We start from the raw sequence: 56,636 nt of genomic DNA, 5'->3' as shown, positions 1-56,636 counted from the left end.
GGAAACCGAACGATGGGCGCCTTTATCGAGGCACCAGTTGGTCTGCAGTTCGGGTGCGATAAGGGGGCACATATGCAAATGGTTGCGGAAGCAAGCGAGGTCGATGTCCTGGATGCGGCTCTAAGGCGCTCATGGAGTGAAGTTCAGGGATGGGTTGGTGACAGAATCCCGCACATCCTGAAATTTGTTCGCGAGCTGCACGATACACGCAAGATAGAAGGCGACATCCTGGAGATTGGCGTCCATCACGGCAAACTGTTCTTCCTGCTCTCTGCCGCATCACGGGACAACGAACGCTGTATTGCGGTTGATCTGTTCGAGGATCAGCAGAAGAATCTCGATCACAGCGGTAAGGGATCGCTGGCCATATTCAATCAGCACCTGCAGGAGCTTTTTCCCGACTATATCTCCCGTGTAACGGCGATCTCGGCCGACAGCATGTCGTTGACACCGGCGACCGCGCGTGAGCGACTGGGTGTGACCGGGGTGCGCCTGATGTCCGTCGATGGAGGCCATACAGTCGCACACGTCATGAATGACATGGAGATCGCCCAGGAGCTGCTCGTTCCCGGCGGCATCATATTGCTCGACGATTTTCTCGGTGTGCATTGGCCGACAGTGACTGAGGGATTCTATCGATATATGCAGATTGCCAATCGGCGGCTGGCGCCGTTTCTGATCTTTCAGAACAAGCTTTTTCTGACCACTTTTTCCGAACAGCCGGAGACACTGACAAGATTGCGCAGCTTCTTGGATCGGACTTTGCCGAATGAGATTCACTCTGGACACTGGCGTTACGCGACGGTCGGCGATCACAGCGTTCTTTCGTTCGCATAGGTTGACGTGTCGTCGAAGCGGGGAGTGCCGACGCCCGATGGCAATACCGGGAAGGTTCCTGTGCAATGAAAAATCGTCGCTGCCGGCGGCATGTTCCTACAGCTGGCTCAACGCAATGGATATGAAATTTCTCAGCGATGCGACGGATTCCAGTCTGTTGTGACGTTTATTCAGACGGGACCGTGAAAGATCAGCTGGCGCTTGATTATATCTGGCGAATTGCTGGCTCCTCAAACAGAAACGAGGAATTCAGCCATGCCCGCGTTTTCCGTCCGCTTTCAGCAAAGCTTGCCTATGAGTATCTCACGAGATATCGCAATTCTATTGCTTAGTGTGATGCTGATCGCCACCACCGGATCATCCGAAGCGTGGTCTGCAAACGCAATCTCCCGCCATGCAAAGCTCCATCAGCCGGTCAAGCAGATCGCGGACCAGCGCGTGTTCATCGACACGCCGGACGGGAAGGGGGAGCTGCCCGTCTACGCCGATCATGCGATCGACACGGCTGCACCCGAGGTGACGACGGTGCTGGTCGTGATCCACGGTACGCTTAGAAACGCCGATGCCTATTATGCGACCGGGGAGAAGCTGCTGGCGAAGGCGGGCGATGTGGCGAAGGGGACGATGGTTGTCGCGCCGCAGTTCCTGATCAGGCCGGATGTCAAGGCATTCTCGCTGTCCGCGCAGACCCTGGCCTGGACGCAAAACGGGTGGAAGGGCGGAGAAGCCGCGCGCCAGCCGGCGCCGATCAGTTCCTTCGCCACGCTCGATGCCTTGCTTGGGCATTTCAGTGATCGTCGCCTGTATCCATCGCTGAAGACTATCGTCGTGATGGGGCACTCGGCGGGAGCGCAATTGGTCCAGCGCTATGCGGTGGTCGGGCGCGAAGCGGAAAGCCTGGCGAGTGCCGGCATCTCCGTCCGCTACCTCGTCGCCAATCCGTCGAGTTACCTCTATTTCGACAATGAGCGACCGGCGTTGCCGGATCAGCAGGCGGCATTGGCCTCATGCCCGAAGGCAACGCAATGGCGTTACGGGCTTGCCGGCGCGCCGCCATATGTGTCCTCGCAGGACCCTAAGCTGCTCGAAACGAGATATGCCGCGCGTAATGTCGTTTACTTGCTGGGGGAGACGGACACGAACCCCTACACCCATTTCATCGATCGCTCCTGCGGGGCAATGGCGCAAGGACCATACCGGCTCGCACGCGGGCTGACCTACTTCGACTATATGAAAAAGCGGCATCCGTCCGAACTCGATCAGAAGGTCGTCGAGGTGCCCGGCGTGGGGCATGACGACGAGGCGATGTTCACATCCGATTGCAGTATTTCTGTCTTGTTCGATCGACCAATTCCACAATCCTGCCCGGTCGTCGCGGGAACGTCTAAAGCGCCAGGAACGCAGCGGTAGCATTCTTCGAGCGAGCGACCTCGTCCCTTATGCGTCAGCCCCGATATGCCGGCCGCGGACGTGCGGATCGCGTTTTCCGGAGGATCGGCCGTTCTATGAACAGGTAGCAAACGATCGTGAAGGCGAGCGAACCCAATGCAATGAACACGGGCTGCGTGCCGTGAGGCACCCCGATACGCAACAGCAGCGCCGTTGCCAGGACACCCATCAGCACATGCCAAACGTAAATGGAATAGGACGCATCTCCCAGGAAATGTAGGAATGCCAGCCGCGGCACGCCTCGTTCCCGTTCCGCGAAAACAGCGCCTGACAACAGCAACACTGCCGGTATGCCCCAGCGGATAGCCCGTTCCAAGTGGATCAGCGGGTCACTCGCCACAAGCAACGCGACTGCGACGATCATCAAGCCGATAGCGGCGGAAAAAGGCAGCCGAAAGCCCTGTTTCCACAGGTGCCCGATGATGATGCCGGCAGCAAATTCCAGAATGACCGGTTGTGTGAAAACACTGAAGTAGCCGAGAGGCAGCAGGTAGTGCGCAATCACGATGGTCACGAAGGCTGCCATCAGGAGCCATAGCCGCCTGAATTCCGGCAGAAGCAGTGAAATCGAAAAGATGAGATAGAAGAACATCTCGTAGGACAAGGTCCATCCCTGCTCGACAACCGGGTGCAGCGCTTCGTCCTTCATGAGGGGCACGAAGAACAGCGAGCCGATCAAGTTCTCCATGCTTGAATTCGCGTCGAAGAAGAATTGCGGCTTCAGCACGGCGACGATGAAGGTTGCCGCCGTCGCAATCCAGTAGAGCGGCACGATCCTGATGAGCCGGCGCCACATGAATTCCTGCGGACCGAGCGATCGTCCGTCGGTCGTGACCCACATGATGAAGCCGCTGATGACGAAGAATATGTCGACACCCGCCGCACCACTCTTGAAGTCCAGGCCGTATGTTTCGCAGACATGGAAGCAAAGAACGGAAATTGCGGCGATGGCCCGCAGATATTGAATGCTCGTGATATCGCTGCCGGTTTTCAAAGCGGTGCCTCGCGCGACTGAAATGCCATCGCCGGGACCTTGCGGACCGATGGAGCGATAGGGAATGAGTCGAAAGGCCGGACACTCACGCAGAATGATTTGGAGGGCCGGCGGACCGAATGTTGCTGGCAGCAACACTTCCAATGAAAATGGATGATTTCCCGCCGGTTTCGTGACCGAAATCGGGCATTTGGGATGCGGAGGGCCTACTGCGATGAATTCGGAGGCCTTCATGTGGTTGGCCTATCGGTTGACGATTCCGTCGGCCTTTGTCCACCCATTCAGGCAGCCCGATCACTGAATTACATGTTTCGGCCGCAATAGGGTTGGCCCGCTTGGGCTTTCAGTGATGAGCTTGGAACGGCGGCTGCTTGTTCCTTTTGCGTCCATTTGACGATTGGCGTAATCCGCAACAGTGATGGCATGTTCCGCCAATGATCTGCCGCCAGCGAGCTTCTATTTGTGATCTTGCGAACAGAGAGGCAGATATGAGCAATACACGCAAGAAAACAGCGCTGGTGACCGGCGCATCCTCCGGCATGGGCAAGGAAATCGCCAAGCGCCTCATCAGCGATGGCTTCAGGGTCTATGTGGCGGCGCGCAGCATCGACAAGATGCTGGATCTCGAACGCCTTGGTGCACGTGCCCTGCAGATGGACGTGTCGGACGACGACGAGATCAAGGCGGCCGTTGGGATCATTCTCGCAGAAAGCGGCGGCGTCGATGTCCTTGTCAACAATGCAGGCTTCGGACTGTATGGACCAGTCGAAGACATCGCCATGGACGAGGCGAGATATCAGTTCGAAGTCAATGTCTTCGGCCCGGCGCGCTTGACCCAGCTTCTCTTGCCCGCGATGCGCCAGAGGGGCTCCGGCACCATCGTCAACATCACCTCGATGGGCGGCAAGATCTATACGTTGCTCGGTGCGTGGTACCATGCCACAAAGCATGCGCTCGAGGGCTGGTCGGATAGCCTGCGGCTGGAACTGGCCCCGTTCGGCATCGATGTCGTTGTCATCGAACCAGGCCTGATCGAGACAGGATTTGGCGATGTGGTCGCCGACGGCCTTGTGAAGCGCTCCGGGGCAGGTCCCTATGCCAAGGTCTCGCAAGCCGTCGCCAAGACCACGAGGGCGACCTATGGCCATGGGCGCGGCACGGATTCGAAAGTGATCGCGGATGTCGTCTCGGCTGCCGTGCATGCGAGAAGGCCGCGGACGCGCTATGTCGCCGGCAAATATGCCAAGCCGATGATTGCGATCCGCAAATGGCTCGGTGATCGGATGTTTGATCGCATCATCATGAGCCAGATGCGCTAACATTTCCCGAGGCGGATGACAGACGAGCGCACTTCTGCGAGATCGGGCTTAGAGGGTCGACTGAGATGAGTGTGATGCCAGCAGATAAATGCAAGGTGCCGCAGGCCTTCTGGCGTGCGGTCGAGCGGATCGGCTTGCCACCGTCTGCGGTTCTGCGTCAGGCCGGTTTGCCCGCCACGTTGTATCTGGGCGAGAATGGCATGGTGACGACCTCGCAGTATTTTGCGATCTTCAGGGCGCTCGAAGAGTTGATGCCGGAGCCTGCGCTCGGACTTCGGCTTGTCCGCGAGGCGGATACGGCGGTTCATCCACCATCGACCTTGGCCGCCTTTCACGCCAGGGATTATCGCGATGCACTTTACCGGGTCGCGCGCTTTAAGCGGCTCTGCACGCCCGAGCAACTGAGTCTCCATGAGGATAAAGGCGAAGTCTCGATCACAAGCAACTGGATTTACGCGACCGAGCCTGAGCCCAGGATCGCCACGGACGTTGCCTTCGCCTTCCTGATCGAGCTTGGTCGCCGCGGAACCGGCCAAGCTCTGACGCCGATTCGGGTCGAGTTCATGCGCTCCGGGCCAAAGAGCGATCTGTATCAGTTCTTTTTCGGGTGTCCTGTGAAGTATGGTGCTCCGCAGAACAGGCTCGTCCTGAAATCGGCCGATCTTGACCGGCCGTTTCCGGGCCACAATCCGGAGCTCCTGGAAATCCTCACGCCGGCGCTTGCTGCCGCCATGGGTGAACTGCAGGCCCGCAGTTCCATTGGCGACCAGGTGAAAGTTGTCCTGAAGCGATCGCTTGCAAGCGGACGTCCGGAGTTGTCGCAGATAGCGCAGGATCTCAACATGAGCGAGAGAACGCTGCAACGGCGCATCACCGATGAGGGCAAGACCTTTCGCGAGCTTCTGTCGGAAGCGCGCCAGGAACTCGGACGGCAACTCCTGTCCAACCCATCCACCGACATCGACGAGGTCGCATGTCTTCTAGGCTATCAGGATCGCAGTTCCTTCTATCGCGCCTTTCGTGACTGGGAGGGGCTGACGCCTCTGCAATGGCGCGAGCTGAACGAACGGGATGCCTCGCAATTCAATTCGCTGCATTGATGCAGATTCCTGAAGACCGAATACCAAGGGATCGGCTCATGAATCGCACTCGGTGCGTAATTGGGGCGCGCCAGTATCTTCGGGTAACGCAAGTTGGCGTATGGCGCCTGTCACCCGACGTTCGATTTCTATCATAGTTGATTCTTGTCTTGTTCCGCGAAGTACTTCCGGGCACCGAAGTGCCCGGAAAGGATGCCTGGTTGTCCGCCCAAAAGGTCACGTTAATGACATCAGAATGGCCAATGACAACCTAATGGCGCGTTCCGTGTGCGATCAGATGCTCAGCTGCAGCCACTCGTAGCTCCACACGTGTCGCACTTCTCGCAAGTTCCATTCCGGACCATCGTGAAGTTCTGGCACTCCGTGCACATGTTACCGGTGTAGCCCTGCATGATGGAGCGGGCGCGGCGTTCGGATTCGAGCTTCTTGGCTTCGGTCTTGGCCGTTGCCGCGTCGCTTGCGGCCTTGTCGGTGAAGAGGCCGGTGGTTTCAGCGGTTTCGTTCGCCAGTTCCTCTGCAATCTCTTCGGCCAATTCCTTCGCGCGCTCCTCATAGTCGCGCTTGAAGGCGACGACTTCGGAGGTCGAGACCGCGCTCGCCGGCTCCAGCTTGCGCGCCGTGTTGCCGGCAAAGGCGGTCACGGTCGAAAGCGAGGCTCCGCGGACCGGGGCGCCAGATGCCGAACCCTTGGCTTCGGCTGCCGGACGTTCGCCGCTGGTCGGAACCAGTGTCGGCTTGTAACCGCGGGTCAGGCCCTTGGAGACGACATCGGCCTTGCCTTCGGAAACACCGCGGCCGAGCGCCGTGTTGTTGAAGTCCGAGGTGTCGACATGGGCAAGATCGTGACGGCCGAGATAGGAGATCGCCAGCTCGCGGAACACGTAGTCGAGGATCGATGTGGCGTTCTTGATGGCGTCGTTGCCGGTGACGATGCCGGCCGGCTCGAACTTGGTGAAGGTGAAGGCGTCGACATATTCCTCGAGCGGCACGCCATACTGCAGGCCGAGCGAGACGGAGATCGCGAAGTTGTTGATGAAGGCGCGCAGAGCCGAGCCTTCCTTGTTCATGTCAAGGAAGATTTCGCCGAGACGGCCATCGTCATATTCGCCGGTGCGCAGGAAGATCGTGTGTCCGCCGATCTTGGCCTTCTGGGTGTAGCCCTTGCGGCGACCGGGAAGCTTTTCCTGCGTGCGCACGACCTTCTCGATCACGCGCTCGACGATCTTTTCCGTGATGGTGACGGCCTGCGCGGCGGCCGGCGCCTGCAGGAATTCCTCCAGCGCATCCTCGTCGCTGTCATCCTCGATCAGCGAAGCGTTCAGCGGCTGGCTGAGCTTGGAGCCGTCGCGGTAAAGAGCGTTGGCCTTGAGGCCGAGCTTCCAGGACAGCATGTAGGCGTTCTTGCAATCCTCGACGGTCGCCTCGTTCGGCATGTTGATCGTCTTGGAGATCGCACCCGAGATGAAGGGCTGAGCGGCCGCCATCATGCGGATGTGGCTTTCGACCGAGAGGTAGCGCTTGCCGATCTTGCCGCAGGGATTGGCGCAATCGAAGACGGCGAGGTGCTCGTTCTTCAGGAACGGCGCGCCTTCCAGCGTCATGGCACCGCAGACATGGATGTTGGCGGCCTCGATGTCCTTCTTGGAGAAGCCGAGATGGTCGAGCAGGTTGAAGCTCATATCGGCCATCTGCTCGTCGGAAACCTTCAGCGTGCCCTTCAGGAAGTCGGCGCCGAGCGTCCACTGGTTGAAGACGAACTTGATGTCGAATGCGCTCTTCAGAGCGGCGTTGACGGCATCGATCTTCTCAGCCGTAAAGCCCTTGGCTTTCAGCGTCGAGGGGTTGATGGCGGGAGCCTGGTTCAGGTTGCCATGGCCGACGGCATAGGCCTCGATCTCGGCGATCTGGCTTTCGGAGTAGCCGAGAGCGCGCAGCGCTTCCGGAACGGCACGGTTGATGATCTTGAAGTAGCCGCCGCCGGCGAGCTTCTTGAACTTTACGAGAGCGAAGTCCGGCTCGATACCGGTCGTGTCGCAATCCATGACGAGGCCGATGGTGCCGGTCGGCGCGATCACGGTTGCCTGGGCGTTGCGGTAGCCGTGCTTTTCGCCGAGTTCCAGCGCCTTGTCCCAGGCGGCCTTGGCATGGGCAACGAGATCCTGGTCCGGATTGTCGGAATGGATCAGCGCCACCGGATTGACCGACAGGTTCTCATAGCCCGAGGTCTCGCCATAGGCGGCGCGGCGATGGTTGCGGATGACGCGCAGCATGTTCTCGCGGTTCGGCTTGAACATCGGGAAGGTCCCGAGTTCGGATGCCATTTCAGCCGAGGTCGCATAGGCGATGCCGGTCATGATCGCCGTCAGCGAGCCGGCGATGGCGCGGGCTTCGTCCGAGTCATAGGGAATGCCCGACGACATCAGCAGGCCGCCGATATTGGCGTAGCCGAGGCCGAGCGTGCGGTATTCGTAGGAGAGTTCGGCGATACGGCGCGAGGGGAACTGCGCCATCATCACGGAGACTTCGAGAACGACGGTCCAGAGGCGGACGGCATGCTCGTAATCGGCAATGTTGATGCGCTTCGTCGCTGCATCCTTGAAGGTCATCAGGTTCAGCGAAGCAAGGTTGCAGGCCGTGTCGTCGAGGAACATGTATTCCGAGCACGGATTGGAGGCGCGGATCGGGCCGGCAGCCGGGCTGGTATGCCAGTCGTTCATCGTCGTGTTGAAATGCAGGCCCGGATCGGCCGATGCCCAGGCGGCGTAGGAAATGGACTCCCAGAGGTCGCGGGCCTTCAGCGTCTTGATGATCTTGCCGTCCTTGCGGGCGGTCAGGTGCCATTCGCCGTCATTCTCGACGGCGCGCAGGAAGTCGTCCTTGATGGAGACGGAATTGTTGGAGTTCTGGCCGGATACGGTCAGATAGGCTTCCGAATCCCAGTCCGTGTCGTAGGTCTTGAATTCGAGATCCTTGTAGCCCTGGCGGGCGAACTGGATGACGCGCTGGACGTAGTTTTCCGGAACCTGGTCCTTCTTGGCAGCGCGGATCTCGCGCTTCAGGGCAGGGTTCTTGGCCGGATCGAAGCAATCGTCATTGTCGCCTTCGCAATTCACCGTCGCCTTCATGATCGCCTTCAGGTGCTTGGCGACGATCTTCGAGCCGGTCACGAGAGCGGCAACCTTCTGCTCTTCCTTGACCTTCCAGTTGATGTATTCCTCGATATCCGGATGGTCGATGTCGACGACGACCATCTTGGCGGCGCGGCGCGTCGTGCCGCCCGACTTGATGGCGCCGGCGGCGCGGTCGCCGATCTTCAGGAAGCTCATCAGGCCCGATGAACGGCCGCCGCCGGAAAGCTTTTCACCCTCGGCGCGCAGCATCGAGAAGTTCGAGCCGGTGCCGGAGCCATACTTGAAGAGGCGGGCTTCGCGAACCCACAGATCCATGATGCCGCCTTCGTTGACGAGATCGTCCTCGACCGACTGGATGAAGCAGGCATGCGGCTGCGGATGCTCATAGGCCGACTTGGACTTGGTGAGCTTGCCGGTGAAGGGATCGACATAGAAATGGCCCTGGCCGGGGCCATCGATTCCATAGGCCCAGTGCATGCCGGTGTTGAACCACTGCGGCGAGTTCGGAGCGACGCGCTGGGTGGCAAGCATATAGGCAAGCTCGTCACGGAAGGCTGAAGCATCTTCCTCGGAAGAGAAGTAGCCGCCCTTCCAGCCCCAATAGGTCCAGGTGCCGGCAAGGCGATCGAAGACCTGGCGCGCATCGGTTTCGGAGCCGCTCTGCTGCTCCTTCGGCAGATCCTTCATGGCAGCTTCGTCGGGCACGGAACGCCACAGGAATGAAGGAACGTCGTTCTCCTCGACCTTTTTGAGCTTGGCGGGCACGCCGGCCTTGCGGAAGTACTTCTGCGCGAGAATGTCGGCGGCAACCTGCGAGAACTGCGCGGGCACGTCGATATTTTCGAGGCGGAAGACGATCGAGCCGTCCGGATTCTTGATCTCGCTGGTCGCCTTGCGGAATTCGATATCCGCATAGGGTGACTGGCCGGCCTTCGTAAAACGACGTTCGATGCGCATAATCCCAATCCTCATTCGTTGGTGTGCGCCCGCATGAAAGCAGGGCGCAAAAATTCTCATTCCGGCATCGCGATTTCAACGCGCAGCCAGTCTTCAATCCGCTTTCTGACAGGAGGTGTCACCCGGAGATGAGTTTCCTGTATCTTGTGGTGATGGTGGCCGCAAACACTAAATATAGTATTAACAGCTTATTGCCGCCAGTCCCCGCATCTATTTTTTCGACGGCATCGAGATCGGCACAAAAACCCCCGCGGCGGCCACCGGCAAAGGTGAATCGCCTTGAATCAAGATCCGATTTCGAATTGAGAACCAGCCCTCACTAACCCGCCTGGTCCAGTCGCCGCCGCAACGTCGTCCATTAACTTTGAAAGACCCGATTCCGTCAAGGGGTGGTTTGTAATGGATTGCTAACCACAATATCTTGTGGGCTCGCCTGTGGAAAGTGGGGAAACGTCAGTAGAGTAGAAGAATCAAGAGCTTGATGGGAGATGCTCGCCCTTTGTGGGATCGATGACGGCGCAAGCCTCATCACTGCGGGTGTCGAAAACGACAAATTTGTGTCCGTGACCGCGAGACCATTGGCAAGGCAGCGAAATCATGCTGTGGCGCATCACGATTCGGGCCGAAACCCTTGAATCCCACGCATTCTCGCTATTGTGACGCCTACTAAATCTAGTGGGCGCCGCAGCGCCCACCTCTATTACCGTCTTCCGGTTCGATTTCGACGCGCAGCAGAATCAGCGAGTGATTCGCAACGCGAAATGGCGGTTTAACCGCGGTGACCCTTGGCGATCGGCTCCTGATAGGTGAAGCCCATGTCCCAGGGGAAGTAGATCCAGGTGTCCTGGCTGACTTCCGTGATGAAGGTGTCGATGGTCGGCACGCCCTTCGGCTTGGCATAGACGCAGGCGAAATGTGCCTTCGGCAGCAGGTTGCGAACCTCGACGGCCGTCTTGCCGGTATCGGTCAGGTCGTCGATGACGAGCACGCCTTCGCCGCCATTGACCGTCAGTTCCGGCGCGATGCCTTTCAGCAGGTTCATTTCGCCCTGGCTGGAATAGTCGTGGTAGGAGGCGACGCAGACCGTCTCGATCAGGCGGATATTGAGTTCGCGCGAGATGATGGCGGCCGGCACGAGGCCGCCGCGGGTGATGCAGACGATTGCCTTGAAATCGCGGTTGAGACCGGCGAGCCGCCAGGCAAGGGCGCGCGCATCGCGGTGGAACTGATCCCAGGATACGGGAAAGGCTTTATCGGGCAGGGACATGGCAGAAGCTCCGGGGCATGGAATAATGACGCGCCGGCAATGCCGGCGACCCTGAGCAGACCCCGCGGCGGGCGCGGACCATGAACCAAATCCGGAACGCGATTCGCTTGCTATCTGCTTGAACAGGATCTCATCCGGGAAAAAGCCATGTGCTTTTTCGGGACCATGCTCCGTCGACCACGCGAACGGTTCCCTGGCGGGAATTCTGTCATCGGTCGCTGCTTTCTGCTGGATTTGCCGGCAAAAGGCAATAGCCGCAAAGCCCGCAATCGGTGCACATCCGCACCCGAAACCGTTTGATTCGCGCTTTGGCGGCTCAGCGGGCCAGAAGCGTTATCGCCGTCATCGATTGCAGCAGGGTGCGCGTCGTGCCACCGAAGATCATTTGCCACAGCCAGGAATGCGTATAGGCACCCATAACAAGCAGATCGATACTGTCATCCGCCAGGCGGTTTTCGATGACCTGCGACGGCGTCGACTTGCCGGTGCAGGCCGCCGTCACGAATTTGGCGCGAACGCCATGGCGCGTCAGCGCCGCCGCGATGCGAACGCCGGTTTCCCTCGACGGGTGGGATTCTTTCTCGGATGTGCTGACCGAGAGGATCTCGACCGAATCTGCAGCCTTGAGGAAGGGTAGGGCATCGAACGTTGCACGCGCCGCTTCCTTCGATCCGTTCCAGGCGATCAGGACGCGGCGGATCGGCTTCGGAGCGGTCAATATATAGGGGATCAGAAGCACCGGGCGGCCGCTGTCGAACAGGAAGGTTTCGACGTCAACCTGAGAGTCGCCATATTTGGATGGGTCCGGCTGCACGGCAACCAGCAGGTCGGCGCTGCGGGCGCTTTCGATCAGTGGTTCGGTGCCGTAGCCGGACGTGCTGGCAAAACTGTGCCATTCATAGTCGAGACCGGCGCTTTCCATCTTTGCGCGGAACAGCCGCTCGATTTCGACCGCCTGATGATGAGCGGCATCCTGAAGAGCCTGCACGGCGACGGGATCAGGAATTTCCATCGGCGCCACCAGCGGCACAGTAGAGACGATTTCCGCATGAAGACCGACAACGCAAGCGTCGTGCTCCTTCGCCAGCGCTGCCACGAAATCGGCGGCGATGCGCGTGTTGCCGGGATTGTCGAGAACGGTCAATAGGGTCTTGTACGACATGACGTGATCTCCCATGCGGAGGGTTGGATCTCAGCATTATATCTGCATTCCGCGATAAATTAATGCGCTTCGATCGCCTCTGGTTCCGCAAGGAGTGCAGCCATTCGTTGAGTATTATGCCTCAGCCGATTGATTTTCCTTGGCTTTCGACTGGCGGATGTCTTCGATCATCGCGCGTACCTCGGCTGCGACATTTTCAATTAATTCGGCGGACCGGCCCCTCACGACGATTTCCGTCGAGAAGGATTGGCCGACATAGCGCGGATAGGAACCGATGCTCGTGTCCGGATGTGCCTTCTGGATGAGCCCGAGTGGCGTGCCGATCTCGCCCTCGCCATAAGGGCAGGAAATGGCGGTCGACAAAACGCGCGCTCCGGTCTTGAGCGTCGGTATGACATTGTCGAGCATGGCCTGGAAGACCTGCGGCACGCCGGCCATGACATAGACATTGCCGATGTTGAAGCCGGGAGCGGTCGAGACCGGATTGGCGATGTGCTTCGATCCCACAGGCATGCGGGCCATGCGCTGGCGCGCCTCGGTGAACTCCATCTCGCGTCGCGCATACATTTCCCCCATGATCCGCATGGCCTCGGCGTCGTGCTCGCAGGGCACCCCAAAGGCCTTGGCGATGGCATCGGCGGTAATGTCGTCATGGGTCGGCCCGATGCCGCCGGAGGTGAAGACATAGTCGTACTGGGGGCGTAGGGCATTCAGCGCCGAGACGATGGCATCCTCATCATCGGCAACGATGCGGACTTCCTTCAGGTCTATGCCGGCCAGCAGCAGGACATCGGCGAGATGGCCGATATTCTTGTCCTTCGTCCGGCCGGAGAGCAGTTCGTCGCCGATGGCCAGCATGGCGGCTGTGACAATGGTATCGTTTGACATGAGGACATCCGTGAAAATGCGCATCGGCGCGTTCGCAAAAAGTTCGAAATAGGTAGCGCCGTTTTCCGCGAATGCAAACGGTCGATTTCGCATGGGCGCAATCATCGGGAAGCGACGCAAATGAATTTTTCGTCTACAGGGGATGAACAGTGCGTTCCGGGCATGGGGGCTGCGCTGTTGTCGCATCGCTGATAAAACTTGCCACCACAATCAACGCGTCCAACAAACAGGAGACGTTCATGGCTAAGGTTCTGGTTCTCTATTATTCCTCCTACGGTCATATCGAGAAGATGGCCTATGCCGTCGCGGAAGGCGCAAAGTCGGCCGGAGCTGAAGTTACCGTCAAGCGCGTTCCGGAACTGGTGCCGGAAGAGGTTGCCAAGGCCTCCTATTTCAAGCTCGATCAGGAAGCCCCGGTCGCAACGCCCGACGAACTCGCAGACTATGACGCCATCATCATCGGCGCCGGCACCCGCTTCGGCACCGTTGCCTCGCAGATGCGCAATTTCTGGGATCAGACCGGCGGTCTCTGGTTTGGCGGCAAGCTGGTCGGCAAGGTCGGCTCGGTCTTCACCTCGTCCGCGACCCAGCATGGCGGCCAGGAATCCACCATCCTCGGCTTCATCCCGACCCTTCTGCACCACGGCATGGCCGTCGTCGGCCTCCCTTACGCCTTCCAGGGCCAGATGGGCACCGAGGAAGTCAAGGGCGGCTCGCCCTACGGCGCTTCGACGATCACCAACGGCGACGGCTCGCGCCAGCCATCGGAAATCGAACTGGAAGCCGCAAAATATCAGGGCGCGCACGTCGCCAAGATCGCGGCAAAGCTCACGGCCTGATTTGAATTCTGCATATCGATTGAGAGGGGCGCGGCAAAAGCTGCGCCTTTTTCGTTTGGGCTTGATGGAATTTGACTTTTTGGTGCGGACGACGGGGGTCGAACCCGTACAGCCAAAGGCCGAGGGATTTTAAGTCCCTTGCGTCTACCAGTTTCGCCACGTCCGCGTGCTTTTTCCCTTCAAGCACTTGAGCGATTCAGTCAAGGAAATGTTTTGTGGGAAGAGTTTGATCTCTATGGCTTTGCCTGACTGACCCAGGCGAAGCCCGCCTAAGCCGACGGATCGGTGTTGGACGGGCCTCTAACCATCATCATGATGGCTGTCACGCATTGGAGACAGGCGAAGCCGCACTGTCAACTCGTAGAATTTGGGGATGAAGAGGTGGACGGCATCATTGGGAAGAATCTCGTTCCGGCAGGTCCGAAAGCGCGCTAAACAGGCTTTCTTTACTCATCTTTCCTGTGCCATAGCGGGGATGGATTGAAGAAGGACGGACAAGCCGTGGACAAACAGACTGTTCTCGAAGCCACCGAGGCCATGCGTGGCCTTTTTCCCGCAACGCCGCTGCAGCTGAACGAGCATCTTTCCGCCCGCTATGGTGCCGACATCTGGCTGAAGCGCGAGGATTTGACGCCGGTTCGTTCCTACAAGATCCGCGGCGCCTTCAATTTCTTCCGCAAGGTCATTGCCGAGGGCGGCACGGGGAGGACTTTCGTCTGTGCCTCCGCCGGCAATCATGCCCAGGGCTTTGCTTTCGTCTGCCGGCATTTTGGTGTGCCGGGCGTCGTCTATATGCCCGTGACGACGCCGCAGCAGAAGATCGACAAGACCCGCATCTTCGGCGGCGAGTTCATCACCATCAGGCTCTTCGGCGATTTCTTCGATCAATGCTATCAGGCGGCCCGCGAGCATGTCGATGAGATCAATGGCGTCATGGTGCCGCCTTTCGATCATGCCGATATCATCGAAGGGCAGGCGACGGTTGCTGCAGAGATCGCCGAGCAACTGCCTGATGGCGTTGTCGCCGATCATGTCCTCCTGCCTGTTGGCGGCGGAGGCCTGGCAGCTGGCATCACCGGCTATTTTTCCGATACGCTTGCCCGTAACGCCTTCACCTTCGCCGAACCGGCGGGAGCGCCGAGCCTGCGCCGCAGCATCGAGGCGGGGCAGGTGGTAACGCTTGCCAAGGTCGATAATTTCGTCGATGGCGCCGCCGTTGGCCGCATCGGCGAGCTGAACTTCGCCGCGCTGAAGGGTTTTGCGGCCGAGCAGGTCAAGCTCATCGAGGAAAATGCCATCTGCGTCACCATCACCGATATGCTGAATGTGGAAGGCGTCGTGCTGGAGCCGGCCGGCGCGCTGGCGATCACGGCGCTGGAAAAGCTCGATCGCGACGCCATCCGCGGCAAGACCATTGTCGCCGTCGTCTCCGGCGGCAATTTCGACTTCGAGCGCCTACCTGATGTCAAGGAACGCGCCATGCGCTATGCGGGCTTGAAGAAATACTTCATCCTGCGGCTGGCTCAGCGCCCCGGCGCGCTTCGCGATTTCCTCAACATGCTCGGGCCGGAAGACGATATTGCCCGCTTCGAATATCTGAAGAAGAGCGCCCGCAATTTCGGCTCCATCCTGATCGGCATCGAGACGAAGAATCCGGATAATTTCAAGCAGCTTATCGCCAATTTTGAAAGTTCCGGCATGGGCTATGAGGACATCACCGAAAACGAGATCCTGGCAAACCTGATCATTTGACTTTGCGACCCCGCAACCTTCATGCTAAAGGCGATCCATGGCTTCGTTCTTTTCAAATATCCTTTCGATTTTTACCGGTGGCGCATCGCAGGCTGGCACTGAAAAGTCCGGCGGCTCGACGGTTAGCGTCGAGCCCCAGGTGCATGCCGGCTGCACGATCTATGCGACGCCGCAGCGCGAGGGCAATCAGTTCCGGCTCATGGGCCGGATCGAGAAGGATGTGAATGGCGAGATCCTGGTGCGCAATTTCATCCGCGCCGACGTCTTCACCTCGTCCGACGATGCAGTGGAATCGACCTTCCGCAAGGGCCAGCAGATCATCGATCAAAACGGTGCCGGCCTCTTTGGCGACGGCGAAAAAGTCCGCCAGGTCTGAAGCAGCCAAACTCCTTTAACATGCATCAGATGCAAGGCCGCCTCTGCATCTGCTTTGGCGGCCCATAACACTCATTGAAAATTGATGGCTGATAATTCGCGAGGCTCAAGCCGCGCGGAATATCTTCGCGCCGGATGGAGCGTTGATCGCGCCGCCGTCGACGGTGATTTCGATCGCCGTCACGTTGGCGGAATCGTCTGAGGCGAAATAGAGCGCGGCTTTCGCGATTTCGTCGGCTTCACTCATGCGGCCGAGCGGGCTGAGGCTGCCAAATCGGGCCTGCAGCGCATCCAGGGCCTCCGGCGTGCTGGCGCGCGGTTCCCAGATCGGCGTCTTGGTGGCGCCGGGCGTCACCTGGTTGACGCGGATGCCGCGGGGCGCGAGTTCGGAGGCGAGATTGCGGGTCATGGCGCGAACCGCGCCCTTCGTGCCGGCATAGGCCGAGGCGCCGGGAATGCCGAGCACGGCATGCACAGAGCCGTTCAGGATGACGGAGCCGCCATCGTTCAGATATGGCAAGGCGGCCTGCACGGTGAAGAAGACGCCGGTGAAATTGATGCGGACGATGGTTTCGAACTGCTCAAGCGTGGTCTTGCCGAGCGGAGTATCGCCGGCAATACCGGCATTGGCAAAGACCACATCGAATTTTCCAAGCTTCTCCGCGGCCTCGGCAAACGCCTTCTCCATGGCAGGAATATCGGTGGTGTCGGCCTGCAACGCCAGCACGCCGCCGCCGAGCTGTTCGGCTGCCGCGGCCAGTGTCTTGGCATTGCGGCCTGTTATGGCGACCTTGGCGCCTTCGGCGAGGAAGAGGCGGGCGGTGGCCAGTCCGATGCCGCTGTTTCCACCGGTGATGACGGCAACCTTGTTCTTGAGACGCATGTTCGTAGCTCCTGTTGGCTTTTGACACGATCTGGATTATGATCGTTATCTATAAGGATTATGATCGTAATCCATTTTGTCAAGCCAGGCATGAGAGGATTTTCGATGGGCCGCTCACAATTGGAGAAGCAGAAGACGCATGAACGCATCGTGACGCTCGCCGCCAAGCGTCTGCGCGAGGAGGGATTGGAAGGGATCGGCGTTGCCGACCTCATGAAGGAAGCGGGGCTTACCGTCGGCGGCTTCTACAAGCACTTCGCCTCTCGCGACGAATTGGTCGCGGAAGCTGTGGAGTCGGCGATCGGATCATGGCGGCGGCAGCAGGAGGACAAGGGGATTGATCCCAAAAGCATCTCGCTCGATGAGTATGTCGATACCTATCTCAGCGAGCGTCACCGCGATCATTGCGGTGAGGGCTGTGCCTATGCGGCGCTGACGGCGGATATGGCGCGCAGCAGCGATACGGTCCGCGCTGTTGCGACGGAAGGCTTGCGGAGGAATTTCGATGCGATGACGGCGCGCATGCCGAAACCGGAGACAGCCGAAGCCAGACGCAAGGCGATCATCGCTTCCTGCCTGATGACCGGTGCGCTCGGCCTTGCGCGCGTGTCAAATGACGAGGCTCTTTCCGATGAAATTCTGGAAACCGTGAGGTCGTTCGTGAAGGAGTTGCCACAGGCGGAATAGCAAAGCGGCCGGCTGATGCCGGCCGCCTGTCAATGTCTGAAGGCTGCAGTCGATTAAGCGGCGAGAGCCAGCTCCGAGGCGCGGGCCTGGGCGGCACCGACGGCCTTTTCGGCAGCTTCCGGACCAAAAGCAACGCCTTCGATGTAAACGGTCTCGACATCGGTGATGCCGATGAAGCCGAGAACCGACTTCAGGTAGGGAACGGCATGGTTCAGCGGGGCAGCCGGGCCTTCGGAGTAGACGCCGCCGGAAGCAAGCACGATATAGGCCTTCTTGCCGGTCGCCAGACCCTTCGGGCCGGTTTCCGTGTAGGTGAAGGTGCGGCCGGCACGGGCGACGTTGTCGATCCAGGTTTTCAGCGAGGAATAGATGTTGAAGTTGATGAGGCCGGTGCCGATGACCAGGGTGTCGGCTGCCAGCAGCTCGTCGATCAGCGCGTCGGAAACCTTGACCAGTTCCTGCTGCTCGGGCGTGCGGGCGTCAGCCGGCGTGCGGATGGCGACCGTGAAGGGGCCATCGATGTGCGGCAGGTTGTCGGCAGCGAGGTCGCGCTTGACGAGCGTCTTACCCGGATTGTTGGCCTTGATCTTCTCGGCCAGTTCGGTGGCGATCTTCGTGGAGAGCGAGTCCGGACGCGGGCTGGAGGTCAGAAGCAGAATGGAGGACATATCCGTTTTCCTTTTCAATGAGTTGCTAAATCGGCTGGGAGAGTCCGATCACGTTCGCCTCCATAAATAAGTCGTCAGTGCTATCGAGAAAAACTGTGATAATATGGATTGGAATTATCGATAGAATGGATGGCAGATGCTCCCCAATCCCACCCTCGACCAATTGCAGGTCTTTCTGACCGTTGCCGAGTCAGGCAGTTTCTCGGCCGCCTCGCGGATGCTCAACCGCGCGCAGTCGGTCATCAGTTACACGATTGCCAATCTGGAGGCCCAGCTCGAAATGCCGCTGTTCGAGCGCTCCGGCTCGCGCCAGCCGAGGCTGACGGATGCGGGCAGGGTGATGCTGGAGGATGCGCGTCGCATTCTTTCCGATCTGCAGGTAATGCGCGCACGCGTGAAAGGCCTGAAGAGCGGCCTCGAGGCGGAGGTGGCTGTTGCCATCAGCGTCATGGTGCCGGTGCATGCCACCGTCGATGTGTTGCGGGAATTCCGCGATCGCTTCCCTTATGTTTCCCTGCGCCTCGACACCGGCGAACTCGGTTCGATGCTGGAGCTGGTTGCCAGCGGCAAGTCGACGATTGGTATCGGCGGCTCGGTGTTGAAGCAGGATGATGCCCTGGTCATTGAGCGCATCGGACATTCCTTCATGATGCCGGTCGCAGCTCCGACGCATCCGCTCGCTTTGCTGGGACGGCCGCTGACGCTTGCCGACGTGCGCGAAGAGGTGCAACTGGTCGTCACCGACGCGTCAAACCTCACCAATGGCAAGGATTTCAACGTCCTGTCCTACAAGATCTGGCATCTCAGCGACATCGCCACCAAGCATCAGCTGATCCGCGGTGGTCTTGGCTGGGGCGGCCTGCCGGCCTCGTTCATCATGGAGGATCTGCAGAAGGGACGGCTGGTGCCTTTGGCTCTCGATGCCTATGACCAGAGCGAATATCCACTCTATGCCATCCGCAAGGTGGATAATCCCCCTGGCCCTGCGGCTGCCTGGATGATCGAGGCTTTCCGTGATCGTCTGTCGCGATGCCCGAGTCAGGAGGACTTCAAGTCCACTGTCGAGATGTTCCATCCAGACGACAAGCGCCTGGCGGCCGAGTGAAGAAGTCCTCTCCCTGAATAAAGGGAGGCCAGGTGCGTAAGGTGCTTTTTCGTATCGTGAGCTCCTTCTCCCCAGTGGGGAGAAGGTGGCCCGAAGGGTCGGATGAGGGGGGAAGCGCCTCGAATCCATCAGCTTTCGTGTTCTTGGCATCCCCCCTCATCCGCCTGTCGGCACCTTCTCCCCGCCGGGAGAAGGGGTGGTCAATGCTTACAGCACCAGCCGGTAGCTGCGGAAGCCGTCAGCACCTTCGCCGGCGTCTTCGATCTTCACGCTCTTGACCTGATCGAGAAAATCCTTGGCCTTCGGCGAGCTCTGGAACCGCACGGTCGTGTCCGCCAGCGGCTTGAAGGTCCAGTTGCCGTCGGCGGTCGGATTGATCGTGCCCTGCTCGTGGACATAGCGCACGATGACGTCGCGGTTGGTGTCCGGCGCCTGGTAGACGACTTTGTCCGCGGTGATTTCCGGGAAGTTGCCGCCGCCGCCGGCGCGGTAGTTGTTGGTGACGACCAGGAACTTCTGTGCGGGGTCGATCGGCTTTCCATCGAACTGCAGGTTCTGGATGCGGTTTGCATCGGCATTCAGAACCTTGCCGTCATCGCCGAAGCGGCGCGGCTGCGAGACATCGATCTGGTAGGTCACGCCGTCGATGACGTCGAAGTTATAGGACGGGAAGCTGCTGTTGATCAGATCCGCGTCCTTGGCGCCCGGCTGTACCTGGTTGAACATCGCGGCCGACATTTCCAGCCAGTTCTTGACCTGCGCGCCGTTGATAACAACGGCCTGGACGGTGTTCGGATAGAGATAGAGGTCGGCGACGTTCTTGATGGCGATATTGCCCGCGGGAACGTCCGTATAATAGTCGGCGCCGTTGCGCCCGCCGCATTTGAAGGGTGCTGCAGCCGAAAGAACCGGCAGGTCCTTGTACTGCGTCTCCTTCAATATGTTCTTGATGTACCAGATCTGCGCCTGGCTGACGATCTGCACAGAGGGATCGTCGGCGACCAGCGCGAAGTAGGAATAGAGCGGCGCAGACGTCTTGCCGACGGGCGTGCGGACATAGGTCAGCGTCGCCTCATGCTCGGCCTTGGCGGCTTCGACGACTTCCTTCTTGTCGGTGACGTCAGCGATGACCTTCTTCTTGTCGTCGCGATGGTAGATCGGGCGTGCTTCGGAGGTGAAGTCGACGATCTTCCAGCTCTTGCCATCCTTTTCGAGCAGCAGGTCGATGAGGCCGAGATGCGAGCCCCAGAAGCCGGCCATGACGGCAGGCTTGCCGTGCAGCGTTCCCTTGACCGGATCGGCGTCCTTGATGCCATCCCAGGTCTTCGGGCCGGGGAAGACGAGATGCTGGTGGCCGGTGAAGACGGCATCGATGCCGTCGACCGCAGCGACGTAAAGCGAAGCGTTTTCCATCTTCTCGCTCGGGCCGCTGCCGTCGATGCCGGAATGGGAGAGGGCGATGATGATATCGGCGCCTTCGGCCTTCATGACCGGAACCCAGGCCTTGGCGGCTTCGACGATATCGCGGGTCTGCGCCTTGCCTTCGAGGTTCTTGATGTCCCAGAGCATGATCTGCGGCGGCACGAAGCCGATGAAGCCGATCTTGATCGGGCTTTCATTGCCGGAGCCGTCCTTGATCTTCTTTTCGAGGATCAGATAGGGCTTGAAGAACAGGTCGTCCTTCGTCGGGTCGGAAGCAAGCTGACCCTTGGTCAGGTTGGCGCAGACGAACGGGAAATTCGCGCCGGCCAGCACCTTGAACATGAAATCGAGGCCATAGTTGAATTCGTGGTTGCCGAGCGTGCCCACAGAGTAGCCGAGCGTGTTCATCGCCTTGATGACCGGATGGACGTCGCCTTCCTTCATGCCGTGCTGATAGGCCATGTAATCGCCCATCGGATTGCCCTGCAGCACGTCACCATTGTCGATGAGGAGCGAGTTGGTGGCTTCGGCGCGGATATTGTCGATGATCGTCGCCGTCCGCGTCAGGCCCATCGTGTCGTTCGGCTTGTCGGCATAGTAGTCGTAGGGGAAGACGTTGACGTGAATGTCGGTCGTTTCCATGAGTCGCAGATGTGCCTGATTACCGGCGGCGCGCGCCGCGAAGGGATGCAGCACGATCAGTGCGGCGGTCGCGCTGAGGCCTTGCAGCAGGGAACGGCGCGACATGCTGGGCAAATCCAGAATGGAAGACATAAGACACTCCTTCAACGATGGGGCTATGGTCCGTCGATCATCTCTCGGGCGAGGGAGATTAGGACGATTTTTGAAGGTGTGCACCAGGAATGTGACAGGCTTATTGTGGATCGTAGCCGGCTTGTGCCGGCATGCCATCAACGTTTGAGAACCGGCTTTATGTCCTTGTGGAAAAAGCGAAAATAGGATGCGACCTTAGCCGAGGCGTTGGATGAACGATCGAATTCGATACCGATGCGGCCGTTGTGAGCCCAGCGCACGAAACCATCCAGCAAGCCGATATCGTCGCATTCGACGCGAACCTTGCTGCCGGCGGCCGCATAGAGCGGCGACTGCAGATCGAGCGCGATACCGCTGGTGGAAATATTGACCACGCGGCCGGCGACGAGCTTGGTGAAATAGCGAACCTGGCCCATCAGCCGAGCGTGATGGCGCGGCGAACCCCTCGTCTTGATTTTTAGATTGCCTTGAACGAGAGATTTCGAAGAGAATTGCATGACGTTATCCCGGCTCGTGCATTTTTTCCTGCTCTGGATAGCAGGTTTGCATTGAGGGATGCTTAGAGTAATCGCTAAAATTGTAGGCAGCCGTATCGAATCGATACCGCAAATCAGTGCCGAACGCGGCTGCAATATGAATTTGAGAGGGGCAGAATATGCGCATCGTTTCTTTGAATGCATGGGGCGGTCGGCTGCATGATCCGCTTATACCCTATGTCGCCGACGTCGATGCAGATGTTCTGTGCCTGCAGGAAGTGGTCCGCACGCACGACGCACAATCTGAGTGGCTGGTCTATCGCGATCATGGTGTCGAGCTTCCGCAGCGCGCCAATCTTTTCGAGGAGGTGAAGGCTGCTTTGCCGGCTTACGATGCCTTCTTCCTCCCCGTCGCGCGGGGCGATCTCTTCGACGGTGACACGCGATTGGACTCTGAATTCGGGCTGGCGACTTTCGTGCGCAAAACCCGTCCAATCATCGGCCAGGCAGCCGGCTTCGTTCACGGCGAGTTTTCAGCTGACGGTTATGGACCGCATCCGCGCTCCCGCAATGCCCATTGCATCCGTCTCTTCGACTATGAGCGCGGCTATCCTATAACCATTGCTCATATGCATGGCCTGCGAGATCTGGAAGGCAAGGGCGATACGCCGGCCCGGCGCCATCAGGCGCACGCGCTGGTCGAGATCATTCGCCAGGTTCGGCAAGAGGGCGACAGGCTGGTCGTTTGCGGTGACTTCAACGTGTTGCCGGATAGCGAGACCTTCGAGATTCTTGCCGGCCTGGGGCTTGTCGATCTCGTCACTTCAAGGGGACATGACGACACGCGCACCTCGCATTACAAGAAGCAGCCGCGTTTTGCCGACTACATGCTCGTGACGTCGAATGTCGAGGTCATCCATTTCGATCCTGTCGCGGAGCCAGAAGTGTCCGATCATCGTGCATTGCTGCTGGATATCCGCTGACGAAGATCACAGGCCAACATTCGGCCGGTCGATGATCTCGCGAAGCGCGAAGCTGGAATTGATCTTCACGACGTGCGGCAGGGCCGAGAGCCAGTCGCGATGGATGCGCTCGTAGTCCTCGAGGTCCCGCGCGGCGACCCGGAGTATGTAGTCATATTCGCCAGACATGAGGTAGCAGGACAGCACATTGGGGCAGCGCTTCACCGCGGTTTCGAATTCCAAAAGCGTCTTTGCGAACTGGCCTGACAGCGAGATGTGCACGAAGGCGATCATCTTGTAATCAAGCGCCTTGTGCGAGAGATGCGCGTGATAACCGTCGATGACGCCGCTCTTTTCCAGAATATCGAGCCGCCGCGAACAGGCCGAGGGCGAAAGCCCGACCTTCTCGGCCAGTTCCGAATTGGTGATCCGGGCGTTCTGCTGCAGCATCCGCAGAATCGAATGATCGATGGCATCGAGGTCGGACATTCGAAAAACTTTCGAAAAAACTCCCATTGACGCAATAAATCACGAAAAATGACCGCAAAGCAAATCGTCTTTGCAAGGACATTGCGGGACGGAGGTGGTCTGATTTCACTTGGAGAAAATGAAAGACGCAAAAGCATTCGAGGAGGAATGAAATGCGCGTTGGCTGCCCCAAGGAAATCAAGAACCACGAGTACCGCGTCGGGCTGACGCCGGCATCCGTTCGCGAATACATCGCCCATGGCCACGAAGTCTGGGTCGAGACGAAGGCCGGTGCCGGCATCGGTGCCGATGACCACGCCTATGCGGCTGCCGGCGCCAAGATCGCCGCAAGCGCCAAGGATATTTTCGAGAAGTGCGATATGATCGTAAAGGTCAAGGAGCCGCAGCCGTCTGAATGGGCGCAGCTCCGAGAAGGCCAGCTTCTCTATACCTATCTGCATCTGGCGCCTGATCCGGAACAGACAAAGGGCCTGCTCGCCTCCGGCGTCACCGCTGTTGCCTATGAGACCGTGACTGACGAGCGCGGCGGCTTGCCGCTGCTTGCGCCGATGTCCGAAGTCGCCGGCCGCCTGTCGATCCAGGCGGGTGCAACCGCTCTGCAGAAGGCCAATGGCGGCCTCGGCATCCTGCTCGCCGGCGTGCCCGGCGTACTGCCGGCAAAGGTAGCGATTATCGGCGGCGGCGTTGTCGGCCTGCATGCGGCCAAGATGGCAGCCGGCCTCGGTGCCGACGTCAGCATCCTCGATCGCTCGCTGCCGCGCCTGCGTCAGCTTGACGATATCTTCAACGGTCGTGTTCACACCCGCTACTCCAGCATCCAGGCGCTGGAAGAAGAGGTCTTTTCCGCCGATCTCGTCATCGGTGCCGTGCTGATCCCCGGCGCCGCCGCGCCGAAGCTGGTGACGCGCGAAATGCTGTCGGGCATGAAGAAGGGCTCGGTCATCGTCGATGTCGCCATCGACCAGGGCGGCTGTTTCGAGACCTCGCATGCGACGACGCATTCCGATCCGACCTACGTGGTGGAAGGCGTCGTGCACTACTGCGTTGCCAATATGCCGGGTGCCGTTCCCGTGACCTCGGCCCATGCGCTCAACAACGCCACCATCTATCATGGCCTCGCCTTGGCCGATCGTGGCCTGCGCGCCATCGCGGAAGACAAGCATCTCCGCAATGGCCTCAATGTCCACAAAGGGCGCATCACGAACCGGCCGGTGGCCGAGGCGCTCGGCTACGAGGCCGTTGCTGCGGAAAGCATTCTGAACGTTGCGTAAAGCCCATCGCGCGCACGTCAGATGGAGGCGCCGGCATCCGCATATGCCGGCGCTCCTGTTTTATCGATCCGGCACTGATAGCAATTGTTGCGTGCCGAGCGGACGTGGACATAGGCGATGTCTGGACGCTCAAGTAGCGAAGCTGCGTAGGCCGGGATGTCGCCGGTCGACGTCACGGCACCGGTCCCGTAGACGATCCGGTCATTCTTGCCATAGCCGCGCACGATGAAATCCTTGCTGGTCGTCAGCACCGGCGGCAGCACTTCTACTGCCTCATAGCGCTGGCACGGCGTCTTGTGCAGGAACACCGGACCCGTCTCCGCATAGGGCTGCAATTCCGGGAAGGGGCGATAGGCGAAGACGAACAGCTCTTCGCCGGCATCGATATTGCGCAGACAATGGCGGCAGGGATGGCCGGGGCCATCGGAAATCATGGTCTCCGGCCGATGACCATAGGCATCTGTGCCACCGTTCCACAGAACTTCGGCATCGGACGTGGGCATGGCTGCAAAGGCGATGGAAGGCATGGCAAAGCTCCTTTTGAGATTTGCCATGTGATGCGCCGAAGAGAGGTGCGAAGCCACCCGATTCCTGCGGCTTCAGTGCCCTAGCCTTTCTTGGCGAGCTCAAGCAGTTCCTTGTCGCTCAGCGGCCGAACGATACCTTCGCCGGTCGAAATCGGCGAGAATCCGAACATCTGATAGAGCTGCAATGCCCTGGGATGATCGAGATTATTTGTGGTCGTCACGATGCGCTGCGGGTTCAGCGTCCAGATGGCGTAGAGCGACTGCAGCAGAAACCATTTGCCGATGCCGAGACCGAGCGCGTTTTCGATAAGGCCGAAATGGCTGAGTTCGATCGTCTCCTCATCCTGGCGGAAATATTCGAAGAATCCACCCGGCGCGCCGTTGACGTAAAGTACGCTGATATCGTTGCGCTGATCGTGAAGAACGGCCGTCAGCTGCTCGTCGGAGAGGCGTAGACGCTCCACCCAATGCCAGCGGGCGCCCACCTGGCGATAGAGATAGCGGTAGAAGGGCAGCGGGATGCCAGGCGTCCGCATGATCGCGGTCTGGATATTGACCGGCACCGGCAGACTGGCCTTGGGCGGCGCGGTCATTTCCAGGCGGGTGATGTGAACCTTGATGGAGGAGGGCGTCTTCACGGCCATGATGCTCAATCTTGACCGGTGACGATGGGCGTATCCGCCCGGCTGCCCCATTCCGACCAGGAGCCGTCATAGAGCTTGTTGTTGCCGTGACCGAGAGATTCGAGCGCCAGCGTGATGATGGCGGCGGTAATGCCGGATCCGCAGGTCGTCACCACAGGCTTGTCGAGATCGATGCCGGCCTTCTCGATGGTTTCCCTCAATTCCGGCAGCGACTTGAACTTGCCATTCGTGGCAAAGACGCCGGATGGCAGGCTTCTCGCGCCCGGCATATGGCCCGAGCGCATGCCTTCGCGGGGCTCCGGCTCCGTAGCTGCGAAACGGCCGCCACTGCGGGCATCCGCGATCTGCAGCGAACGGCTGTCGACGATTTCTCGCATCTCTTCGAGTGAAACGACGCGGCTGCCGTTGAACTTGGGCTTGAAAGTTGCGGGAGCAAAGCTAGGCGTTGCCGTCTCCAGCGGCCGCCCTTCGGCCTTCCAGCCGTCCAGACCGCCATCGAGTACAAACACATTTGGCGCCCCCATGACGATGTGGAACAGCCACCAGACGCGCGGTGAGGCAAACAGGCCTGGACCGTCATAGATCGCGATGCGATCGCTGTCGCTGATGCCGAGCTTGCCGACTTCGGACGCGAAGAATTCGGGCGAGGGGACCATGTGGGGCAGGTTGGTCGAATGATCGGCAATTTTGTCCTGATCGAATCGGATCGCACCGGGAATATGGCCACTGGCATATTCGGCATCGGCATTGCGCTTCTGGGCCGGCAGATAGAAGGATGCATCGAGGATGCGAAGGTCCTTGGCTCCCAGCTCGCCTTGCAGCCAGTCGGCAGATACGACGAAACGGCTCTTGTCCGCTGTCATGATGATCTCTCCCTGCTTATGTCTCTTGGTTTTGATATCGGGATATCGGGATAAGGATATAGGCGTTGCCCGGTCAATTCTCGTCGTTCGGTGCGCCGAAGCGAATGCGGAAGCGCCGGTTTTCCTTGCCCTTCTTCTCGATCTTGGCGATGTGGATAGCGCCGACCTCCTGCGTCTCCGACACATGCGTGCCGCCGCAGGGCTGGCTGTCGATGGCCGAATCTTCGCCGATACAGACGAGGCTGACCCGGCCGAGGCCCATGGGCGGGCGCACATTCTTGGATTTGACGATGCCTGGATTGGCAACCAGCTCTTCGTCCGTGATCCAGCGGACGAAAACGGGATGGTTCTCATTGACGAGCGCCATCATTTTCGCCGTCACCGCATCCTTGTCGATCGTCTCGCTCATGTCGAAATCGACGCGGCTTTCATCTTCGCCGACCGCAGCACCCGTAATCGGATAGGGGCAGACCACCGAAAGCAGATGGCAGGCCGTATGCATCCGCATCAGCTTGTAGCGGCGCGCCCAATCGATGTGCAGCACCAGCTTTTCGCCGAGGATGGGCAGGGGCTGATCTTCGAGGGGGACGTGAATGATGATGTCCTTGATCGGCCCATGTTTCGTCTGACCGAGCATGATCCTGGAGCCGTCACCGCGCTCCAGGAAACCCGTATCGCCCGGTTGGCCGCCCGAGGTGGCGTAAAAGCAGGTCTGATCGAGCTCGATGCCCCCGTCCTCGTGGATTGCAGTGACAACGGCTTCGGCGGTCGAGAGATAGAAATCGTCACGATAGAGGGCATTGACGGTCATCAGATCACGCTGTTGTTTCGTATGGGACGGCGATTTCAGTCCGCTTTTCCAAGTAGCCTGGCACCGGCAAGCCCTTCGACTTCAGGAAGTCGGGATTGAAGAGCTTGGACTGGTAGCGATTGCCGTAATCGCACAGGATGGTCACGATCGTATGTCCGGGACCGAGATCTTTGGCGAGACGAACCGCGCCGGCAATATTGATGGCCGTCGAACCGCCGAGGCACAGACCCTCGTGTTCGACGAGATCGAAGACGTAGGGAAGCGCTTCGGCATCGGTGACCTGATAGGCGAAATCGGGCGTGAAGCCTTCCAGGTTCGCCGTGATGCGGCCCTGACCGATGCCCTCGGTGATGGAGGAGCCGGAGGATTTCAGCTCGCCGTTCTTGTAGAATTCATAGAGGGCCGCGCCTTCCGGGTCGGCAATACCGATCTTGACGTCCTTGTTGAAGGCATGCAGCCCCATGGCTACGCCCGCGAGCGTGCCGCCGGAACCGACCGAGCAGATGAAGCCGTCGATCTTGCCATCAGTATCGTGCCAGATTTCCTTGGCGGTCGTCTCGATGTGGGCCTGACGGTTGGCGACATTGTCGAACTGGTTTGCCCAGATCGCGCCGTTAGGCTCGGTCTTTGCGAGCTGTTCGGCTAGCCGGCCCGAGACCTTCACATAGTTGTTCGGGTTCTTGTAGGGGACAGCCGGAACCTCGACCAGCTCGGCGCCGAGCAGCTTCAGCGCATCCTTCTTTTCCTGGCTCTGTGTCTCAGGAATGACGATGACGGTGCGATAGCCGAGCGCCTTGGCAACCAGCGTCAGGCCGATGCCGGTATTGCCGGCCGTGCCCTCGACGATGACGCCGCCGGGCCTCAGCAGCCCCTTCTTCTCGGCATCGCGGATGATGTAGAGCGCGGCGCGATCTTTCACCGATTGGCCGGGATTGAGAAATTCGGCCTTGCCGAGAATGGTCGAGCCCGTCGCCTCGGAGGCGCCCTTGAGCTTGATCAACGGCGTATTGCCAATTGCTTCGAGGACGGACGGATGGACGGTCATTGGAATCTGCCTTCTGTTCGCAACTACTGTAAGAACGGTCTTTTCCCTTCACAAGGCGGTATAGGCAAGAAATTCTGTTCCTCGCTATTTGTTCGCGCCGCAAAATTCGACTTGGCAACCTTCGTCCGCCGAAGTCTGCCACACGGCGCGCCAGTCTCCATTCGGTGACATTGTTTCCCTCGCTGGGCCGCCAACAGGCCGAAAGCGGCCACAATGATACGTTATTTCTAAAATGCCACGGGCGGCCTCGGTAAAGCGTTTGATTCAGGCGGCCGCCAGCCAAGGAGAAGAGCCATGAGCCCGTTCATCGCACGTCCTGAACATGGAGTCGTCTGGATTACCGGCGCGAGTTCCGGTATCGGCCGCGCGCTTGCGCTGAAACTGGCGGATGAAGGCTATAAAGTTGCCGTGACTGCCCGCAGCCATGACAAGCTTCTGGCCTTGCAGGCAGAGGCAAGCGCACTTGCCGGCAGCATCGTCGTGCTCGACGGCGATGTGACCAATGCCGAGGATATGGAGCACACCGTTGCAGCCATCGAATATCAGCACGGCCCGGTCGCCCTGGCGATCCTGAACGCTGGCATCTATCTGCCCGCGCGCGGCGAAGACCTCAATCACGAGGCGTTCGAGCGCAGTTTCGCCGTCAATCTTCATGGTGTCGTCAATTGCCTCGTTCCGGCGGTCCGACATATGCGCGCCAGGGGATACGGCCAGGTTGCCCTCGTATCTTCCGCAGCCGGCTATGGCGGCCTACCCGGGGGCGCTGCCTATGGCGCCAGCAAAGCCGCACTCATCAACATGGCCGAAAGCTTGAATTTCGAGCTTGATCGCATGGGCATCCGTATCCAGCTTGTCACGCCCGGTTACGTCGATACGCCGTTGACGGCAAAGAACAAGTTCGAGATGCCCGATATAGTATCGGCGCAGCAGGCGGCCGAGGCGATATCGGCCGGATTGAAATCATCGGCCTTCAACATCTGCTTCCCGAAGAGCCTGGTTTTCCGGGCAAAGCTTTTGAAGTTCTTGCCCTATAGCCTCTATTTCCGGGTGCTCGGATATCTTCTGGGAAGCGGCAGGAAGCGCCGGCCTGTCGGGCCGCATATTACCGCGCATCCGGCCGAATAGCGCCTATCCATCGTCTTTAAGCGATGCGTGTGCAGCGAGTGCGCGCTGCCGCGCCATGGCATGATCGACGATCGGCCGGGGGTAGTGCTTGCCGAGTTCTATGCCTGCACGCTTGAGTACGTCATCAGGCGCCTCGAACGGTCGATGGATATATTTGCCTTCGAGCTTGGAGAGCTCCGGCACGAAAGCCCTGACATAGCGGCCATCCGGATCGAATTTCTCACCCTGCAGCACCGGATTGAAGATGCGGAAGAAGGGCGAGGCATCGGCGCCGGAGCCCGCAACCCACTGCCAGTTTGCCGTATTAGCCGCCGGATCGGCATCGACGAGCGTATCCCGAAACCAGGCTTCGCCTTTGCGCCAGTCGATCAGCAGATCCTTGATCAGGAAGGAGGCCGCGATCATGCGAACGCGATTGTGCATCCAGCCATGGCGCCACAGCTGCCGCATGCCGGCATCGACGATCGGATAACCGGTTTGCCCGCGTTGCCAGCGTGTGAGCAGCTTGGCATCGGATAGCCAAGGAAAATCATCGTAGCGATTGTTCCAATTGGCTGTCCGAAGCTTCGGGAAATGAAAGAGCTGATGGTAGCAGAATTCCCGCCAGACAAGCTCCTTGCGAAAGCGGACGATATTATCCGCCGAGATTTTGCCTGATAGTCCGCGCGTCGCGTGCCAGAGACGGGCAGGCGAAATCTCTCCAAGCGCCAGATGCGGCGAGAGCAGGGAGGTCGCCGGTCTGTCCGGAAAATCGCGGCCGACCGCATAATCATCGATGGCGCCATCGACGAAATCCTTGAGCTTCTCATGTGCCGCGGTCTCGCCCGGCGTCCAAATGTCAGGGAATTCTGCTGCCCAGTTGGGCTTTGTGGGCAGCATTGACCAAGAGGCGAGCGCGTCCGATTGCGGCCAGCGGCTGGGTGCGAGGAGCTTTGCGGGCGCTTCTATCGGAAACGGCGGCTCGCCGGATTGCTCGAAGGCACGCCAGAATGGCGTGTAAGTCTTGTAATGGTCGCCTGCGCCCGTGCGAAGGCGTGTCGGTTCATGCAGCAGCTGGCCGGCAAAGCTGTTGGCCTCGATGCCCTTGCTCCGCAACGCCTTCTTGATTTGGATGTCCACATCGATCCCAGCCGGATCGTATCGACGGTTCCAGACGACGGCTTCAGCCTCGGTTTCCTCAATAAGTTTTTCGAGCACCGTCAGCGCATCGCCCTGGCGGAGGATGAGCCTGTTTCCGAGTGCATCAAGGGCGGTTTGCAAGGCGGTGAGCGAATGATGCAGCCACCATTCCTGCGCTCCGCCAAGCGGGCCACGCTCCGTTGCATCCGGCTCGCGAATATAGACGGGAATTACCGCGTGGCCCGATATTGCCGCCGCCTGTAGCGCGTGGTTGTCGTCGAGGCGGAGATCCTTGCGAAACCATAGCAGGATGGGATTCGGCTCTTTTGTCGATGTCGTCATGGTCCTGGCCGATCGCCTATCCTCTGTTGCTTGTCGCATGCCTTGTAATGGGGAAACCCCCGTACGATGCCGACCATCGAATGGTTTCGCTACCGCGCGTTACATAAGCGAATGCCACACGCAACTCGCGTAAGGAAAACTCGCTATCCTCTGTGGTATAAGGAATGCTTGTCACTGTTCTGTAATGCAAATTCGCTAGCAGTCCACCCGATTGACGTGCCGAGAATGGACAGGCGGGGAAGATTAAAAATGGCGGAAATCCGCATCGAGCAAGTTCGCAAGGCCTATGGCCGCAATCCGGTCGTTCACGGCGTCGACCTGAATTTCCGATCGGGCGAATTTGTCGTCATCCTCGGACCTTCCGGCTGTGGTAAGTCTACGCTGCTGCGCATGATCGCCGGCCTTGAGGACATCACCTCGGGCGAGATCATCATCGATGGCAAGGTGGTCAACCAGCTCGAGCCGCGCGAGCGCGGCTGCGCCATGGTCTTCCAGAACTACGCGCTCTATCCGCACATGGATGTCGCCGCCAACATGGGCTATGCGCTCAAGGTTGCCGGTGTGCCGCGCGCCGAACGCGAGCGCCGCATCAAGGAAACTGCCAAGATCGTTGGCCTCGAAGATTTCCTGGCCCGCAAGCCGGCCGAGCTTTCTGGCGGTCAGCGTCAGCGCGTCGCCATGGGCCGCGCTATCATCCGCGAGCCGAAGGTCTTCCTTTTCGACGAGCCTCTGTCCAACCTGGATGCCAAGCTGCGCGTGCAGATGCGTGTCGAGATCCGCCGACTGCACAAGCGCCTGTCGGCCACATCGGTCTTCGTCACCCACGATCAGGTCGAGGCCATGACCCTCGCTGATAAGCTCGTCGTCATGTACAAGGGCAATGTCGAGCAGGTCGGCACGCCGCTCGAGGTCTACAACACGCCGCGCACCCGTTTCGTCGGCTCCTTCATCGGCTCGCCAGCCATGAATTTCCTGGAAGGCACTTTTGCTGCCAACGGCGAACAGTTTATCTTCGACGGCATTCCGATCGCTATCGACGCCAATATCGGCAAGCGCCACGCCGGTCAGCCGGTTGCCCTCGGCGTCCGTCCCGAGCATGCGCGTCTCGTCCCCGCAGGCACGCCGGCCGCTATCCCGGCAACGGTCGATTTTGTCGAAGAACTCGGCGCCGGCCGCGTCATTCATTGCGATATCAACGGTTCGAGCTTCGCGGTCGCCGTTGCCGATCACACGACAGGTCAGACCGGTCAGTCGGTCGCGCTGGAGCTGCCGCAGCAGCATACCCATCTCTTCGCCCAGGATACCGGGTTGCGGCTCGATACCGTCGCCACAGTCACGCCGCTGAAGGTGCTAGCGAGCTGATTTTCAAACATAACTTTTCAACAGGTGCGCCCGGAAGTCTTTCCCGACTTCCGGGCTTTTATTTTCGGCCATTGCGAGCCAGCGCTCTCTCCAATCGCGTATGAAGCGAAATCGTTGCCGCAAGGTCGTTCTCCCCTCGCGGAGAGAGCGACCTTGCAGTGTCGACTTGCCTCGCACGTGCTTGCACCGCCGCGCGCCGAGAGAGGAGACTGGTTCGCAATGACTGCACCGAGCATGGTGCAGGAGCACTTACTTCTCGGTTGCGATCAGGCCGCGAACGAACCAGCGCTGCATCAGCACGACGACGGCAAGCGGCGGCAGCATGACGATCAGCGTGCCGGCCATGGCGATGTGCCACTCGGGAAGGCCGCCGATGTTTGGGATGAGCTGCTTGAGTTCGGTGACCGCAGTCATGTGAGCTGGATCGGTGGTAACGAGCAGTGGCCACAAATACTGGTTCCAGGCCCAGAGGAACATGATGGTGCCGAGCGCGGCCATGTTGGTGCGCGACAGTGGCAGCAGGATATCAATGAAGAAGCGCAGCGCTCCGGCGCCATCCATGCGCGCGGCCTCGGTCAGCTCGTCCGGTATCGTCAGGAAGAATTGACGATAGAGGAAGGTCCCGGTCGCCGTTGCGATCAGCGGCAGGATCAGACCGAGAGAGGAGTTAAGCAGTCCGAAATCCAGTGAGATCTGAACGCCCGTGAGCTTCTCGACAAGCCAACTGATGCCAGTGATGTCGAGCAGTCCCTGATAGGGCGACAGGACGTTCGCTATGACCGCATAGGTCGGCACGATACGCACTTCGAGCGGCAGCATCAGCGTTATGAAGACCAGCCAGAAGAGGATGTTGCGGCCCGGATAGCGGAAATAGACCAGTGAGAAGGCGGTGATCGCCGAAATGGCCACCTTTCCTACCGCGACGCCTCCCGCAAAGATCAGGCTATTCAGCAGCTTGGGACCAAGATTGGCAGTCGTCCACGCCGTCTTCATGTTGACCCAGAAGTCCGAGCCGGGGATGAGCGACATCGGCACTTTATTGACATCGGCGAGATTATGGGACGCGGCTATGGCGACTATGGCCAAAGGTCCGACTGCTACGACGAAGCCGATGAACAGGATCAGGTGCGTGAAGAAATTAAGGATGGGGGTGCGCTCGACCATATCAGCCTCAACGGTAATGAACGCGCTTCTCGATGAAGCGGAACTGGAAGACGGTAAGCACGATGATCAGCAGCATCAGGATGATGCTCTGTGCTGCCGCACCGGAAAAATCGAGGCCTTTGAAGCCGTCTGAATAGATTTTGTAGACCATGAGATTGGTCGAGTTGTGCGGGCCGCCCGATGTCATGATGTCGACGATGCCGAATGAATCCTGAAAGCTTTCGGTGATGTTGATGACAAGCAGGAAGAAGATCGTCGGCGTGATCAGCGGGAACTGGATGTCCAAGAACCGGCGCAGTACGCCGGAACCGTCCATGGCGGCCGCCTCGATCAGCGAACGCGGGATGGCCTGGAAGGCCGCCAGAAAGAAAATGAAGCTGTAGCCGATATATTTCCACGAGAAGGCGGCGATGATCGAGGCCATTGCGGCCGTACCGTCAAGGCCCGGATCCCAGAAACCTGGCCAATAGTGGTTGACGACCGACATGAATCCGGCCTCCGGCGCCAGGATGAAGCGGAAGGCCATTGCAGACGCGGGAGCCGCGATACCATAGGGCCAGATCAGTACCACGCGGTAGATTTTCGAACCCCGCAGCTGCCGATCGGTCAAAGCAGCGAGTATCAGCGCGGCCCCCATGGAAATACCGGTACTGATGGCCGCGAAAATGATGCTGATCGTGACTGAGTTCCAGTAATCAGTATTAGCGAGGATCGATTTGAAATTGTCGAGCCCGACCCAGATGTTGCCGCCGCCCCAGGGCTGCTGCAGCGTCAGCGACCAGAAGACCGCCTGACCGGCCGGCCAATAGAAAAAGGTGAAGATGAGGAGCAGTTGCGGCACCGCGAACAGGATGCCGACGCTCCACTTGCTGAAAGTTATACGCTTTTCCATTGTCTCTTCCGGCTTGGTATCCCGATGCCACGCTTGCTCTCATAACGAACGTCCGCCGGGAATCCCGGCGGACGTTGTCTGTCGCGAGCTTGCGCTGCTTACGGCAGCTGCTTGCCCTTGTAGGTGGCTTCGAAGCGGTCGAGGACGGCGTTGCCGTTCTTGACCAGGTTGTCGATGCCTTCCTGGACGCTGACCTTGTTGGCGAAGATGGCCTGCATCTGGTTGCCGAATTCGGCGCGGATCTGCGTGAAGTTGCCGAGGCGGACACCGCGGGTGATCGGGGTCGGCTCGGAAGCGGTGAGGCTGGCGATGGCGACTTCGCGGCCCTTGTAGGGAGCCTTGTCATAGAAACCGGAGGACTTCATGAAGTCGAAGCCGGACTTCTTGACCGGGATGTAGCCGGTGTTGGTGGACCAGAACAAAGCCGTTTCGGGCTTGCCGATGAAGTCGAGGAACGCTGCAGCCCCCTTGTATTCGTCAGCCGACATGCCGGAGAGAACCCAGAGCGACGCGCCACCGACGAGCGAATTCTTGCGCTCGGTACCGGCGTAGACCGGAAGCTCGGCGACATCCCAGTTCATGCCGGCCTTCTGCGTCTTGCCAACGGTACCGTGGTCGCCGACCGAGGTCATGATCATCTGGCAATCGCCGGCGGCGAAGGCTTGAACCATGTCCTGGCCGAGGTCCTTGGACTTGATCTTGATGAGGCCCTGGTCGTACCAGCCCTTGAGGTCCGTTACGTACTTGACGAACTTCGTCTTGTTGACGGTCAGGCGGGCATCGAGGCCGTCATAGCCGTTGTTCTTCGTGGCAACCGGCTGATCGTGGATAGCAGAGAACTGCTCCATCAGCTGCCAGCTTTCATTGCCGGAGATGTTGATCGCCATCGGGCAATCATAGCCGGCGCCCTTGAGCGCCTTCATGTCTTCGGCAGCTTCTTCCCAGGTCTTCGGAGCGGCGGTCTTGCCGATCTTGGCGAAGGCGTCCTTGTTCCAGTAGAGCAGGGCGGTCGAGGAGTTGAACGGGAAGGAGAGCAGTTCGCCCTTGGAGGTGGCGTAATAGCGGGCAATACCCGGGAAATAGTCGTCCCACTTAACCTTGTAGCCGTTTTCGGACATCAGCTTGCTGACCGGGTAGTAAGCGCCCGAAAGCATCATGGTGGCGGTGCCGACGTCATAGACCTGGACGATCGTCGGCTGCTTGTTGGCGCGGAAGGCGGCAATGGTGTTCTGCAGCGCGGCGTCGTAATTGCCCTGGCTGACGCAGGAGACTTCGTAATCCTTCTGGGAATCGTTGAAGTTCTTGCAGAGCGTCTGTACGACGCGTTCCAGGTCGCCCGACAGGCCGAACCAGAAATCGAACTTGGCCGGAGCAGCGGCAGCAGGCAAAGCCAGCGCTACGCTCATGACGCCGGCAGCAGCGGCCGAAATGTAGTTTTTAAGTTTCGACATAATCCCTATTTCCTTTTTGAAAGCTCGGAACCGGTGGCCTTGCGCAAGTCCGCGGTAGCGCGGGTTATAGACAAGCTGTGTGACAGTTTGTTGAGGGCAAGAATCCCGTATTGCCGGGCATTTCCGGCCGAAATCAGGGATTTCGGGCAACCAATCTTTGAACGATCAGGCATTTGAGTCAACGCTAATCGAGGCGCTTGCTGCCTGCCCGAATGGTGATGCATGATCGCTTCGAGACGAATCCGGAGAAGCATGCGAAGAGGCAAGCAATGAACCTGAGCGAGCGGCAGAAGATGGCGGCGGGAGAATGGTATTGCTGCTTCGATCCCGAGCTCGACCGTCTGCGCTGGCAGGCCCGGGAAGCAGTGCATCAGCACAATACGATGCCGCCTGTCGAGCGCGGCAATATCGGACCGGCTCTGGCGGCGCTCTTTGCCGATGCCGGCGAGAATGTTTTCATCGAGGCTCCGTTCCATTGCTCCTATGGCATCAACATCTCACTCGGCCGGTGGGTCTATATGAATGCCGGCTGCACCATTCTCGACAGCGGCAGCGTCCGCATCGGTGATGGCAGTATGCTGGGACCGGGCGTCCATATCTACTGTGCCGAGCACCATAAGGATCGCGAGCTGCGCGGTGCGGGTATCGAAATCGCGCGGCCGGTCACCGTCGGCAGCAGCGTATGGATCGGCGGTGGTGCAATCCTTGTCGGCGGCGTGACGATCGGCGATGGCGCAATCATCGGCGCGGGCGCGGTCGTGACCAGGGACGTCGCAGCCGGTGCGACCGTTGTCGGCAATCCAGCCCGCGCGATCGGCGCAGCGAGCGACTAGTCCGCCGGACGGCGTTTCTTGGCCCACCAGACGGCGAAGCGGCGGCGCCAGCGTCGAACGATGGGCATATCGTGCGAGAGCACGATGAAGCCCAAGGGCAGCATCCAGAAACCGAGCACCGGCAGGAAGCCGAGCAGGCCGCCGAAGATGAGGGCAACTCCCACACCCAGGCGGGCAAGGCGTGACCGCGGCAGGGGAATTCTCAAGGAGCCGAAAACAAGCTCGCGTGTTGCGGGATCAATGCCGAAACGGCGGGTTTCCCGGCCATTTCGATCGGCATTTTCGGTCGTTCGGCTCTGATCGGTCATCCACAGGAAATGGTGAGGCGGGGAAATAATGCAAGAGAATTCGATTTTTTTGAAAAAACCGCTTGGCAAATCGAGAAAGCATTTGTAGAAGCCCACTCACACCGCGCCAAGCGCATTCCCTGGTAGCTCAGCGGTAGAGCATTCGACTGTTAATCGACAGGTCGCCGGTTCGAATCCGGCCCGGGGAGCCACTTTCTTCCATAAATATTGCAGCATAGAGATAGTGGCGAAAGCGTCGTCGTTTTGCCGAGCGATGGTCGTTGTCTCGTGCAGGCGGTTGGCCAGCCTCTGAACGGCAAAGCTCTAGCAGCGCAGTTTGGCAGTTTTATTGCACATGCTTCGCGCCGGCAGTTTCTCGACCTCTGTCTTCTATCCAGATTTCCCCTTCAAACCGTTCTCATTGCCAGCGTTTCCAAGTCGTGGCAGCATCGCGTGCTCTTTGCACCGGCTGGGACCGCAAGGGGGCAGGGGAGATCTGGCATGGTGGAGAATGCAGTCGCCTGGAAGGCGGCTACGCGTCGCTTTCGTGGGCGGGATGGGTGCTCACGGCGATCGTGACTCTTGCTTTTGCGGCCGACGCCGCCGTCAACTTGTTTTCGCCCGCCGCACTTACGGCGGAGATGACCGCAACCGGATTTTCGGCCAATCAGGCGGGAGCAGTCGGGCTGATCATCCTCGTCTGTGCGGTTCTTTACGCAGTTCCGCACACGGCGGTGCTCGGCGCAATCCTGATGACGGGCTTTCTTGGCGGCGCAATCTGCACGCATTTCCGTCTTGGAGAGATCGGCTCGCCGCCACAACTTATCAGTTTGCTTCTGGGAGTCATGGCGTGGAGCGGGCTTTATCTTCGCGATGAACGCCTCCGGCGCCTTCTGCCCATCCGCTCTGCTATCGGGTGAAAATCGGCGCGCACATCATTCTCGATTTTTTGCCGCAACAGCAAGTGACTTGCGCTGCAGTTGATTGTCCGGACAGCGCGAATGGCGTAGGCTAATCCGAAAACAAGCGGCCGCTACCGATATCTCAGCAGCGGCCGTTTTTCTTTTGGTGCAGTCGGAAGGATTGCGTGTCCGTTTCATCTTGCCTTGTGGCTTAGCGGGAAGCGGCGCCGGGATATCAGGGGCGGATTTCCAATATTACGCCGCTATGGTGCCGACGATAATAACGACGGTCGTCCCGCCATCTGTCGTCCCGCCATCTGTTATGCCAATGGCGGCGTTCCCAGCGGCGCTCCCGCCAATGGCGGCGGTCGTAATCACGGTCACGCCAATAAGGCCGGCGGTCGTAATCTGGATATCTGCGTGTTCCGCGTTCCTGCACCAGGATGACGTTCGAAGCAGTCGATGAACTGCCAAGCGTTGTAGACGCGGCGGGCAGGGCAGCCGATAGTACGGAACCCAAGGCAAGCGCGGCGGTCAAGGCGATTGAGGCGAGATGTTTCAAGGCGGTAACTCCTATATTCAGCCACGTCCCTTTCAGCGAAAAACGCCACGGTGACGACAAGGTTCCCTTCTCCGGTTGATCGGAAGCCTTGTGACACGCGTGCTGATCGCAGGATGGCTCTGCAATTTCCAGGAGTTGCCGTTAAAAAGGGGGCCGGCAGGGAAAGCCGGACCCCTTCCTTCTCTGATCGGAGGTCAAGTCTGATCAGGTCAGAAGTTGCGTTCGAAGCGCAGGATGCCCGAAACGGTGTCGTCGTGGGCATAGTCATAGTGAACATAAGTCACTTCCGGCTCGACCAGGAGGTTCTTGACCGGATTGAACTTCAGGTTCGTGGTTGCTTCGAAGATCTTCGAGTCGCTGTAGGCAAGCTGCAGGTTCCACTTCAGCTTGTCGTTGAACGGAACGCCGACGCCGCCCCAAACGGCCCAGTCACCCCAGCCGCACTTCGATGCATTGACGGTGCCGTTCGGTGCCGTGCAAGCGGAGACGTCCTGGTTCGTGCCGGCATACTTGTTGAGCTTGTCGCCGTCGGTGTTCCAACCGCCCATCAAGAAGGCCGTGAATGCGCCGAAATCGGCATCGACGCGAGCCTTGATGGCGCCTTCTTCGACGATCGAGTCGTAACCGCCGACAACCTTGAAGCCCCATGCACCGGACTTGAAGCCGGCACCGGCAACGACGTCGGGAGCGTAGTGGTTGGTCCGGTCGTCCGTCCACCAGCTTGCGCCGTAGGATGCCGAACCGGTCGTGGCGGAGTTGGAATCTTCAAGCGAGATCACTGCCGAGAAGCCGTTGCCCGCATCATATTCGTAGGTCAACTGGTTGAGTTCGTACGGGCCGTCATAGATCACGTCGTCGTTGATGACGTCGCCGGCGTAACCGATGTACAGGTTGTACTGCGAGTCCTTCTTACCAACGGTGAAGCCGCCGAGGCTGATGTAGGACCATAGCAGGTTGGTGGAGGTGGAGCCGCCGTCGTTCCAGTCCCAACGAACGATGGTTTCGGTCTTCAGCGGACCGTATTCGGTGTCGGTCGCGGTGTCGACGTTCAACTCGGCGCGCGTGTGCCAGAGCGTGCCCTGATGGCTGTCGCGGTTGTAAGCATTGTACCATTCACCTTCGGTACGAACCTTGCCGCCGATCTTGAGGCAGGTTTCCGTGCCCGGAATGAAGAAGTAGCCAGCACCGTAAGCGTCGCAGATGCGGACGTATTCCAGCGGCTCCGGCTCAGCGGCGACGATGGCGTCGGCCGCGTGAGCACCGGAAACTGCCGCGAGCGCAGCAGCGGAGCCGAGAAGAAGGCTCTTGATGTTCATAGTAACTCCAATCTTTCTTGATTGGGCATGAGATATCGCGCCGAAAACGACGTGCCCAACCCCATCCCGTTCATGTTCCCTATTCAGTAGGTGCGAAGTAATAAGCTTCGCGAACTATTTCGTGAACCTGCTTCGCTGATTTGGCAAGATACTAAGAGTTACGAACTATATGCGCACTACTTGAAAATGGACGTTGTTGCAAAAATGACGCAATTCGTTGATCGGGACCGACTACGGCCGCTTTTGATATCGTCAGCACGACATCCGCTTTTAAAGCGTGGAAACGGCGGGAGTTGGTGGGTGAAAGGAATATGCGAGCGGCCGATATAGAGAAGAGGGCTGCCGTCGTACGATCATAGTTATGCTGCCCACCGATTCTGGTCGATCGACTATGAGCAATCACTACGCCCTCCTACAAATTTAAGGCTTTGAACCGCGATTGCGGAAATGATTCTCCAGGAAAGAAATCGGGGAAAGGGCGTTTTCCGAGCCGGCTTGGCTGTGGTGCGTCCGACGACATTACTTTGGGGGCGTATTCTCGTCGGACGCGGCACTGTCCGGTTAGGGGGTGGCGTCCAAACCGGTAGCGCTGATTTTAGCATCTACCGCAGGTACCTATAACCTACCTGAATGGACTGGCGCCTCTGGCTGGGGGCTCACCCGAAAGTGAGCGGACTGTTCCGGCTATGGCCGCAGGTCAAAGAAGGCAAAGCGGCAGCCAATGGCCGCGTCTTCAAAAGGCGCCCCGAATTTCACGGCCTATCGATATAAAGGGAGAGTGGAGGCCTCGCCCGGAATCGAACCGGGGTGCAAGGATTTGCAGTCCTCTGCGTAACCACTCCGCCACGAGGCCATCAGGAAACAATTTGCGTTGTGGTGGCGCGGATTTAGAATGATCCAAAGAAAACCGCAAGAGGCAATTTTTGAAAAATGTTCTGTTCGATTTCTAAAGCATGTGGTGGTTGAAACCGATCCATTTGCCGTTCGTTCGGCGGGCATAGTTATCCACACCACCGTTTTGGATTGCTGTACGTGTCAGTGGCGACCTGTTCGCATTATGTCGTCAGGATAAGCAACGCGACGCTAAGCAGCGTCAGAACTGCGAAGATTGGCAGCAGCATCTCCATGACCAGCCGAGCGAGCTTGTTGCGCTCGCACGACGTCAGCGTAGACCACCGCGACCTCGGCAATTCCATAGAGATTCCCCCCACCGCAGCGTCGCATTTGAAACTGAAATGACGCTTAAGGTACAGGGGAGATGGCATTTCTGCAGACCGGGCGGCGGAAATATCGTGAGGCGCAGCTGGGTGTTGCGGCGATCGTCACGTCCGGAAAAGCAAAAGCGGTCCAGTCTAGGGAAAAAACTGGGCCGCCTTTCGCTGGACTAGAGGTCAATCAAATTCAGCGTCCTAATTATAAGTTTTACTTACTAATTGTCAACGGGAATGAGATGTGGCGTGCCTCGGTGACGTGGGCCAAAGCAAAGGCATTGTTCCACGGGTCTTCATGCTGGGGTGGGATTTTGGAAGATTCAATTGCTTATGGGAGTTGAAGCCGCAGGGACTGGGAATGCCTATTCCTCGAGGCATGGAAAGGCGAATTTGTAGGAGCGTGCGATCAGCGAACTGGCGGGGCGTTCGAGCTGCCATGAGTGTTCCGCCATCCACTTGCAGGCGATCGCGGTTGCCTTTGTGTTGCTGAGATCGGGCGGCAGGCAGAAAGCGCCGACGAATTGCTGAAGATAGCGCTCGTAGCGGGACGAGTTCTTCGGCGTCTGCTTGGTGGCACGGATTGTCAGGTTTTTCGTCCGCTGTGCTTCGTCGAGAATGCCCTGAATATAGGCCGAAGCGAGCGTGCGATCCTCTTCGCACCATTCGTCGAGCTGTTTGCCGGTCACGACGTGTCCGATGATGGGCGTCGCCTCCTGCGGTGCTTCCTCGCTCGATGCGCCTTGAGGCAGAAGAAGGAGAAGCGCTGCGAGGGAGAGCGAAAGCCTCATTCGGAAACCTACATCATGGAAGAAAGACTGGCAGCCAGGAAGACCACGAGCGGCAACGAGGTTGCAACGAAAAGAACGAGAGAGACGGGCATCCCAGTCACCTTCTATTCGAATTTAGTCTTAACCCGAAAGGCTTCGGGCCGGAAGGTTGATCTGTGACCACACTCAGGCGGTTCCAGGTTATGAAGCGTGGTCCTGGGAAGTTAACATTTTACTAACGGATGCTTCGATCTGAAGCACGGCGAGCAGCGCGATGTCGTCGGCAACGGGATTTGTCGAGAGGTCGGACCCGCATTCCAGGGCGCCGTTTGTTGTGCGCGGGCGACGCCTGGCCATGAATCTCCGCCCCAGTTGCCGCAATGCCTTGAAAGCGTGGCGTCAGGCGATTAAGACACGCGTAACAGAAAGCAGAGCAGGCCCGTTCGGGCATGAAGGGCGCAAGAGGACAAGATGGATTTCGAAGCAGCGCGCGTGAAGATGGTCGAGAACCAGATCCGGACGACGGATGTCACCTCCCATTCCGTGTTGAACGCCTTTTTGACGGTACCGCGCGAAAATTTCGTGCCGGAGAAGTCAAAGCTCCTGGCTTATATCGACAATGACATCGAGATCGCCGCTGCGTCGGCCGGCAAGCCGGCCCGCTTTCTCATGGAGGCATCGCCATTGGCAAAGCTTCTGCAGCTTGGCGTCATCACCAAGCAAGACAAGGTTCTCGATGTCGGCTGCGGCACTGGATATGTAGCCGCCATCCTGTCGCTGCTCGCCGAAAAGGTCGTCGCCCTCGAAAGCGATGAGGAACTTGCCGCTCAGGCCAAGGCCAATATCGCCGCACTCGGCTATGACAATGTCACGGTCGTCACCGGTGATCTGGAAAAGGGGTACGCCGGCAATGCCCCCTATGACGTGATTTTTATCGATGGCTCGATCGAGCAGCTGCCGCAGGGACTGCTCGACCAACTCGGCGAAGACGGCCGCCTGATCACGGTCATCGGCTATGGCCATGCCGCCCGCGCCACTGTTTTCATGCGCGAACGCGGCGCCTTCTCGGAAAACGTCTTTTTCAACGCATCGATCAAGCCGCTGCCGGGCTTTGCCAAGGCCAAGGAATTCGTATTCTGATTTTCAGAACGGTCTGATAATCCAGCTTGCGACAGGCGCCTCGTGGCGCCTGTTTTTTATTGCCGTCGCCTGTGGCAGAATCGCAGGCGATGGAGCGATTCGTCGTGGTCGTAACAAAACTGTGCATCACCGGGTTTAGTGCTTTGACGGTGATTTTTTTCCCGAAGGCAGTCATCTAGGGTGGCCCTGATTCGGGTGCCGTGTTGGCGCGTTTCCGGTCGTTGAATATGGAAAACGGGGATGAATATGGCTCAGCCAAATGTAGTGCGTGAACCGTCCATGGAAGAGATCCTGGCATCGATCCGCAGGATCATCGAAAGCAACGAGCCTGTAGGCACCAAGCCGATTTCCTCCCCTCATCTTGCCGCTTCCAGCATGCGCGACGACGATATTCCGCTGACCGTGGATGAAGAGTTCGCTGCCGCGGATCGCGCCCGTGCCGCGGAGCAGGACCCGCGTTTCGTCGCCGCAAACTCGCAAATGCCCGTTGCCGAGCCGGATGGTGCCGGTCGCGGCTTGTCGCTGGCGGATGTCGCCGCGCGCGTGCGCGCTGCATCCGAACGCAACGCCGCTGCATTGCTGAATGCCGGGCGCGAGCCCCCGCAGCCGCGTGAATTGCCGCCGGCCATGGCCGCGCGTCTTGCCGAAGTCCATGTCGAGCCGATAGCCGATGTGCCGCTGCGGCAAACCATTGCCGATATCGCAGCGCCGGCAGCTTCACTGGCTACGCAGGCTGCCGCAGAGGTCGGTGCCGAATCCGGAAGGGAAGAATTGCAGCCGACGGTCGCTGCCCCGGAGCCGACCGCTGCCGTTGCGGCGGAAATGGAAGCGTCCCTGCCGCCGGCGCAGCTCGTGTCTGCATCGCCGCTGATGTCTGAAGCAGCCGGCGCGCAGGTTACCCGTTCGTTTGAAGAGCTTGCCGCCATCGTCGATGGCGGCCCGCGCCGCTCCCTCGATGAACTGGCTCAGGAAATGCTGCGCCCCATGCTGCAGGAATGGCTCGACGATAATCTGCCGACCCTCGTCGAGCGCCTCGTGCGCGAGGAAATCGAACGAGTGGCCCGCGGCCCGCGCCGCTGACAGCCTGAGCTTCGGGTAGTAGATCCGCCGCTCCGGGCTCCGGGGCGGCTTTTTTATTGACTTGCCCACAGCCATCCTATTTACAACCCGCATCATCCAATCCTCAAGATCCGGTCATAAAATGCTCGACAAAACATATGATTCCGCCGCCGTCGAACCGAAGATCGCCCAAAAATGGGATGAGGCCGACGCCTTTCGCGCCGGCGCGAACGCCAAGCCGGGTGCGGAAACCTTCACCATCGTCATTCCGCCGCCGAACGTGACGGGTTCGCTGCACATGGGCCATGCGCTGAACAACACGCTGCAGGACATCATGGTGCGGTTCGAGCGCATGCGCGGCAAGGACGTTCTCTGGCAGCCTGGCATGGACCATGCCGGCATCGCCACGCAGATGGTCGTCGAGCGTCGCCTGGCCGAACGCCAGCAGCCGGATCGCCACAACATGGGACGCGAAGCCTTCATCGAGAAGGTTTGGGAATGGAAGGCGGAATCGGGCGGCTTGATCTTCAACCAGCTCAAGCGCCTCGGTGCCTCCTGCGACTGGTCGCGCGAACGCTTCACCATGGACGAGGGCCTGTCCAAGGCCGTTCTCGAAGTCTTCGTCACGCTCTACAAGGAAGGCCTGATCTATCGCGACAAGCGGCTGGTCAACTGGGATCCGAAGATGCTGACCGCGATTTCGGATATCGAGGTCGAGCAGCACGAGGTCAACGGCAATCTCTGGTACCTGCGCTATCCGCTGGAGCCGGGCGTCACCTATCAGCATCCGATTGCCTTCGATGACGAGGGCAAGCCGACGGAATGGGAGACGCGCGACTATCTCGTTGTCGCCACTACCCGTCCCGAGACAATGCTCGGCGATACCGGCGTCGCGGTCAATCCGAGCGACGAACGCTACAAGTCGATCATCGGCAAGCACGTCATCCTGCCGATCGTCGGTCGGCGCATCCCGATCGTCGCCGACGAATATCCGGATCCGACGGCTGGCACGGGCGCGGTGAAGATGACGCCTGCGCATGATTTCAACGATTTCGAAGTCGGCAAGCGCCGCGGTCTGCGCGTCGTCAATATTCTGACCCCGGAAGCCACCATAACCATCAAGGACAACGAGGATTTCCTCGAAGGTCTCGATCATCCGGCCGCCTTGCATGGCGCATGGGACGAGCTGGAAGGCAAGGATCGCTTCGAGGCGCGCAAGATCATCGTCCGCATTTTCGAAGAATCCGAATTGCTGGATAGGGTCGAGCCGCACAAGCACATGGTTCCCCATGGCGACCGTGGCGGCGTGCCGATCGAGCCGCGCCTGACCGAGCAGTGGTATGTCGACGCCAAGACGCTTGCCGAACCGGCGATCGCCTCCGTCCGCGACGGCCGCACGAAGCTCGTTCCGAAGAGCTGGGACAAGACCTATTACGACTGGATGGAAAACATTCAGCCGTGGTGCGTTTCGCGTCAGCTCTGGTGGGGTCACCAGATTCCCGCCTGGTATGGACCGGATGGTCAAGTCTTCGTTGAGAAGACCGAAGAAGAGGCGCTGCAGGCGGCGATCCAGCATTATCTCTCGCATGAGGGGCCGATGAAGGCCTATGTCGAGGACCTGCTGGAGAACTTCAAGCCGGGCGAAATCCTGACGCGCGACGAAGACGTGCTCGATACCTGGTTCTCGTCCGCGCTCTGGCCGTTCTCGACGCTCGGCTGGCCGGATGAGACGCCGGAATTGGCGCGCTACTATCCGACGAATGTCCTCGTTACCGGCTTCGACATCATCTTCTTCTGGGTTGCCCGCATGATGATGATGGGCCTGCATTTCATGAAGGATGAGAACGGCGAGCCTGTCGAGCCATTCAGCACGGTCTATGTCCATGCGCTGGTGCGCGACAAGAACGGACAGAAGATGTCGAAGTCCAAGGGCAACGTCATCGATCCGTTGGAACTGATCGACCAGTACGGCGCCGATTCCCTGCGCTTTACGCTGGCGATCATGGCGGCGCAGGGGCGCGACGTGAAGCTCGATCCGGCCCGTATCGCCGGCTATCGCAATTTCGGCACCAAGCTCTGGAACGCGACGCGCTTTGCCGAGATGAACGGCGCCAAGAGCGACCCGCATTTCGTGCCGGAAGCAGCCGAACTCACTGTCAATCGCTGGATCCTGACCGAGCTGGCGCGTGCCGAGCGCGACGTTACCGAAGCGCTGGAAAGCTTCCGCTTCAACGATGCAGCAAGCGCGCTTTATCGCTTCATCTGGAACCAGTTCTGCGACTGGTATCTTGAACTGCTGAAGCCGATCTTCAACGGTGACGACGAGAACGCCAAGGCGGAAGCCCAGTCCTGCGCTGCTTATGTTCTCGAAGAAACCTACAAGCTGCTGCATCCGTTCATGCCCTTCATGACCGAAGAGCTTTGGGCGCATACGGCCGGCGAGGGCAATGAGCGCGACGGCCTGATCTGCCATGCCGATTGGCCGACGCCTTCCTATGCGGATGATGTTGCCGCCGATGAAATCAACTGGCTGATCGACCTTGTTTCCGGCATTCGTTCGGTGCGCTCGGAAATGAACGTGCCTCCGGCAGCGACCGCTCCGCTGGTGGTCGTCGATGCGAACAGCCTGACTCGGGAGCGACTGTTCCGTCACGACGCCGCCATCAAGCGGCTGGCGCGTGTGGAAGCGGTCTCGCTTGCCGATACCGCGCCGAAAGGTGCGGCACAGATCGTTGTCGGCGAGGCGACCGTCTGCCTGCCGCTCGGCAGCCTCATCGATCTCTCGGCCGAAAAGGCGCGCCTTGAAAAGGCGATCGCCAAGAACGACCAGGAGATCGCGCGCATCAACGGCAAGCTTTCGAACGAGAAGTTCGTTGCGAACGCGAATCCGGATGTGGTCGCCGCCGAGCGTGAGCGCCTCGGTGAACTCGAAGGGCAACAGGCGAGCCTGAAGGTGGCACTGGCGCGGGTCAGTGAAGCGAGCTGAGAAAGAGAGAACTGAAGCGTATCGCGGATCTTTCAGATTCGCCTAAGTTCTTGATCTTGTGCATGTCGTAATCGCAAATCGCTGTACGCCTTTGCACGACATGCTTTCAAATTTGATGCAAGGCACGCGGCTTACGTTGCGTGCCTTTCTTGTTTGTTTCTTTGATTCGATGTCGATGAACTGAGCCGTGCGCCCTAATCCACCGCCAGTTTCACACAGGCAAAACATATTACATGGAAATCCGCTCGCTGTTCGTGAAAAGCAGAGCTGTTGTCATATTGTAACAGGATTATTGCCGCGAAGAATAAAAATCTAAGCAGGGAAGAAAATGACATTAAAAAGGAAAAATTTACCTAATTGCACAGTTTTTGTGCGGCGCAGTTCGTTTTCTTACGTAAATCAATCACTCTTTTACCGGGTTTCATCTCTTGTAGGCCGCATTGCCAATTCAAGTGATCGTCGCAACAATCGAAAAAGCGAATGCACACGTGGGGGAGTTACAATGGCATTTTCTATTGCGTTGAGGAGCGCAGTTTCATTCGTCATCGGTACGTCTTTTGCGAGCGCAGCCTTTGCGGGCGGCCTCGATCGTTCCGGTTATGACATCGACTTGCTCTTCGACAAGGGTCGTTATGTCTTCGAGTCCGGCGTTACCTATGTCATGCCGGACCGCAAGTTGAAGAATGCGAAAGACATCGATCCGACAGACGGCAATCTCAATAACCGAAGCCACTCGACCGATGCCTCGAAAAATTACGCGATGCCTTATGCCGCCTTCAAGATCGGCATCACCGACAACATCGACTGCATGGCCGACTATTCCCAGCCATTCGGCGGGTATCTTTATGAGGGCAAGAACTGGGCTGGCGCCAACAATGAAATCAAGGTGAAGGTCCGCACGAACAATTATGGAGCGACCTGCTCGTACAAGTTCGATGCTGGTCCGGGCGAATTTCGCATCATCGGCGGCGGCTTCTACCAGGAGGTCAGCGGTTTCAAATCACGCCTCGTCTCGGCCATCCCGGCTCCGCTTTCCTCTGTCTACGACGGCGTCGGCTCGCTCGATGTGGACGGTCACGGCTGGGGCTGGCGCGCCGGCCTGGCCTATGAAATCCCCGAATATGCCTTCCGCACGAGTCTCGTCTACAACAGCCGGGTCAAGTACGACAATCTCAAGGGCAGTGTGGATCTGACCGAGCTGCCGCCGATTCGGCCGTTCTTCGGCTCGGTCACCTCCGTCTTCGGGTCTGCGGACGCCCCGGACTCGCTGGAGTGGAAAGTGCAGAGTGGCATCGCGCCGGACTGGCTGGCCTTCGGCTCGGTCAAATGGACGAATTGGAGCGTCCTGCAAAGCATCGCCCTTTGCCCGACCTCGACCCGCAGCATAGCCTGCAGGACCGGCGGTCCGACCCAATTGACCTCGCTTGACCTTCTGTATCGCGACGGCTGGACCATCACGGGCGGTATCGGGCATAAATTCAATGACAAATGGAGCGGCGCGATCAGCCTGAGCTGGGATCGCGGTACGAGCGACGGCTACGGCATGAACTCCGACACATGGACACTCGGCGCAGGTGTTGCCTACAAGGCGACGGAGCACGTTCAGTTCAACTTCGGCGGCGCGCTTGGCCTCATGACATCAGGCAAATCCGGGCCTGTCACCCGCGGCGGCATCGTCTATGGCGATGATGCGACCTATAGCTTCGGCAATGACCTGGTCGCCGCTCTTCAGACGTCGGTGAAAGTCAGCTTCTGACGATAAGTCGTTGGATTGACAAGCTTATCGTCTATCGCCTCATCATATCGACAAGGTCGCGGGCCTGGACAAGTCCCGCGGCTTTTCTTTGCCTGGCTTGGATGGATCGAAGCGTCAAACCGGCCTCTTTGCCGGATTTATGGTTAAGGAAGTCACAAGGTCGGTCAAATCTTTGTGACGAATTAGCAACACTCTATTTCAAGACATTGCAGCCACGTGATGAGATTACAATTTGTCCATTTCCCGCCACAAATGGGGAGCAGCGATTACGTGGGCACAGGGGTTGGCCTTGTAGAAAGTGCGTAAACGATCGATGGGTGAACTTCCACTTTGGCATAAGCAACAATCCGGGATCGGGGCCGTGATGCTTCCGATGCAGGGGAAAAGTCTTTGTCCGCCAAGGGAAACCGTCAGCCTGACGACGTTCGATCTCACTCCTCGGCAAGCGAATGAGAGCGCGGGTTCGGCGATGGGATGCGATAACGGCCGCACGAATGCTGGTTTGGACATAATTGCAAGCTATGCTCGCAATTGTGGCAAACAGCCTCGGTTGAATGCCATGGGAACCGTCTTTGCAAAGGATGATCCAGTCTCATGCGCCATCAGGGAAAACATTCGCGAAACTGACGGCGTTCATGCAAGCGCCGTGACAGGCCCGAATGGAGCGAAAGAAATCGACTGTTATGTTTAAGTCCGAGTTCATATCAGCGAGAGTCATGATGCTCAGCCTGTCCCTTGCCACGGCAGTGGTGTTGGCAGGTCAAGCCAAGGCATTCGATATCAATGCCGGTGTCACCAAGGAATCGGGTCCGTTCGACCTCTTCAAGTTCGGCTTCAAGGCCTACAAGAACGGGCAGAAGGAAGAGGCGGTCGAAGCCTATCGTTATGCCGCCGAAAAGGGCCATACGGGCTCGCGCTGGGCTCTCGCCAACATGTATGCAGATGGCGACGGTGTGACGCAGAACGATTTCGAAGCGTTCAAGATCTATAGCGAGATCGCCCAGCAGGGCGTGGAGCCGGGTTCGGAAGATACCGGTTTCTTTATCAACGCGCTGCTTGCGCTTGCCAGCTACTACAAGACCGGTATTGCCAACAGCCCGGTCAAGATCGATCTCAATCAGGCCCGCCAGCTTTATTTCCAGGTTGCATCCACCTTCGGCGTTCCTGAAGCGCAGTTTCAGCTCGCGCAGATGATGCTGACGGGCGAGGGCGGCGCCACCAATGTGCAGCAGGCCAAGAAGTGGCTGAACCAGGCACGCAAGAGCGGCCATCCGGGTGCCATGGCCGTCTTCGGCAATATCCTGTTCCAGGAAGGTCAATCCATCCGGGGTCTCGCCTTCATGACGGCGGCACTGGACAAGTGCAAGCCGAAGGACTGCAGCTGGATGGAAGACCTGCAGGAGCAGGCATTTTCCGTTGCCAATGAGAACGACCGTCGCGTGGCGGTCTCCATGGCCCATCAGCTTGACGTCGCCGGCTCTGACTGATTGCCGGCTTTCACTGCCCCGTTGCCGCGATGGGGGCGGTTGCCGAACTCTCTTGTTTTAGGCTGACGTCTAAGCCTTTCCGCTTTCCTTCGGATCGCGAAGACGCTCTGTCTCTTTATTTCCTGTGCAGTCCGGACGGAAAACCGCGAGACCTTTTCCTGGAATGCTTTAGTTGGCGAAATCGAGATGCGCGATGACCGGGACGTGGTCGGAAGGCTTTTCCCAAGCGCGCACATGCTTTTCGATTGCCGTCGCAGTGAGTCGATCGGCAGCTTCCGGTGAGAGCATCAGGTGATCGATGCGGATGCCATTGTTCTTCGGCCATGCTCCGGCCTGGTAATCCCAGAATGAGTAAAGCTTCACCGCATCCGTTGTCGCGCGCACGGCATCGATAAAGCCGAGATGTTCGAGCTGACGGAAGGATTGGCGCGTCTGTGGCAGGAACAGCGCATCGCTTTCCCAGACCTTCGGATCGAAGCAGTCATGCGGCTCCGGAATGACATTGTAGTCGCCAGCGAGCACGAGGGGCTCCTCGAGCGCGAGGCGATCCGACGCGAATTTGCGCAGGCGCTCCATCCAGGCGAGCTTATAGGGATATTTCTCGGTATCGACCGGATTGCCGTTCGGCAGATAAAGGCAGCAGACGCGGAGAGCGCCGTGGCCCGGCACGGAAAACACCGCTTCCATGAAGCGCGACTGTTCATCCCCGTCGCCGCCGGGCAGCCCCCGCGTCACCTCATCCGGCCTGATCTTTGAGAGGATGGCGACACCGTTGAAACCCTTCTGCCCGTGGGTCTCGACATGATAGCCGAGCGCCTCGACCTCCAGCCGCGGAAAACCTTCGTCGACTGTCTTGATCTCCTGCAGGCAGACGATGTCCGGGCTCGAATCCTTCAGCCACTGGCAGAGGTTTTCAATACGCGCTTTGACACCGTTGATGTTCCAGGTGGCGATTTTCATGGATAGCTCATTCCTTTGCTTCGCCCTGTTGTATCTGCAGCCGACGGGCTTGACTACAGCCCATATCAAAACCGGCCCGGAGCGATGGCTCCCGGCCGGCGATCAAGCTGTGGAAAAGGGGAAAGCCTCAGATCGAGAAGCTCGTGCCGCAGCCGCAGCTTGCGACCGCATTCGGATTCTTGATCTGGAAGGATTGGCCGAGGAGATTATCGACGAAATCGATTTCGGAACCGGCCATATAGACCAGCGACAATTGGTCGATCAGCACGGTGGCGTTGTCCTTTTCGACAACGATATCATCATCTTCCGGGCCTTCGACGAGATCGAATTTATAGGAGAAACCGGAACAGCCGCCGCCTTCGACGGCAACGCGAAGCGCGCGTTTGCCGGTCTCCGCGCCGACGATCGCAGCGATTCGCTTCGCCGCGGCGTCCGATAGGGTAACGTTAGTCTCAGTCATGCTTTCCTCCTGCCGGGGTCAAGATCCGGAGAGAACCAAATAGGCCGTCTAACTTTCAAACGGCTGATATCCATAGCCTTTATCATGAAAGTCAGGCCGGTGACAGCTTTGGTTTCGTGGTTGAGCCACGCACCGTTTTGCTGTTTTCTTGTCTATAGGTATGAAGGCCGCAATGCGGCGTCAATGGGTCACCGCTTCGCGATGGGATACTATATTCCGATCTGCGAGCAACGCCTTGGCCGGGTATGATGAAACGACCTTCGCATCTATGATTGTGCGGGGGCCAGATGCCGGAATGGATTGGTAATGACGATCGATACGCATGCATTGGGTTTTGGATATGGTGAGAAGGCGGTCTATGCAACGGACCCCTGGGCATCGCGCGGAAGGCTCTATGACGAGGGGGCGAGCCCCACGCGCTCCGAATTCCAGCGCGATCGCGACCGGATCGTCCATGCGACCGCTTTCCGGCGCCTTAAGCACAAGACGCAGGTCTTTATCGCCCAGGATGGCGATCACTACCGCACGCGGCTGACGCATACGATCGAGGTGGCGCAGATCGCGCGCGCTCTGGCGCGTGCTCTGAAGGTGGATGAAGATCTGGCGGAAGGCGTGGCGCTGGTTCACGATTTTGGCCACACGCCTTTCGGCCACACCGGCGAGGATGCGCTGCACGAGATGCTGCTGCCCTATGGCGGCTTCGATCACAATGCGCAGTCGCTGCGCATCGTTACCAAGCTCGAGCGCCGCTATGCCGATTTCGACGGGCTCAATCTCACCTGGGAGACGCTCGAAGGCCTGGTCAAGCACAATGGCCCGCTAATGACGCCTGATGGCAAGGGCATTCGCGGGCCGGTGCCGCAGCCGATTCTCGACTATTGCGAAATCCACGATCTCGAAATCGCGTCCTTCGCCAGCCTCGAAGCGCAGGTTGCCGCGATTGCCGATGACATCGCCTACAACACGCATGACATCGACGACGGTTTGCGCTCTGGCTATCTGACGTTCGATATGCTGGAGGAAGTGCCGTTTCTCGCGGGGCTGATGGCCGAGGTGAGGGCGCGCTATCCGCATCTGGAGCCGAGCCGCTTCACGCACGAAATCATGCGCCGCCAGATCACCCGTATGGTCGAGGATGTCATTGCCGTATCGCAGCAGGCACTTGCCGAAATCAGGCCGGGCAATGTCGCCGACATCCGGGCCGCCGGCCGCGTCGTCGCGACCTTTTCGCCTGACATGGCGCAAACCGACAGGCTGATCAAACAGATGCTGTTCAAGCGCATCTATCGCCATCCCGACATCATGCGGATTCGTGCCGGCGCGGCGCAGATCGTAACGGATCTCTTCCACGCCTATATGGAAAATCCCAAGGAGATGCAGAGCCACTATTGGGTCGACCATATCGCCGGGCTTGCGATCGCCCCCAAGGCAAGGCATGTCGGCGACTATCTGGCCGGCATGACCGATACCTACGCCATCAGCGCCCACAAGCGCCTGTTTGACCAGACTCCCGATTTGCGGTAGGCAGCGGCGGCATCGGGCCGATAGCGGCCTGATCAAGCTATGCGTGGACAATATGATGAACCTTTTCACCGACTTCGAAGTAAGAATTAAGAACGCTCTCGAGCAAATTGATATTGTGAGGGAAAAGCGATCTGAAGTCGGTTTCGGACGTATCGGCGTGGAGCCGCCGCGCGACGCCAGCCATGGCGATGTCGCCACCAATGCGGCCATGGTTCTGTCCAAGCCGCTGGGCACAAATCCGCGTGCGCTTGCCGAGATTATCGTCGCCAAGCTGAAGGAGGACGCCGACGTTGCCGAGGTTTCGGTAGCGGGCCCCGGCTTCATCAATATCCGTCTCTCGGTCGGCTACTGGCAACGTCTACTATCGACGATGATCTCCGAAGGCGAGAAATTCGGCCGCTCGAAGCTGGGTGAGGGGCAAAAGGTCAATGTCGAATATGTTTCGGCCAACCCGACCGGGCCTATGCATGTCGGCCATTGCCGCGGCGCCGTTGTCGGCGACGCGCTGGCAAACCTGCTGGCCTTCTCCGGCTATGAGGTTACCAAGGAATATTACATCAACGATGCCGGTTCGCAGATCGACGTGCTGGCGCGCTCCGTCTTCATTCGTTATCGCGAAGCGCTTGGCGAGCAGGTGGGCGAGATCCCGGCGGGTCTCTATCCTGGCGATTACCTGGTTCCCGTCGGCGAGGCGCTCGCCAGGGAATTCGGCACCAAGCTGCGCGGCATGCCGGAAGAGCAATGGCTTCCCATCGTCAAGGATCGCGCCATCGACGCGATGATGGCGATGATCAAGGAAGACCTGGAAGCGCTGAACGTCAAACATGACGTGTTCTTTTCCGAACGCACCCTGCATGCCAATGGTGCCGCGCTGATCCGCACCGCGATCAATGACCTGACCTTCAAGGGCTATGTCTACAAGGGCGCGCTGCCGCCGCCGAAGGGACAGCTTCCGGAAGATTGGGAAGATCGCGAGCAGACGCTCTTCCGCTCGACGGAAGTGGGCGACGATATCGACCGTCCACTGATCAAGTCGGATGGTTCCTATACTTACTTCGCTGCCGACGTTGCTTACTTCAAGAACAAGTTCGACCGAGGCTTCAACGAGATGATCTACATCCTCGGCGCCGACCATGGTGGCTACGTCAAGCGGCTGGAGGCGGTCGCGCGCGGTGTTTCCGATGGTGCGGCGAAGCTGACCGTGCTTCTGTGCCAGCTCGTCAAGCTCTATCGCAATGGCGAGCCGGTGAAGATGTCGAAGCGCTCGGGCGATTTCGTCACGCTGCGCGAAGTCGTCGATGAAGTCGGCCGCGATTCCGTGCGCTTCATGATGCTCTACCGGAAGAATTCAGAGCCCCTGGACTTCGACTTTGCCAAGGTCACCGAGCAGTCCAAGGACAATCCGGTCTTTTACGTGCAATATGCGCATGCCCGTTGCATGTCCGTTTTCCGTCAGGCCAAGGAAGCCTTCCCGGATATCGATATTGCCTCGCTTGATCTGTCGAAGGCGGTCCTCGGCGCGATCTCCGATCCGGCCGAACTACAGCTTGTCGCAAAGATTGCGGAGTTCCCGCGAATCGTCGAAGCTGCAGCGCAGTCGCAAGAGCCGCATCGCATCGCATTTTACCTTTACGACCTGGCAAGTTCCTTCCATGGACACTGGAATAAAGGTAAAGATTTACCTGAATTACGTTTTGTTAACGATAAGAACCGAGAATTGAGCATTGCCAGACTTGGGCTGGTGTACGCTGTCGCGTCGGTTTTGAAGTCGGGTCTTGGTATAACCGGGACCGCAGCACCTGACGAAATGCGATAAACGTCACCATTTACCCACATTGCGCTGGCATTAACTGTAGTGTTTGCGAGTGGAACGGGTGATGGCAGAAAAACAGTTGGCGTATCGCGCAAGCGGAAACGACGAGTTCTTTGCGGATGATGATCCGCTCGCAGAACTCGCTCGTATCGTAGGTTTTGAGCCGCGCTCTGCTGCTCAAGCAACTCCTGCGGCTCAGCGGCAGGAGCCTGCCTTCAATCTTGAAGACGAGCTTCTTCGCGAATTCGAGCGGTACGATACGCCGCGAATGAGTCCGGCAAATGACATCTCCGTCCCGACGGAGCCGGTATCTCCTCCAAGCCAGGCTCCAGTCGAGCCCGTGCGGGCCGAGCCGAAATTTGAGGAGCCTGCCCAGCAGGTTGCTGCTCCCGTCAAGCCGACGCTCGGCGCTCGTGACCTGATCGACGAGCTGGAAATGTCGATTGCGCCTGCTCTGCAGCCGGCGTCGAAAGCTGCGCCCGCCGAACGGCCGGTGGTGGCTCCGGTCGCCAAGACGCCGCAATCCGCTGCTGCCACGATGCGGCTGCCGATAGCCAATTTCACACTGGCAACCCCGGTTGCGCCGCGCGAGCAGCCGGCGCCCTTCAATGCGGCGCCGGTACCCCCGGCAGCTCCTGCCGAAGCAATGTTCGACGAGCTGCCGGATTTTGAGCAGCTTGGCCCTGTCGAGCCTTTCATCGCCCAGGAACCGGCTTCGAAGCCCGTAGAGCCTGAGCCCACTCCGGCTGTCTTCAAGGCGCCCGAGCCGCCAAAGATCGCCAAGGCCGATCCCGCAGCGCTTGCCGCCGAGATCGATGCCCTGCTGGCTGATGTGAATCGGTATCCGGTCCCCTCCAGGGCCGCTGCGCCGGACGAGCCGGCTTTCGGCGATTTCAGCGCTTCGTTTGACGAACAGTCGATAGCGCCGGCTGCATCTGCGGCTGCGCTGTCGCGAGAAGAACCGAAGCCGATCGCCTTCGATGCGGAGGATCCGTTCGCCGGTCAGGATTTCGAATTCGATCTTGCCGATATCGAGATGGAACTTGCCGGTCTCGATTTCGCCGAAGCCGACAAATCCTCCGACGCCCGGCAGCCGGCTCCGGCAGCGCCCGTTGTAGAGCCGATCGTTTCCCGCGCAACGCCGGTTATGCCGGCGCAGGTCGCTCCTGCAGCTGCCGCCGTAGCGCCGCAGCCGATCCAGGCAGCGCCGATGCCGGTCGTGCCTGCCGCTCCCACGGCAGCTCCGGCGTTCGAGGTCGAACAGGCACTGCCTTTCGATCCCACTGAAATCTCCGAGACGGAGGATCGTGTCGAGACCTTCGAGGGCTCGCATGTTCCGCACCTGCCGCCGATCGAGCCGGAAGAGCCGGTCGTCGTTCCGCCGGAATATGATTTCGATCTCGATTCCGAGATGGCGAGCC

At 59.1% G+C, this 56,636-nt stretch carries 50 protein-coding genes and 3 tRNA genes (1 of these 53 only partly in view); 25 read left to right on the top strand and 28 right to left on the bottom strand.

All coding sequences use genetic code 11. From position 1 onward, the window contains the following. The first annotated feature begins 12 nt into the window (after positions 1-12). Both FHT84_RS19680 and FHT84_RS19675 read left to right on the top strand, forming a co-directional pair. Entirely contained in the window at positions 13-837 is an 825-nt protein-coding gene (locus FHT84_RS19680; RefSeq protein ID WP_246698561.1) for a class I SAM-dependent methyltransferase, read from the top strand. A 336-nt stretch (positions 838-1,173) separates the two neighbouring features. After that, entirely contained in the window at positions 1,174-2,247 is a 1,074-nt protein-coding gene (locus FHT84_RS19675) for an alpha/beta fold hydrolase (protein WP_246781524.1), read from the top strand. Positions 2,248-2,281: 34 nt separating this feature from the next. Here FHT84_RS19675 and FHT84_RS19670 read toward each other — a convergent pair whose 3' ends face one another. After that, positions 2,282-3,280 (bottom strand): acyltransferase, encoded by a 999-nt coding sequence (locus FHT84_RS19670; protein WP_246698562.1) that lies wholly within the window; start codon positions 3,278-3,280, stop codon positions 2,282-2,284. 488 nt (positions 3,281-3,768) lie between these two features. On the opposite strand from FHT84_RS19670, the gene FHT84_RS19665 reads away from it, so the two are divergent. Both FHT84_RS19665 and FHT84_RS19660 read left to right on the top strand, forming a co-directional pair. Next, a complete protein-coding gene (locus FHT84_RS19665) occupies positions 3,769-4,599 on the top strand; it encodes an oxidoreductase (protein WP_183763579.1) in 831 nt (276 codons plus the stop codon). A gap of 65 nt (positions 4,600-4,664) precedes the next feature. After that, complete coding sequence (locus tag FHT84_RS19660; RefSeq protein ID WP_183763575.1) at positions 4,665-5,699, top strand: AraC family transcriptional regulator; 1,035 nt, start codon at positions 4,665-4,667, stop codon at positions 5,697-5,699. Between the two features lie 281 nt (positions 5,700-5,980). Here the strand turns inward: FHT84_RS19660 and FHT84_RS19655 are convergent, their stop codons facing one another. The 4 genes from FHT84_RS19655 to FHT84_RS19640 all read right to left on the bottom strand — a co-directional run bounded on the left by FHT84_RS19655 (position 5,981) and on the right by FHT84_RS19640 (position 13,104). Next, positions 5,981-9,787: a vitamin B12-dependent ribonucleotide reductase gene (locus FHT84_RS19655; RefSeq protein ID WP_183763572.1), complete on the bottom strand. Its 3,807-nt coding sequence runs from the start codon at positions 9,785-9,787 to the stop codon at positions 5,981-5,983. Positions 9,788-10,556: 769 nt separating this feature from the next. Continuing rightward, positions 10,557-11,054: a xanthine phosphoribosyltransferase gene (gene gpt, locus FHT84_RS19650; RefSeq protein ID WP_112340991.1), complete on the bottom strand. Its 498-nt coding sequence runs from the start codon at positions 11,052-11,054 to the stop codon at positions 10,557-10,559. A 316-nt stretch (positions 11,055-11,370) separates the two neighbouring features. After that, positions 11,371-12,216, bottom strand: coding sequence for a universal stress protein (locus FHT84_RS19645; protein ID WP_183763569.1), 846 nt, complete (start codon positions 12,214-12,216; stop codon positions 11,371-11,373). A gap of 114 nt (positions 12,217-12,330) precedes the next feature. Next, positions 12,331-13,104: a competence/damage-inducible protein A gene (locus FHT84_RS19640; RefSeq protein ID WP_183763566.1), complete on the bottom strand. Its 774-nt coding sequence runs from the start codon at positions 13,102-13,104 to the stop codon at positions 12,331-12,333. Between the two features lie 239 nt (positions 13,105-13,343). Here FHT84_RS19640 and wrbA point away from each other — a divergent pair, with 239 nt between their 5' ends. Then, complete coding sequence (gene wrbA, locus FHT84_RS19635; protein WP_112340989.1) at positions 13,344-13,943, top strand: NAD(P)H:quinone oxidoreductase type IV; 600 nt, start codon at positions 13,344-13,346, stop codon at positions 13,941-13,943. 80 nt (positions 13,944-14,023) lie between these two features. Here wrbA and FHT84_RS19630 read toward each other — a convergent pair. After that, a tRNA-Leu gene (locus FHT84_RS19630) sits at positions 14,024-14,109 on the bottom strand. A gap of 335 nt (positions 14,110-14,444) precedes the next feature. Between FHT84_RS19630 and ilvA the strand changes: the two genes are divergently transcribed. Both ilvA and FHT84_RS19620 read left to right on the top strand, forming a co-directional pair. Further along, positions 14,445-15,695: a threonine ammonia-lyase IlvA gene (ilvA, locus tag FHT84_RS19625; RefSeq protein WP_183763564.1), complete on the top strand. Its 1,251-nt coding sequence runs from the start codon at positions 14,445-14,447 to the stop codon at positions 15,693-15,695. A gap of 37 nt (positions 15,696-15,732) precedes the next feature. Next, the gene (locus FHT84_RS19620; protein WP_015339645.1) at positions 15,733-16,071 is read left to right on the top strand and encodes an HlyU family transcriptional regulator; all 339 of its coding nucleotides are present in this window, start codon (positions 15,733-15,735) and stop codon (positions 16,069-16,071) included. Between the two features lie 105 nt (positions 16,072-16,176). Here the strand turns inward: FHT84_RS19620 and FHT84_RS19615 are convergent, their stop codons facing one another. Beyond that, entirely contained in the window at positions 16,177-16,953 is a 777-nt protein-coding gene (locus FHT84_RS19615) for an SDR family oxidoreductase (protein ID WP_183763561.1), read from the bottom strand. Positions 16,954-17,058: 105 nt separating this feature from the next. On the opposite strand from FHT84_RS19615, the gene FHT84_RS19610 reads away from it, so the two are divergent. Beyond that, positions 17,059-17,640: a TetR/AcrR family transcriptional regulator gene (locus FHT84_RS19610; protein WP_183763558.1), complete on the top strand. Its 582-nt coding sequence runs from the start codon at positions 17,059-17,061 to the stop codon at positions 17,638-17,640. A 53-nt stretch (positions 17,641-17,693) separates the two neighbouring features. On the opposite strand, the gene FHT84_RS19605 is transcribed toward FHT84_RS19610, so the two are convergent. After that, a complete protein-coding gene (locus FHT84_RS19605; RefSeq protein ID WP_112340986.1) occupies positions 17,694-18,308 on the bottom strand; it encodes an FMN-dependent NADH-azoreductase in 615 nt (204 codons plus the stop codon). Positions 18,309-18,444: 136 nt separating this feature from the next. Here FHT84_RS19605 and FHT84_RS19600 point away from each other — a divergent pair, with 136 nt between their 5' ends. Then, positions 18,445-19,413 (top strand): LysR family transcriptional regulator, encoded by a 969-nt coding sequence (locus FHT84_RS19600; RefSeq protein WP_183763555.1) that lies wholly within the window; start codon positions 18,445-18,447, stop codon positions 19,411-19,413. Positions 19,414-19,620: 207 nt separating this feature from the next. Here FHT84_RS19600 and FHT84_RS19595 read toward each other — a convergent pair whose 3' ends face one another. Beyond that, positions 19,621-21,609, bottom strand: a complete 1,989-nt coding sequence (locus FHT84_RS19595; protein ID WP_183763552.1) for a bifunctional 2',3'-cyclic-nucleotide 2'-phosphodiesterase/3'-nucleotidase — start codon at positions 21,607-21,609, stop codon at positions 19,621-19,623. Positions 21,610-21,746: 137 nt separating this feature from the next. Further along, a complete protein-coding gene (locus tag FHT84_RS19590) occupies positions 21,747-22,106 on the bottom strand; it encodes a PilZ domain-containing protein (RefSeq protein ID WP_183763549.1) in 360 nt (119 codons plus the stop codon). Positions 22,107-22,264: 158 nt separating this feature from the next. On the opposite strand from FHT84_RS19590, the gene FHT84_RS19585 reads away from it, so the two are divergent. Next, entirely contained in the window at positions 22,265-23,068 is an 804-nt protein-coding gene (locus FHT84_RS19585) for an endonuclease/exonuclease/phosphatase family protein (RefSeq protein ID WP_183763546.1), read from the top strand. Between the two features lie 6 nt (positions 23,069-23,074). On the opposite strand, the gene FHT84_RS19580 is transcribed toward FHT84_RS19585, so the two are convergent. After that, positions 23,075-23,536, bottom strand: coding sequence for an Lrp/AsnC family transcriptional regulator (locus tag FHT84_RS19580; protein WP_112340981.1), 462 nt, complete (start codon positions 23,534-23,536; stop codon positions 23,075-23,077). A gap of 152 nt (positions 23,537-23,688) precedes the next feature. Between FHT84_RS19580 and ald the strand changes: the two genes are divergently transcribed. Beyond that, positions 23,689-24,807: an alanine dehydrogenase gene (gene ald / locus FHT84_RS19575; RefSeq protein ID WP_183763543.1), complete on the top strand. Its 1,119-nt coding sequence runs from the start codon at positions 23,689-23,691 to the stop codon at positions 24,805-24,807. A gap of 17 nt (positions 24,808-24,824) precedes the next feature. On the opposite strand, the gene FHT84_RS19570 is transcribed toward ald, so the two are convergent. From FHT84_RS19570 to FHT84_RS19550, 5 genes are all read right to left on the bottom strand, one after another. Continuing rightward, complete coding sequence (locus FHT84_RS19570) at positions 24,825-25,334, bottom strand: DUF1203 domain-containing protein (protein ID WP_183763540.1); 510 nt, start codon at positions 25,332-25,334, stop codon at positions 24,825-24,827. Between the two features lie 80 nt (positions 25,335-25,414). Then, on the bottom strand, positions 25,415-25,978 hold the full coding sequence (locus FHT84_RS19565) for a GNAT family N-acetyltransferase (RefSeq protein ID WP_112341076.1): 564 nt from the start codon (positions 25,976-25,978) through the stop codon (positions 25,415-25,417). Between the two features lie 5 nt (positions 25,979-25,983). Then, positions 25,984-26,841: a 3-mercaptopyruvate sulfurtransferase gene (sseA, locus tag FHT84_RS19560; RefSeq protein ID WP_183763539.1), complete on the bottom strand. Its 858-nt coding sequence runs from the start codon at positions 26,839-26,841 to the stop codon at positions 25,984-25,986. 73 nt (positions 26,842-26,914) lie between these two features. Further along, positions 26,915-27,652 carry an alanyl-tRNA editing protein gene (locus tag FHT84_RS19555; protein ID WP_183763537.1) on the bottom strand — a complete coding sequence of 246 codons (738 nt, stop codon included), beginning with the start codon at positions 27,650-27,652 and terminating at the stop codon, positions 26,915-26,917. Between the two features lie 4 nt (positions 27,653-27,656). Continuing rightward, positions 27,657-28,697, bottom strand: a complete 1,041-nt coding sequence (locus tag FHT84_RS19550) for a cysteine synthase A (RefSeq protein WP_112340977.1) — start codon at positions 28,695-28,697, stop codon at positions 27,657-27,659. Between the two features lie 294 nt (positions 28,698-28,991). On the opposite strand from FHT84_RS19550, the gene FHT84_RS19545 reads away from it, so the two are divergent. Beyond that, on the top strand, positions 28,992-29,822 hold the full coding sequence (locus tag FHT84_RS19545) for an SDR family NAD(P)-dependent oxidoreductase (RefSeq protein WP_183763535.1): 831 nt from the start codon (positions 28,992-28,994) through the stop codon (positions 29,820-29,822). A gap of 3 nt (positions 29,823-29,825) precedes the next feature. Here the strand turns inward: FHT84_RS19545 and FHT84_RS19540 are convergent, their stop codons facing one another. After that, positions 29,826-31,283, bottom strand: coding sequence for a deoxyribodipyrimidine photo-lyase (locus FHT84_RS19540; protein ID WP_183763533.1), 1,458 nt, complete (start codon positions 31,281-31,283; stop codon positions 29,826-29,828). A gap of 249 nt (positions 31,284-31,532) precedes the next feature. Here FHT84_RS19540 and FHT84_RS19535 point away from each other — a divergent pair, with 249 nt between their 5' ends. Beyond that, positions 31,533-32,645 (top strand): sn-glycerol-3-phosphate import ATP-binding protein UgpC, encoded by a 1,113-nt coding sequence (locus tag FHT84_RS19535; protein ID WP_183763531.1) that lies wholly within the window; start codon positions 31,533-31,535, stop codon positions 32,643-32,645. Positions 32,646-32,894: 249 nt separating this feature from the next. On the opposite strand, the gene FHT84_RS19530 is transcribed toward FHT84_RS19535, so the two are convergent. The 3 genes from FHT84_RS19530 to FHT84_RS19520 all read right to left on the bottom strand — a co-directional run bounded on the left by FHT84_RS19530 (position 32,895) and on the right by FHT84_RS19520 (position 36,152). After that, positions 32,895-33,809: an ABC transporter permease subunit gene (locus FHT84_RS19530; RefSeq protein ID WP_183763529.1), complete on the bottom strand. Its 915-nt coding sequence runs from the start codon at positions 33,807-33,809 to the stop codon at positions 32,895-32,897. Positions 33,810-33,816: 7 nt separating this feature from the next. Continuing rightward, entirely contained in the window at positions 33,817-34,701 is an 885-nt protein-coding gene (locus FHT84_RS19525) for an ABC transporter permease subunit (RefSeq protein WP_183763528.1), read from the bottom strand. A 98-nt stretch (positions 34,702-34,799) separates the two neighbouring features. Then, positions 34,800-36,152 carry an extracellular solute-binding protein gene (locus FHT84_RS19520; RefSeq protein ID WP_183763525.1) on the bottom strand — a complete coding sequence of 451 codons (1,353 nt, stop codon included), beginning with the start codon at positions 36,150-36,152 and terminating at the stop codon, positions 34,800-34,802. Between the two features lie 269 nt (positions 36,153-36,421). Between FHT84_RS19520 and FHT84_RS19515 the strand changes: the two genes are divergently transcribed. Next, positions 36,422-36,985, top strand: a complete 564-nt coding sequence (locus FHT84_RS19515) for a sugar O-acetyltransferase (RefSeq protein WP_183763522.1) — start codon at positions 36,422-36,424, stop codon at positions 36,983-36,985. Here FHT84_RS19515 and FHT84_RS19510 read toward each other — a convergent pair. After that, positions 36,982-37,293, bottom strand: coding sequence for a hypothetical protein (locus tag FHT84_RS19510; protein ID WP_183763518.1), 312 nt, complete (start codon positions 37,291-37,293; stop codon positions 36,982-36,984). The genes FHT84_RS19515 and FHT84_RS19510 overlap by 4 nt on opposite strands. 116 nt (positions 37,294-37,409) lie before the next feature. Here FHT84_RS19510 and FHT84_RS19505 point away from each other — a divergent pair. Further along, positions 37,410-37,484 (top strand) — tRNA-Asn (locus FHT84_RS19505). Positions 37,485-37,712: 228 nt separating this feature from the next. Continuing rightward, on the top strand, positions 37,713-38,192 hold the full coding sequence (locus FHT84_RS19500) for a DoxX family protein (RefSeq protein WP_285165953.1): 480 nt from the start codon (positions 37,713-37,715) through the stop codon (positions 38,190-38,192). A 217-nt stretch (positions 38,193-38,409) separates the two neighbouring features. On the opposite strand, the gene FHT84_RS19495 is transcribed toward FHT84_RS19500, so the two are convergent. From FHT84_RS19495 to FHT84_RS19480, 4 genes are all read right to left on the bottom strand, one after another. Further along, a complete protein-coding gene (locus FHT84_RS19495; protein WP_112340969.1) occupies positions 38,410-38,736 on the bottom strand; it encodes a hypothetical protein in 327 nt (108 codons plus the stop codon). A 209-nt stretch (positions 38,737-38,945) separates the two neighbouring features. Further along, complete coding sequence (locus tag FHT84_RS19490; RefSeq protein ID WP_112340968.1) at positions 38,946-40,052, bottom strand: porin; 1,107 nt, start codon at positions 40,050-40,052, stop codon at positions 38,946-38,948. 779 nt (positions 40,053-40,831) lie between these two features. Next, positions 40,832-40,905, bottom strand: a tRNA-Cys gene (locus FHT84_RS19485). A 202-nt stretch (positions 40,906-41,107) separates the two neighbouring features. Beyond that, positions 41,108-41,248, bottom strand: coding sequence for a hypothetical protein (locus FHT84_RS19480; RefSeq protein WP_183768573.1), 141 nt, complete (start codon positions 41,246-41,248; stop codon positions 41,108-41,110). Positions 41,249-41,310: 62 nt separating this feature from the next. Here FHT84_RS19480 and FHT84_RS19475 point away from each other — a divergent pair, with 62 nt between their 5' ends. Next, positions 41,311-41,604 carry a hypothetical protein gene (locus tag FHT84_RS19475; protein ID WP_183763515.1) on the top strand — a complete coding sequence of 98 codons (294 nt, stop codon included), beginning with the start codon at positions 41,311-41,313 and terminating at the stop codon, positions 41,602-41,604. 21 nt (positions 41,605-41,625) lie between these two features. On the opposite strand, the gene FHT84_RS19470 is transcribed toward FHT84_RS19475, so the two are convergent. Then, the gene (locus tag FHT84_RS19470; RefSeq protein ID WP_183763512.1) at positions 41,626-42,051 is read right to left on the bottom strand and encodes a Rap1a/Tai family immunity protein; all 426 of its coding nucleotides are present in this window, start codon (positions 42,049-42,051) and stop codon (positions 41,626-41,628) included. Between the two features lie 450 nt (positions 42,052-42,501). Between FHT84_RS19470 and FHT84_RS19465 the strand changes: the two genes are divergently transcribed. From FHT84_RS19465 to exoR, 5 genes are all read left to right on the top strand, one after another. Continuing rightward, positions 42,502-43,170, top strand: a complete 669-nt coding sequence (locus FHT84_RS19465) for a protein-L-isoaspartate O-methyltransferase (RefSeq protein ID WP_113249858.1) — start codon at positions 42,502-42,504, stop codon at positions 43,168-43,170. Positions 43,171-43,416: 246 nt separating this feature from the next. Beyond that, positions 43,417-44,250, top strand: coding sequence for a DUF2497 domain-containing protein (locus tag FHT84_RS19460; protein ID WP_183763509.1), 834 nt, complete (start codon positions 43,417-43,419; stop codon positions 44,248-44,250). Positions 44,251-44,371: 121 nt separating this feature from the next. Then, positions 44,372-47,215, top strand: coding sequence for a valine--tRNA ligase (locus tag FHT84_RS19455; RefSeq protein WP_183763506.1), 2,844 nt, complete (start codon positions 44,372-44,374; stop codon positions 47,213-47,215). A 502-nt stretch (positions 47,216-47,717) separates the two neighbouring features. Then, the gene (locus FHT84_RS19450; RefSeq protein ID WP_112340964.1) at positions 47,718-48,971 is read left to right on the top strand and encodes an OmpP1/FadL family transporter; all 1,254 of its coding nucleotides are present in this window, start codon (positions 47,718-47,720) and stop codon (positions 48,969-48,971) included. 683 nt (positions 48,972-49,654) lie between these two features. Next, entirely contained in the window at positions 49,655-50,458 is an 804-nt protein-coding gene (exoR, locus tag FHT84_RS19440) for an exopolysaccharide production regulator ExoR (RefSeq protein WP_112340962.1), read from the top strand. A 168-nt stretch (positions 50,459-50,626) separates the two neighbouring features. Here the strand turns inward: exoR and xth are convergent, their stop codons facing one another. Next, positions 50,627-51,418 (bottom strand): exodeoxyribonuclease III, encoded by a 792-nt coding sequence (xth, locus tag FHT84_RS19435; RefSeq protein ID WP_113249859.1) that lies wholly within the window; start codon positions 51,416-51,418, stop codon positions 50,627-50,629. Positions 51,419-51,545: 127 nt separating this feature from the next. Further along, positions 51,546-51,878 (bottom strand): iron-sulfur cluster insertion protein ErpA, encoded by a 333-nt coding sequence (erpA, locus tag FHT84_RS19430; RefSeq protein WP_112340960.1) that lies wholly within the window; start codon positions 51,876-51,878, stop codon positions 51,546-51,548. 306 nt (positions 51,879-52,184) lie between these two features. Here erpA and FHT84_RS19425 point away from each other — a divergent pair, with 306 nt between their 5' ends. The 3 genes from FHT84_RS19425 to FHT84_RS19415 all read left to right on the top strand — a co-directional run. Beyond that, positions 52,185-53,402 (top strand): deoxyguanosinetriphosphate triphosphohydrolase, encoded by a 1,218-nt coding sequence (locus FHT84_RS19425; protein WP_183763489.1) that lies wholly within the window; start codon positions 52,185-52,187, stop codon positions 53,400-53,402. A gap of 55 nt (positions 53,403-53,457) precedes the next feature. After that, complete coding sequence (argS, locus tag FHT84_RS19420) at positions 53,458-55,218, top strand: arginine--tRNA ligase (RefSeq protein ID WP_183763487.1); 1,761 nt, start codon at positions 53,458-53,460, stop codon at positions 55,216-55,218. Between the two features lie 61 nt (positions 55,219-55,279). Further along, on the top strand, positions 55,280-56,636 hold the 5' portion of the coding sequence (locus tag FHT84_RS19415) for an SPOR domain-containing protein (protein WP_183763485.1). Its footprint extends 1,355 nt past the window's final position; only the first 1,357 of its 2,712 coding nucleotides appear in the window; it begins with the start codon at positions 55,280-55,282; its stop codon lies off the right edge, out of view.

The organism is Rhizobium sp. BK289 (assembly GCF_014193575.1).
Classification (GTDB): domain Bacteria; phylum Pseudomonadota; class Alphaproteobacteria; order Rhizobiales; family Rhizobiaceae; genus Rhizobium; species Rhizobium tropici_C.
Note: the sequence above shows the minus strand (reverse complement) of the source record. Positions and strands in the feature narration are given on the sequence as shown.

What these genes read in the sequence shown, in the direction of transcription:
- FHT84_RS19680 (WP_246698561.1), top strand. Translation starts at nt 13, where the DNA reads ATGGGCGCCTTTATCGAGGCACCAGTTGGTCTGCAGTTCGGGTGCGAT.
- FHT84_RS19675 (WP_246781524.1), top strand. Translation starts at nt 1,174, where the DNA reads ATGCTGATCGCCACCACCGGATCATCCGAAGCGTGGTCTGCAAACGCA.
- FHT84_RS19665 (WP_183763579.1), top strand. Translation starts at nt 3,769, where the DNA reads ATGAGCAATACACGCAAGAAAACAGCGCTGGTGACCGGCGCATCCTCC.
- FHT84_RS19660 (WP_183763575.1), top strand. Translation starts at nt 4,665, where the DNA reads ATGAGTGTGATGCCAGCAGATAAATGCAAGGTGCCGCAGGCCTTCTGG.
- FHT84_RS19655 (WP_183763572.1), bottom strand. Translation starts at nt 9,787, where the DNA reads ATGCGCATCGAACGTCGTTTTACGAAGGCCGGCCAGTCACCCTATGCG.
- gpt (WP_112340991.1), bottom strand. Translation starts at nt 11,054, where the DNA reads ATGTCCCTGCCCGATAAAGCCTTTCCCGTATCCTGGGATCAGTTCCAC.
- FHT84_RS19645 (WP_183763569.1), bottom strand. Translation starts at nt 12,216, where the DNA reads ATGTCGTACAAGACCCTATTGACCGTTCTCGACAATCCCGGCAACACG.
- FHT84_RS19640 (WP_183763566.1), bottom strand. Translation starts at nt 13,104, where the DNA reads ATGTCAAACGATACCATTGTCACAGCCGCCATGCTGGCCATCGGCGAC.
- wrbA (WP_112340989.1), top strand. Translation starts at nt 13,344, where the DNA reads ATGGCTAAGGTTCTGGTTCTCTATTATTCCTCCTACGGTCATATCGAG.
- FHT84_RS19620 (WP_015339645.1), top strand. Translation starts at nt 15,733, where the DNA reads ATGGCTTCGTTCTTTTCAAATATCCTTTCGATTTTTACCGGTGGCGCA.
- FHT84_RS19615 (WP_183763561.1), bottom strand. Translation starts at nt 16,953, where the DNA reads ATGCGTCTCAAGAACAAGGTTGCCGTCATCACCGGTGGAAACAGCGGC.
- FHT84_RS19610 (WP_183763558.1), top strand. Translation starts at nt 17,059, where the DNA reads ATGGGCCGCTCACAATTGGAGAAGCAGAAGACGCATGAACGCATCGTG.
- FHT84_RS19605 (WP_112340986.1), bottom strand. Translation starts at nt 18,308, where the DNA reads ATGTCCTCCATTCTGCTTCTGACCTCCAGCCCGCGTCCGGACTCGCTC.
- FHT84_RS19600 (WP_183763555.1), top strand. Translation starts at nt 18,445, where the DNA reads ATGCTCCCCAATCCCACCCTCGACCAATTGCAGGTCTTTCTGACCGTT.
- FHT84_RS19595 (WP_183763552.1), bottom strand. Translation starts at nt 21,609, where the DNA reads ATGTCTTCCATTCTGGATTTGCCCAGCATGTCGCGCCGTTCCCTGCTG.
- FHT84_RS19590 (WP_183763549.1), bottom strand. Translation starts at nt 22,106, where the DNA reads ATGCAATTCTCTTCGAAATCTCTCGTTCAAGGCAATCTAAAAATCAAG.
- FHT84_RS19585 (WP_183763546.1), top strand. Translation starts at nt 22,265, where the DNA reads ATGCGCATCGTTTCTTTGAATGCATGGGGCGGTCGGCTGCATGATCCG.
- FHT84_RS19580 (WP_112340981.1), bottom strand. Translation starts at nt 23,536, where the DNA reads ATGTCCGACCTCGATGCCATCGATCATTCGATTCTGCGGATGCTGCAG.
- ald (WP_183763543.1), top strand. Translation starts at nt 23,689, where the DNA reads ATGCGCGTTGGCTGCCCCAAGGAAATCAAGAACCACGAGTACCGCGTC.
- FHT84_RS19570 (WP_183763540.1), bottom strand. Translation starts at nt 25,334, where the DNA reads ATGCCTTCCATCGCCTTTGCAGCCATGCCCACGTCCGATGCCGAAGTT.
- FHT84_RS19565 (WP_112341076.1), bottom strand. Translation starts at nt 25,978, where the DNA reads ATGGCCGTGAAGACGCCCTCCTCCATCAAGGTTCACATCACCCGCCTG.
- sseA (WP_183763539.1), bottom strand. Translation starts at nt 26,841, where the DNA reads ATGACAGCGGACAAGAGCCGTTTCGTCGTATCTGCCGACTGGCTGCAA.
- FHT84_RS19555 (WP_183763537.1), bottom strand. Translation starts at nt 27,652, where the DNA reads ATGACCGTCAATGCCCTCTATCGTGACGATTTCTATCTCTCGACCGCC.
- FHT84_RS19550 (WP_112340977.1), bottom strand. Translation starts at nt 28,697, where the DNA reads ATGACCGTCCATCCGTCCGTCCTCGAAGCAATTGGCAATACGCCGTTG.
- FHT84_RS19545 (WP_183763535.1), top strand. Translation starts at nt 28,992, where the DNA reads ATGAGCCCGTTCATCGCACGTCCTGAACATGGAGTCGTCTGGATTACC.
- FHT84_RS19540 (WP_183763533.1), bottom strand. Translation starts at nt 31,283, where the DNA reads ATGACGACATCGACAAAAGAGCCGAATCCCATCCTGCTATGGTTTCGC.
- FHT84_RS19535 (WP_183763531.1), top strand. Translation starts at nt 31,533, where the DNA reads ATGGCGGAAATCCGCATCGAGCAAGTTCGCAAGGCCTATGGCCGCAAT.
- FHT84_RS19530 (WP_183763529.1), bottom strand. Translation starts at nt 33,809, where the DNA reads ATGGTCGAGCGCACCCCCATCCTTAATTTCTTCACGCACCTGATCCTG.
- FHT84_RS19525 (WP_183763528.1), bottom strand. Translation starts at nt 34,701, where the DNA reads ATGGAAAAGCGTATAACTTTCAGCAAGTGGAGCGTCGGCATCCTGTTC.
- FHT84_RS19520 (WP_183763525.1), bottom strand. Translation starts at nt 36,152, where the DNA reads ATGTCGAAACTTAAAAACTACATTTCGGCCGCTGCTGCCGGCGTCATG.
- FHT84_RS19515 (WP_183763522.1), top strand. Translation starts at nt 36,422, where the DNA reads ATGAACCTGAGCGAGCGGCAGAAGATGGCGGCGGGAGAATGGTATTGC.
- FHT84_RS19510 (WP_183763518.1), bottom strand. Translation starts at nt 37,293, where the DNA reads ATGACCGATCAGAGCCGAACGACCGAAAATGCCGATCGAAATGGCCGG.
- FHT84_RS19490 (WP_112340968.1), bottom strand. Translation starts at nt 40,052, where the DNA reads ATGAACATCAAGAGCCTTCTTCTCGGCTCCGCTGCTGCGCTCGCGGCA.
- FHT84_RS19480 (WP_183768573.1), bottom strand. Translation starts at nt 41,248, where the DNA reads ATGGAATTGCCGAGGTCGCGGTGGTCTACGCTGACGTCGTGCGAGCGC.
- FHT84_RS19475 (WP_183763515.1), top strand. Translation starts at nt 41,311, where the DNA reads ATGGCATTTCTGCAGACCGGGCGGCGGAAATATCGTGAGGCGCAGCTG.
- FHT84_RS19470 (WP_183763512.1), bottom strand. Translation starts at nt 42,051, where the DNA reads ATGAGGCTTTCGCTCTCCCTCGCAGCGCTTCTCCTTCTTCTGCCTCAA.
- FHT84_RS19465 (WP_113249858.1), top strand. Translation starts at nt 42,502, where the DNA reads ATGGATTTCGAAGCAGCGCGCGTGAAGATGGTCGAGAACCAGATCCGG.
- FHT84_RS19460 (WP_183763509.1), top strand. Translation starts at nt 43,417, where the DNA reads ATGGCTCAGCCAAATGTAGTGCGTGAACCGTCCATGGAAGAGATCCTG.
- FHT84_RS19455 (WP_183763506.1), top strand. Translation starts at nt 44,372, where the DNA reads ATGCTCGACAAAACATATGATTCCGCCGCCGTCGAACCGAAGATCGCC.
- FHT84_RS19450 (WP_112340964.1), top strand. Translation starts at nt 47,718, where the DNA reads ATGGCATTTTCTATTGCGTTGAGGAGCGCAGTTTCATTCGTCATCGGT.
- exoR (WP_112340962.1), top strand. Translation starts at nt 49,655, where the DNA reads ATGTTTAAGTCCGAGTTCATATCAGCGAGAGTCATGATGCTCAGCCTG.
- xth (WP_113249859.1), bottom strand. Translation starts at nt 51,418, where the DNA reads ATGAAAATCGCCACCTGGAACATCAACGGTGTCAAAGCGCGTATTGAA.
- erpA (WP_112340960.1), bottom strand. Translation starts at nt 51,878, where the DNA reads ATGACTGAGACTAACGTTACCCTATCGGACGCCGCGGCGAAGCGAATC.
- FHT84_RS19425 (WP_183763489.1), top strand. Translation starts at nt 52,185, where the DNA reads ATGACGATCGATACGCATGCATTGGGTTTTGGATATGGTGAGAAGGCG.
- argS (WP_183763487.1), top strand. Translation starts at nt 53,458, where the DNA reads ATGAACCTTTTCACCGACTTCGAAGTAAGAATTAAGAACGCTCTCGAG.